The 55,699-nt window shown below is 72.3% G+C and carries 52 protein-coding genes, 2 tRNA genes, 1 pseudogene and 1 riboswitch; of the genes and pseudogenes, 29 read left to right on the top strand and 26 right to left on the bottom strand.

What is annotated here, in order from left to right; all coding sequences use genetic code 11:
• Positions 1-193 precede the first annotated feature (193 nt).
• Together AB0M29_RS34485 and AB0M29_RS34480 are read right to left on the bottom strand one after the other, a co-directional pair.
• Positions 194-1,513, bottom strand: a pseudogene (locus AB0M29_RS34485) (MFS transporter); the annotation flags it as partial.
• A gap of 125 nt (positions 1,514-1,638) precedes the next feature.
• Complete coding sequence (locus AB0M29_RS34480; protein ID WP_365390144.1) at positions 1,639-2,016, bottom strand: MarR family transcriptional regulator; 378 nt, start codon at positions 2,014-2,016, stop codon at positions 1,639-1,641.
• A gap of 245 nt (positions 2,017-2,261) precedes the next feature.
• Between AB0M29_RS34480 and AB0M29_RS34475 the strand changes: the two genes are divergently transcribed.
• The gene (locus tag AB0M29_RS34475; protein ID WP_365390115.1) at positions 2,262-2,540 is read left to right on the top strand and encodes a hypothetical protein; all 279 of its coding nucleotides are present in this window, start codon (positions 2,262-2,264) and stop codon (positions 2,538-2,540) included.
• Here AB0M29_RS34475 and AB0M29_RS34470 read toward each other — a convergent pair.
• Positions 2,510-3,916: an NCS2 family permease gene (locus AB0M29_RS34470; protein WP_365390109.1), complete on the bottom strand. Its 1,407-nt coding sequence runs from the start codon at positions 3,914-3,916 to the stop codon at positions 2,510-2,512. The two genes, AB0M29_RS34475 and AB0M29_RS34470, sit on opposite strands and share 31 nt — an antisense overlap.
• 178 nt (positions 3,917-4,094) lie before the next feature.
• On the opposite strand from AB0M29_RS34470, the gene AB0M29_RS34465 reads away from it, so the two are divergent.
• Both AB0M29_RS34465 and AB0M29_RS34460 read left to right on the top strand, forming a co-directional pair.
• On the top strand, positions 4,095-4,385 hold the full coding sequence (locus AB0M29_RS34465; protein WP_365390106.1) for a DUF2530 domain-containing protein: 291 nt from the start codon (positions 4,095-4,097) through the stop codon (positions 4,383-4,385).
• A gap of 66 nt (positions 4,386-4,451) precedes the next feature.
• A complete protein-coding gene (locus AB0M29_RS34460) occupies positions 4,452-6,848 on the top strand; it encodes an HAD-IC family P-type ATPase (protein WP_365390104.1) in 2,397 nt (798 codons plus the stop codon).
• A gap of 55 nt (positions 6,849-6,903) precedes the next feature.
• Here AB0M29_RS34460 and AB0M29_RS34455 read toward each other — a convergent pair whose 3' ends face one another.
• From AB0M29_RS34455 to AB0M29_RS34440, 4 genes are all read right to left on the bottom strand, one after another.
• The gene (locus tag AB0M29_RS34455; RefSeq protein WP_365390102.1) at positions 6,904-10,101 is read right to left on the bottom strand and encodes a molecular chaperone Hsp90; all 3,198 of its coding nucleotides are present in this window, start codon (positions 10,099-10,101) and stop codon (positions 6,904-6,906) included.
• Positions 10,102-10,242: 141 nt separating this feature from the next.
• A complete protein-coding gene (locus tag AB0M29_RS34450) occupies positions 10,243-11,493 on the bottom strand; it encodes an FG-GAP-like repeat-containing protein (protein ID WP_365390100.1) in 1,251 nt (416 codons plus the stop codon).
• Positions 11,494-11,549: 56 nt separating this feature from the next.
• Positions 11,550-12,743: an FG-GAP-like repeat-containing protein gene (locus AB0M29_RS34445; protein ID WP_365390098.1), complete on the bottom strand. Its 1,194-nt coding sequence runs from the start codon at positions 12,741-12,743 to the stop codon at positions 11,550-11,552.
• A gap of 127 nt (positions 12,744-12,870) precedes the next feature.
• On the bottom strand, positions 12,871-13,728 hold the full coding sequence (locus AB0M29_RS34440; RefSeq protein WP_365390095.1) for a DUF3027 domain-containing protein: 858 nt from the start codon (positions 13,726-13,728) through the stop codon (positions 12,871-12,873).
• A gap of 324 nt (positions 13,729-14,052) precedes the next feature.
• On the opposite strand from AB0M29_RS34440, the gene AB0M29_RS34435 reads away from it, so the two are divergent.
• From AB0M29_RS34435 to AB0M29_RS34420, 4 genes are all read left to right on the top strand, one after another.
• A complete protein-coding gene (locus AB0M29_RS34435) occupies positions 14,053-15,363 on the top strand; it encodes an MFS transporter (protein ID WP_365390142.1) in 1,311 nt (436 codons plus the stop codon).
• A 153-nt stretch (positions 15,364-15,516) separates the two neighbouring features.
• Complete coding sequence (locus tag AB0M29_RS34430; RefSeq protein WP_365390093.1) at positions 15,517-16,011, top strand: hypothetical protein; 495 nt, start codon at positions 15,517-15,519, stop codon at positions 16,009-16,011.
• A gap of 28 nt (positions 16,012-16,039) precedes the next feature.
• Positions 16,040-16,792 carry a futalosine hydrolase gene (locus AB0M29_RS34425; protein ID WP_365390090.1) on the top strand — a complete coding sequence of 251 codons (753 nt, stop codon included), beginning with the start codon at positions 16,040-16,042 and terminating at the stop codon, positions 16,790-16,792.
• Positions 16,782-17,645: a 1,4-dihydroxy-6-naphthoate synthase gene (locus AB0M29_RS34420; RefSeq protein ID WP_365390088.1), complete on the top strand. Its 864-nt coding sequence runs from the start codon at positions 16,782-16,784 to the stop codon at positions 17,643-17,645. The genes AB0M29_RS34425 and AB0M29_RS34420 overlap by 11 nt, the downstream gene beginning before the upstream one ends.
• Positions 17,646-17,769: 124 nt before the next feature.
• Here the strand turns inward: AB0M29_RS34420 and AB0M29_RS34415 are convergent, their stop codons facing one another.
• The gene (locus tag AB0M29_RS34415) at positions 17,770-18,153 is read right to left on the bottom strand and encodes a cold-shock protein (protein WP_033173507.1); all 384 of its coding nucleotides are present in this window, start codon (positions 18,151-18,153) and stop codon (positions 17,770-17,772) included.
• Positions 18,154-18,325: 172 nt separating this feature from the next.
• Between AB0M29_RS34415 and AB0M29_RS34410 the strand changes: the two genes are divergently transcribed.
• On the top strand, positions 18,326-18,553 hold the full coding sequence (locus AB0M29_RS34410) for a hypothetical protein (RefSeq protein ID WP_365390140.1): 228 nt from the start codon (positions 18,326-18,328) through the stop codon (positions 18,551-18,553).
• Positions 18,554-18,598: 45 nt separating this feature from the next.
• Here the strand turns inward: AB0M29_RS34410 and AB0M29_RS34405 are convergent, their stop codons facing one another.
• Positions 18,599-19,258, bottom strand: coding sequence for a haloacid dehalogenase-like hydrolase (locus AB0M29_RS34405; protein WP_365390084.1), 660 nt, complete (start codon positions 19,256-19,258; stop codon positions 18,599-18,601).
• A 41-nt stretch (positions 19,259-19,299) separates the two neighbouring features.
• Positions 19,300-20,301, bottom strand: coding sequence for a hypothetical protein (locus AB0M29_RS34400; RefSeq protein ID WP_365390081.1), 1,002 nt, complete (start codon positions 20,299-20,301; stop codon positions 19,300-19,302).
• 168 nt (positions 20,302-20,469) lie between these two features.
• Between AB0M29_RS34400 and AB0M29_RS34395 the strand changes: the two genes are divergently transcribed.
• Positions 20,470-22,989: a helicase-associated domain-containing protein gene (locus AB0M29_RS34395; RefSeq protein WP_365390079.1), complete on the top strand. Its 2,520-nt coding sequence runs from the start codon at positions 20,470-20,472 to the stop codon at positions 22,987-22,989.
• A gap of 20 nt (positions 22,990-23,009) precedes the next feature.
• Here the strand turns inward: AB0M29_RS34395 and AB0M29_RS34390 are convergent, their stop codons facing one another.
• The 3 genes from AB0M29_RS34390 to AB0M29_RS34380 all read right to left on the bottom strand — a co-directional run bounded on the left by AB0M29_RS34390 (position 23,010) and on the right by AB0M29_RS34380 (position 25,385).
• Positions 23,010-23,588 carry a Uma2 family endonuclease gene (locus AB0M29_RS34390; protein ID WP_365390076.1) on the bottom strand — a complete coding sequence of 193 codons (579 nt, stop codon included), beginning with the start codon at positions 23,586-23,588 and terminating at the stop codon, positions 23,010-23,012.
• 71 nt (positions 23,589-23,659) lie between these two features.
• Positions 23,660-24,463 (bottom strand): VanZ family protein, encoded by an 804-nt coding sequence (locus tag AB0M29_RS34385; protein WP_365390074.1) that lies wholly within the window; start codon positions 24,461-24,463, stop codon positions 23,660-23,662.
• Positions 24,464-24,608: 145 nt separating this feature from the next.
• Complete coding sequence (locus tag AB0M29_RS34380; protein ID WP_365390072.1) at positions 24,609-25,385, bottom strand: LPXTG cell wall anchor domain-containing protein; 777 nt, start codon at positions 25,383-25,385, stop codon at positions 24,609-24,611.
• Positions 25,386-25,569: 184 nt separating this feature from the next.
• On the opposite strand from AB0M29_RS34380, the gene AB0M29_RS34375 reads away from it, so the two are divergent.
• Positions 25,570-27,222 carry a DNA repair helicase XPB gene (locus AB0M29_RS34375; RefSeq protein ID WP_365390069.1) on the top strand — a complete coding sequence of 551 codons (1,653 nt, stop codon included), beginning with the start codon at positions 25,570-25,572 and terminating at the stop codon, positions 27,220-27,222.
• A 34-nt stretch (positions 27,223-27,256) separates the two neighbouring features.
• On the opposite strand, the gene AB0M29_RS34370 is transcribed toward AB0M29_RS34375, so the two are convergent.
• The gene (locus tag AB0M29_RS34370) at positions 27,257-27,781 is read right to left on the bottom strand and encodes a hypothetical protein (protein ID WP_365390067.1); all 525 of its coding nucleotides are present in this window, start codon (positions 27,779-27,781) and stop codon (positions 27,257-27,259) included.
• 81 nt (positions 27,782-27,862) lie between these two features.
• Positions 27,863-28,033: a hypothetical protein gene (locus AB0M29_RS34365; protein ID WP_365390066.1), complete on the bottom strand. Its 171-nt coding sequence runs from the start codon at positions 28,031-28,033 to the stop codon at positions 27,863-27,865.
• Positions 28,034-28,315: 282 nt separating this feature from the next.
• On the opposite strand from AB0M29_RS34365, the gene AB0M29_RS34360 reads away from it, so the two are divergent.
• A complete protein-coding gene (locus AB0M29_RS34360; protein ID WP_365390064.1) occupies positions 28,316-30,403 on the top strand; it encodes a UvrD-helicase domain-containing protein in 2,088 nt (695 codons plus the stop codon).
• A 26-nt stretch (positions 30,404-30,429) separates the two neighbouring features.
• On the opposite strand, the gene AB0M29_RS34355 is transcribed toward AB0M29_RS34360, so the two are convergent.
• Positions 30,430-31,140: a copper homeostasis protein CutC gene (locus AB0M29_RS34355; protein WP_365390061.1), complete on the bottom strand. Its 711-nt coding sequence runs from the start codon at positions 31,138-31,140 to the stop codon at positions 30,430-30,432.
• A gap of 60 nt (positions 31,141-31,200) precedes the next feature.
• On the opposite strand from AB0M29_RS34355, the gene AB0M29_RS34350 reads away from it, so the two are divergent.
• The 5 genes from AB0M29_RS34350 (at position 31,201) to murQ (ending at position 34,634) form a co-directional block, all read left to right on the top strand.
• Positions 31,201-31,869, top strand: a complete 669-nt coding sequence (locus AB0M29_RS34350) for a hypothetical protein (protein ID WP_365390059.1) — start codon at positions 31,201-31,203, stop codon at positions 31,867-31,869.
• A 79-nt stretch (positions 31,870-31,948) separates the two neighbouring features.
• Positions 31,949-32,311, top strand: a complete 363-nt coding sequence (locus AB0M29_RS34345) for a hypothetical protein (RefSeq protein ID WP_365390058.1) — start codon at positions 31,949-31,951, stop codon at positions 32,309-32,311.
• A gap of 7 nt (positions 32,312-32,318) precedes the next feature.
• A complete protein-coding gene (locus AB0M29_RS34340) occupies positions 32,319-32,594 on the top strand; it encodes a DUF4031 domain-containing protein (protein ID WP_365390056.1) in 276 nt (91 codons plus the stop codon).
• A 145-nt stretch (positions 32,595-32,739) separates the two neighbouring features.
• Entirely contained in the window at positions 32,740-33,654 is a 915-nt protein-coding gene (locus tag AB0M29_RS34335) for a MurR/RpiR family transcriptional regulator (RefSeq protein WP_365390138.1), read from the top strand.
• A 35-nt stretch (positions 33,655-33,689) separates the two neighbouring features.
• Complete coding sequence (gene murQ / locus AB0M29_RS34330; protein ID WP_365390054.1) at positions 33,690-34,634, top strand: N-acetylmuramic acid 6-phosphate etherase; 945 nt, start codon at positions 33,690-33,692, stop codon at positions 34,632-34,634.
• Between the two features lie 193 nt (positions 34,635-34,827).
• Here murQ and groL read toward each other — a convergent pair whose 3' ends face one another.
• The 4 genes from groL to thrC form a co-directional block, all read right to left on the bottom strand.
• Complete coding sequence (gene groL, locus AB0M29_RS34325; RefSeq protein ID WP_365390052.1) at positions 34,828-36,453, bottom strand: chaperonin GroEL; 1,626 nt, start codon at positions 36,451-36,453, stop codon at positions 34,828-34,830.
• Positions 36,454-36,820: 367 nt separating this feature from the next.
• On the bottom strand, positions 36,821-37,024 hold the full coding sequence (locus AB0M29_RS34320; protein ID WP_009339379.1) for a cold-shock protein: 204 nt from the start codon (positions 37,022-37,024) through the stop codon (positions 36,821-36,823).
• A gap of 532 nt (positions 37,025-37,556) precedes the next feature.
• Positions 37,557-37,832 carry a ubiquitin-like small modifier protein 1 gene (locus AB0M29_RS34315; protein ID WP_365390049.1) on the bottom strand — a complete coding sequence of 92 codons (276 nt, stop codon included), beginning with the start codon at positions 37,830-37,832 and terminating at the stop codon, positions 37,557-37,559.
• Entirely contained in the window at positions 37,829-39,109 is a 1,281-nt protein-coding gene (gene thrC / locus AB0M29_RS34310; protein WP_365390046.1) for a threonine synthase, read from the bottom strand. Before thrC ends, AB0M29_RS34315 begins: the two co-directional genes overlap by 4 nt.
• A 17-nt stretch (positions 39,110-39,126) precedes the next feature.
• Positions 39,127-39,256, bottom strand: a riboswitch (SAM riboswitch).
• Positions 39,257-39,418: 162 nt separating this feature from the next.
• On the opposite strand from thrC, the gene AB0M29_RS34305 reads away from it, so the two are divergent.
• Complete coding sequence (locus AB0M29_RS34305; protein ID WP_365390044.1) at positions 39,419-40,384, top strand: glucosyl-3-phosphoglycerate synthase; 966 nt, start codon at positions 39,419-39,421, stop codon at positions 40,382-40,384.
• Positions 40,385-40,683: 299 nt separating this feature from the next.
• Positions 40,684-42,105, top strand: a complete 1,422-nt coding sequence (locus tag AB0M29_RS34300) for a trehalose-6-phosphate synthase (RefSeq protein ID WP_365390042.1) — start codon at positions 40,684-40,686, stop codon at positions 42,103-42,105.
• Positions 42,106-42,116: 11 nt separating this feature from the next.
• Here AB0M29_RS34300 and AB0M29_RS34295 read toward each other — a convergent pair whose 3' ends face one another.
• Positions 42,117-42,989 carry an aldo/keto reductase family oxidoreductase gene (locus tag AB0M29_RS34295; RefSeq protein WP_365390040.1) on the bottom strand — a complete coding sequence of 291 codons (873 nt, stop codon included), beginning with the start codon at positions 42,987-42,989 and terminating at the stop codon, positions 42,117-42,119.
• Between the two features lie 148 nt (positions 42,990-43,137).
• Here AB0M29_RS34295 and AB0M29_RS34290 point away from each other — a divergent pair, with 148 nt between their 5' ends.
• Positions 43,138-43,572: a helix-turn-helix domain-containing protein gene (locus tag AB0M29_RS34290; RefSeq protein ID WP_365390038.1), complete on the top strand. Its 435-nt coding sequence runs from the start codon at positions 43,138-43,140 to the stop codon at positions 43,570-43,572.
• Positions 43,573-43,582: 10 nt separating this feature from the next.
• Here AB0M29_RS34290 and AB0M29_RS34285 read toward each other — a convergent pair whose 3' ends face one another.
• Positions 43,583-43,759 (bottom strand): hypothetical protein, encoded by a 177-nt coding sequence (locus tag AB0M29_RS34285; protein ID WP_365390036.1) that lies wholly within the window; start codon positions 43,757-43,759, stop codon positions 43,583-43,585.
• 265 nt (positions 43,760-44,024) lie between these two features.
• On the opposite strand from AB0M29_RS34285, the gene AB0M29_RS34280 reads away from it, so the two are divergent.
• Positions 44,025-45,542 (top strand): IPT/TIG domain-containing protein, encoded by a 1,518-nt coding sequence (locus AB0M29_RS34280; RefSeq protein WP_365390034.1) that lies wholly within the window; start codon positions 44,025-44,027, stop codon positions 45,540-45,542.
• Here AB0M29_RS34280 and AB0M29_RS34275 read toward each other — a convergent pair.
• Complete coding sequence (locus AB0M29_RS34275; protein ID WP_365390031.1) at positions 45,530-46,018, bottom strand: MarR family transcriptional regulator; 489 nt, start codon at positions 46,016-46,018, stop codon at positions 45,530-45,532. The genes AB0M29_RS34280 and AB0M29_RS34275 overlap by 13 nt on opposite strands.
• 102 nt (positions 46,019-46,120) lie before the next feature.
• Here AB0M29_RS34275 and AB0M29_RS34270 point away from each other — a divergent pair, with 102 nt between their 5' ends.
• The 4 genes from AB0M29_RS34270 (at position 46,121) to AB0M29_RS34255 (ending at position 49,194) form a co-directional block, all read left to right on the top strand.
• Positions 46,121-46,411 carry a hypothetical protein gene (locus AB0M29_RS34270; protein ID WP_365390030.1) on the top strand — a complete coding sequence of 97 codons (291 nt, stop codon included), beginning with the start codon at positions 46,121-46,123 and terminating at the stop codon, positions 46,409-46,411.
• Between the two features lie 43 nt (positions 46,412-46,454).
• Complete coding sequence (locus tag AB0M29_RS34265; RefSeq protein WP_365390028.1) at positions 46,455-47,651, top strand: epoxide hydrolase family protein; 1,197 nt, start codon at positions 46,455-46,457, stop codon at positions 47,649-47,651.
• A 242-nt stretch (positions 47,652-47,893) separates the two neighbouring features.
• Positions 47,894-48,382, top strand: a complete 489-nt coding sequence (locus tag AB0M29_RS34260; RefSeq protein WP_365390025.1) for a ribose-5-phosphate isomerase — start codon at positions 47,894-47,896, stop codon at positions 48,380-48,382.
• Positions 48,383-48,390: 8 nt separating this feature from the next.
• Positions 48,391-49,194, top strand: coding sequence for a DNA-formamidopyrimidine glycosylase family protein (locus AB0M29_RS34255; RefSeq protein ID WP_365390023.1), 804 nt, complete (start codon positions 48,391-48,393; stop codon positions 49,192-49,194).
• A 19-nt stretch (positions 49,195-49,213) separates the two neighbouring features.
• On the opposite strand, the gene AB0M29_RS34250 is transcribed toward AB0M29_RS34255, so the two are convergent.
• Positions 49,214-50,443: a GNAT family N-acetyltransferase gene (locus tag AB0M29_RS34250; RefSeq protein ID WP_365390021.1), complete on the bottom strand. Its 1,230-nt coding sequence runs from the start codon at positions 50,441-50,443 to the stop codon at positions 49,214-49,216.
• 117 nt (positions 50,444-50,560) lie between these two features.
• Between AB0M29_RS34250 and AB0M29_RS34245 the strand changes: the two genes are divergently transcribed.
• On the top strand, positions 50,561-51,706 hold the full coding sequence (locus AB0M29_RS34245; RefSeq protein ID WP_365390018.1) for a PP2C family protein-serine/threonine phosphatase: 1,146 nt from the start codon (positions 50,561-50,563) through the stop codon (positions 51,704-51,706).
• Positions 51,707-51,847: 141 nt separating this feature from the next.
• Positions 51,848-52,042 carry a hypothetical protein gene (locus AB0M29_RS34240; protein WP_093715861.1) on the top strand — a complete coding sequence of 65 codons (195 nt, stop codon included), beginning with the start codon at positions 51,848-51,850 and terminating at the stop codon, positions 52,040-52,042.
• Here AB0M29_RS34240 and AB0M29_RS34235 read toward each other — a convergent pair.
• Positions 52,007-53,050: an asparaginase gene (locus tag AB0M29_RS34235; RefSeq protein WP_365390015.1), complete on the bottom strand. Its 1,044-nt coding sequence runs from the start codon at positions 53,048-53,050 to the stop codon at positions 52,007-52,009. The genes AB0M29_RS34240 and AB0M29_RS34235 overlap by 36 nt on opposite strands.
• Before the next feature lie 178 nt (positions 53,051-53,228).
• Here AB0M29_RS34235 and AB0M29_RS34230 point away from each other — a divergent pair, with 178 nt between their 5' ends.
• Positions 53,229-53,681 (top strand): Lrp/AsnC family transcriptional regulator, encoded by a 453-nt coding sequence (locus tag AB0M29_RS34230; protein ID WP_365390014.1) that lies wholly within the window; start codon positions 53,229-53,231, stop codon positions 53,679-53,681.
• Positions 53,682-53,790: 109 nt separating this feature from the next.
• On the opposite strand, the gene AB0M29_RS34225 is transcribed toward AB0M29_RS34230, so the two are convergent.
• Positions 53,791-53,864, bottom strand: a tRNA-Gly gene (locus AB0M29_RS34225).
• A gap of 121 nt (positions 53,865-53,985) precedes the next feature.
• Between AB0M29_RS34225 and AB0M29_RS34220 the strand changes: the two genes are divergently transcribed.
• Positions 53,986-54,062 (top strand) — tRNA-Pro (locus tag AB0M29_RS34220).
• Positions 54,063-54,233: 171 nt separating this feature from the next.
• On the top strand, positions 54,234-55,616 hold the full coding sequence (gene tig / locus AB0M29_RS34215; RefSeq protein WP_365390011.1) for a trigger factor: 1,383 nt from the start codon (positions 54,234-54,236) through the stop codon (positions 55,614-55,616).
• Positions 55,617-55,699 lie beyond the last annotated feature (83 nt).

The raw sequence follows: 55,699 nt of genomic DNA, 5'->3' as shown, positions 1-55,699 counted from the left end.
GCGCCGCGTCCCCGTCACCCGGTACGCCGTCCCCGGCCACGCCGTCGCCGGAGACCCGGTCATCGACCACACGGTCCCCGGGCACCCCGTCACCGGACGCCCGGTCATCGACCACACGGTCCCCGGCCACGCCGTCCTCCTGCCCGTCGTCGTCACCCGGGGCCGGGGCGGCGGAAGTGTCGCGGGGGGACGTCTGGCGCGGGACGAAGGAGATCAGCGGCCGGTCCTTGCGGCGACTCATGGTGACCTGGAGCCGCAGACCGCCCGTCCTGGCCAGCACCAGGCCGACGGTGGCGGCGGCGGCCGCGGAGATGAGACCGCCGGACATGAGCCCGACGCGGGCCCCGTAGGTGTCGGTGACCCAGCCCATGACCGGGCCGCCGATCGGGGTGCCGCCGACGAACACCATCATGTAGAGGCTCATCACCCGGCCGCGCATGACGGGGTCGGTGGCGAGCTGCACGGTGGCGTTGGCGGTGGTGTTGAAGGTCAGCCCGAAGATGCCGATCGGCACCAGCAGGACGGCGAAGATCCAGAAGTCCGGGGACATGGCGGCAGTGGCCTCCAGCAGCCCGAAGCCCAGGGCGCCGGCGACCAGCACACGCAGCCGGGTGCGGCTGCGGCGGGCGGCGAGCAGGGCGCCGAGCAGGGAGCCGGCCGCCATCAGGGAGTTGAGCAGGCCGTAGGTGCCGGCGCCGCTGTGGAACTCCTTGTTGACGAAGGCGGAGACCCAGATCGGGAAGTTGAAGCCGAAGGTGCCGATGAAGCCGACCAGCACGATCGGCCAGATCAGTTCCGGCTTGCCCGCGACGTAGTGCAGGCCCTCGCGGAGCTGGCCCTTGCCGCGGCGGGGCGCGCGCTCGATCTTGTGCAGCTCGGCGGTGCGCATCAGCAGCAGGCCGGTGAGCGGCGCGAGGAAGGACAGGCCGTTGATCAGGAAGGCCCAGCCGCTGCCCACGGCGGTGATCAGCACACCGGCGACGGCGGGGCCGACGAGGCGGGCGGCCTGGAAGTTGGCGGCGTTGAGGGAGACGGCGTTGCGCATGACGGAGGGGCCGACCATCTCGACGACGAAGGTCTGCCGGGTGGGGTTGTCGACGACGGTGACCATGCCGAGCAGGAAGGCGATCGCGTAGACGTGCCAGACCTGGACGACGCCGCTGAGGGTGAGGGCGGCCAGCAGCAGCCCGAGCAGGCCGAGCATGGCCTGGGTGAAGAGCAGGATCTGCCGCTTGGGGTAGCGGTCGGCTATGACGCCGCCGTAGAGGCCGAACAGCAGCATCGGCAGGAACTGCAGGGCGGTGGTGATGCCCACCGCGAAGGAGGAGCCGGTGATGCTGAGCACCAGCCAGTCCTGGGCGATCCGCGACATCCAGGTGCCGGTGTTGGACACGACGGCGCCGGTCGCGAAGAGCCGGTAGTTGCGGATCCGGAGGGCACCGAAAGTGCCGGTCCTCCGTTCCGCGGGACGGTCAGGTTCGGTTGCGGCTTCTGGTCCGGCTGCCGAACTCAATCGGTTCTCGCCTCCCCTTCATCGATGGCGTCGGGCGTCGGTCGGCGTCCACGCGGTGCGGTGGTCGTGCACGGCCGCGCGACAGTGGTGCGCGGCGGTGCGGTGGTCGTTCACGCCAGTGCGGTTCACAGGTGAGCGAGCTTCTCGAGGACGGGGGCGGCCTGGCGCAGGATGGCCCGCTCGTCGTCGCTGAGGCCCTCGGTGAGCTGGGCCAGCCAGGCGTTCCGCTTGGTGCGGCTCTCGGCGAGCATCGCCTCGGCCTGCTCGGTGCGGCTCACCACGACCTGGCGCCGGTCCTCGGGGTGCGGTTCCCTGCGGACCAGCCCCTTGGCCTCCAGCATCGCCACGATGCGGGTCATCGACGGCGGCTGCACATGCTCCTTGCGGGCCAGCTCCCCCGGGGTCGCCGAGCCGCAGCGGGCCAGCGTGCCCAGCACCGACATCTCGGTCGGGCTGAGCGTCTCGTCGACGCGCTGGTGGCGCAGCCGCCGTGACAGTCGCATCACGGCGCCTCGCAGCGAGTTCACTGCGGCGCGGTCGTCCTCGGACAGTTCGGTCACGCTGTCCAAGCTATCTCATTACTTAGTCTAAGTAAACCTGAGAGGTGCCCCACAACTCCCCCCGCGCCCCGGCCGCCCCAGACCCCTCGTGCGCGTATTACACCTGCTTGGCCGAGACCTCACCCGTTTGGGTGAGATGTCCACCGAAAGTGACGCGCGGGGCCGCCCGCGGCGGGGACCGTGGGGCCATGGCATCGAGAGTGCTCAGCCTCCGCATAGACGGAGATCTGTGGGACCGGATTCGCGAGCATGCCGCCAAGCGCGGGATGAGCGCCCAGGACTATGTGGTCAGTACGCTCGTCCGCGACGATTTCGACGAACGCTTCCAGACCGCGGTCGACGAGACCGCGCGCTTCTACGGGCAGGACGGCTGCACCCAGGCCCCGCAGAGCGCCCAGAGCACGCAGAGCCGGGCCCCGCACTGCCCCCAGAGCCCTCAGAGCAGGCCGAGCGCGGGCATCAGGTAGTAGAAGCCGAAGATCGCGGACACCGCGTACAGCGCCACCGGCACCTCGCGGCCCCGGCCCGCGGCGAGCCGCAGCACGCAGAAGGCCAGGAAGCCGATGCCGATGCCGTTGGTGATCGAGTAGGTGAACGGCATCAGCACCATGGTCAGGAAGGCCGGGGCGGCGATCGTGAAGTCGCTCCAGTCGATGTCCCGCACCGAGCCCGCCAGGATGAGGAAGCCGACCGCCACCAGCGCCGGGGTGGCCGCCTGGGCGGGCACCATCGTGGCCAGCGGCGTGAAGAACAGCGCGAGCACGAACATCAGGCCGGTGACGATGCTCGCCAGACCGGTTCTGGCACCCTCGCCGACGCCGGCGGTGGACTCCACGAAGCAGGTGTTGGCCGACGAGGAGGTGGCGCCGCCGAGCGCGGTGGCGACACCGTCCATCATCAGCACCTTGTTGATACCGGGCAGGTCGCCCTTGTCGTCCAGCAGGTGCGCCTCGTCCGCGACGCCGAGGATGGTGCCCATCGCGTCGAAGAAGCAGGACAGCAGCACGGTGAAGACGAAGAGCACCCCGGTGAGGTAGCCCACCTGGTGGAAGCCGCCGAAGAGGCTGACCTTGCCGATCAGGCCGAAGTCCGGGCTGGCCACCGGGTTGTGCGGCAGCTTGGGCACGGTGAGGCCCCACTGGGCGGCCGGGATGTCGACGGTGGCGTCCAGGATCAGCGCGAGCACGGTCATCGCGACGATGGAGATCAGGATCGCGCCGGAGACCTTGCGGATGATCAGCGCCAGGGTGAGCAGGGTGCCGATGATGAAGACGAGTACGGGCCAGCCCCTGAGGTGGCCGTCGGCGCCGAGTTCCAGCGGCACCGTGGTGTGGGCGAGGTCCGGCACCCGGCTGACGAAGCCCGAGTCCACCAGCCCGATGAGCATGATGAACAGGCCGATACCGATGGCGATGCCCTTGCGCAGGCCCAGCGGCACCGCGCTCATCACCCGCTCCCGCAGCCCGGTGGCGACCAGGATCATGATCGCGAACCCGGCGAGCACCACCATGCCCATCGCGTCCGGCCAGCTCATCCGGGGCGCGAGCTGGAGGGCGACCACCGTGTTCACGCCGAGGCCCGCGGCCAGCGCGATCGGCACATTGCCGATGACGCCCATCAGCAAAGTGGTGAGGGCGGCGGTGAGGACGGTGGCGGTGACGAGCTGCGCACTGTCGAGGTGGTGGCCGAACTTGTCCACGCCGGAGCCGAGGATGATCGGGTTGAGCACGATGATGTAGGCCATCGCGAAGAAGGTGGCGAGGCCGCCGCGGATCTCGCGGGAGACCGACGACCCGCGTGCGGAGATCCGGAAGTAGCGGTCAAGGCCGGTGGCGGGCGGCATGCGGGTCCTCAAGGTGCTCAGCTTTAGGTGATCGTACGAATGTTTCCAGCCAGTAGATGGCCGCTTCAGTATGAATAACCAGCAGGTCCCACGCCATCTCCGCGCGTAGACCCCGGCGAGCCCCGGCAGTTCCCGGCCGCCGCTCCCCCGCCGGGACCGGCGGCATAGCATGTCCCCCATGAGCGAGTGGACGACCAGGCGCGAGGCTCCCGAGCCACTGGAGGCGAACGACGTCGCGACCGTGACGGTCGGCACGATCGTCTGGTTCGCGCTCTTCCTGGTGCAGCTCCCCTTCTACGGCTGGTACTCCGACCACGGCCACACCTGGTGGATCTGGACCTGCCTGGCCGGAGCGGGGCTCGGCCTGATCGGCCTGAAGTACACCACCGCCCGGCGCGCCGCCATCCGGCGAGCGGAGGCCCAGCGCGCCGCCGACGCCGGCGAGGCCCAGGCGCCGGTCACCGACTGACCCGGGCAGAACGGGCAGAGCAGGCAGAACGGGTGAAGACGCCCGGTGCCACGTACCGTCGGAGCCATGACGGAACGCACGGACACCGACGTCGTCACGGGCAGTCCCGGACTGACCGGCGCTGAGGTCGCCGAGCGCGTCGCGCGCGGCGAGGTCAACGACGTACCCGTGCGCTCGTCCCGGTCCACCCGCGAGATCGTCCGGGCCAACGTCTTCACCCGGTTCAACGCGATCATCGGCGTGCTCTTCCTGGTCATCCTGGTGGTCGGACCGATCCAGGACGGTCTCTTCGGCTTCGTCATCGTCGCCAACACCGCGATCGGCATCGTCCAGGAGCTGCGGGCCAAGCGGACCCTCGACAGCCTGGCGGTCATCGGCGAGGCCAAGCCGACCGTGCGCCGCGAGGGCGAGGCGGCCGAGATCTCGACCTCGGAGATCGTCCTCGGCGACCTGATCGAGCTGGGCCCGGGCGACAAGGTGGTCGTGGACGGCGAGATCGTCGAGGCGGACGGGCTGGAGATCGACGAGTCGCTGCTCACCGGCGAGGCCGACCCCGTGCTCAAGCGGCCGGGCGACCCGGCGATGTCCGGCAGCTTCGTGGTGGCGGGCGGCGGCGCGTTCACCGCCACCAAGGTCGGGCGCGAGGCGTACGCGGCGCAGCTCGCCGAGGAGGCGTCCCGCTTCACCCTGGTCAACTCCGAGCTGCGCAACGGCATCAGCCAGATCCTGAAGTACGTCACCTGGATGATGGTGCCGACCGCGGTGGGCCTGATCATCAGCCAGTTCACGGTGGAGAGCCACGACGCGCGCGAGGCGGTACGGCGCACCGTGGGCGGGATCGTGCCGATGGTGCCCGAGGGGCTGGTGCTGCTGACCTCGGTGGCGTTCGCGATCGGGGTGATCCGGCTCGGCCGCAAGCAGTGCCTGGTCCAGGAGCTGCCCGCGATCGAGGGGCTGGCCCGGGTGGACGTGGTCTGCCTCGACAAGACCGGCACCCTCACCGAGGGCGGCATGGACGTGGCCGACCTGCGCATGCTCGACGGCGCCGACCCGCAGTACGTCGCCCGCGCGCTCACCGCGCTCGGCGGCTCCGACCCGCGCCCCAACGCCAGCCTCCAGGCGATCATCGACGCCTATCCCCCGTCGGCGGCGGGCGGGGACGCCGGGAGCGACGGCTGGCGGTGCACCGAGGCGCTGCCGTTCAGCTCCGCCCGCAAGTACAGCGGCGCGGCCTTCAACGAGCCGGATGGCACCAGCAGTACGTGGCTGCTCGGCGCTCCTGACGTGCTGCTGCCCACCGGGCACGCCTCACTCGCCGAGATCGACCAGCTCAACGACGAGGGCCTGCGGGTGCTGCTGCTGGCCCGTACCGAGGCGCCGCTGGGCGACGCGCGGGCGGCCGCCGCGGTCAGCCCGTACGCGCTCGTCGTCCTGGAGCAGCGGCTGCGGCCCGACGCCGGCGACACCCTGCGCTACTTCGCCGAGCAGGAGGTGCACGCCAAGGTCATCTCCGGGGACAACGCGGTCTCGGTCGGCGCGGTCGCGGGAAAGCTGGGGCTGCCCGGGGCGCAGGCGCCGGTGGACGCCCGCCACCTGCCCGCGGACCGGGACGAGATGGCCGGGGTGCTGGAGGCCGGCGCCGTCTTCGGTCGGGTCACCCCGCAGCAGAAGCGCGACATGGTCGGCGCGCTCCAGTCCCGCGGGCACAACGTGGCGATGACCGGCGACGGCGTCAACGACGTCCTGGCGCTCAAGGACGCCGACATCGGGGTCTCGATGGGCTCGGGGTCCGAGGCGACCCGGGCCGTCGCCCAGATCGTGCTGCTCGACAACAGCTTCGCCACCCTGCCCTCGGTGGTCGCCGAGGGCCGCCGGGTGATCGGCAACATCACCCGGGTCGCCACGCTGTTCCTCACCAAGACCGTCTACTCGGTGCTGCTGGCGGTGCTGGTGGTGTGCTGGCAGGTGCCGTATCCGTTCCTGCCGCGGCATCTGACCCTGCTGTCCACGCTCACCATCGGCGTCCCGGCCTTCTTCCTGGCGCTGGCGCCCAACAAGGAGCGCGCCAGACCGCACTTCGTCCGGCGCGTGATGCGCTACGCCACCCCCGCCGGGCTGATCTGCGGGACCGCCGCGATGCTGTCGTATCTGCTGGCCCGGCACCACTACACCGGCAGTGGGTCGCTGGACGCGGAGACCAGCGCGGCGACGCTGACGCTGTTCCTGACGGAGCTGTGGGTGCTGGCGATCGTCGCCAGGCCCTACACCTGGTGGCGGATCGCGCTGGTGCTGGCGATGGGGCTCGGCTTCCTGATCGTGCTGGTCACCCCGTGGCTGCAGAGCTTCTTCGCCCTGAAGCTGTCGGGGATGGAGGGCCCCTGGACGGCGGTGGTCATCGCGGTGGTGGGCGCGGTGCTGCTGGAGTTCGTCTGGGCGTGGGTGCGGCGGCGCGACACCGACTGACGCGCCGCACGCCACCCACCGACACGCCCAACGCCCGCGCGCCCCCACGCGGCCGTCAGTCGAACCAGCGGTCCCTGGCCAGCTCCTCCGTCCGGGACGGGTCCTCCAGCAGCGCGGCGAGCTCGAAGCGCCGCTCCCAGTGGCCCGCGGCCCAGGCGAGCCCGGCCGCGACGCCTTCGACGGTCGAGGCGTGCAGCACACCGTCCTGGTAGCGCCAGTCGACCTCGATGTCGCCGGTGACCAGCAGTTCCTCGTGCTCGATGTAGGAGACAGGTGCGGCCGGGAGGAGTTCGCGGACCGCGGCGGTCACCTCGTGCGGCTCGCCCTCGGAGACCACCTCGGCGGTGACGGCGTCGCTGAGGCGGCGGACCTGGAACAGCTCGGCGAGTTCGGCGGCCAGCCGCGGCGGTACGGGCAGCAGCGCGCGCCCGTCGGCCAGCGGCAGCAGGTCGGGGGCGTCCGCGACCAGCGCGTCGGCGGCGTCCACCACTTCGGGACGGCCGTCGACGACGACCCGCAACTCGTCGGGGAGGGTGACCTGTTCGGGGTCGAGTACGGCCAGCGCCGCGTACAGCCGGTGCAGTTGGGCGGGGGTGACCGGCCGGTCGGGGTCGGCGAGCCGGGCCAGCAGTTCGGCGGCGCCGCCGGGTTCGTCGAGCAGCGCGCGTACCGAGGTGCGCACCCCCAGCGCCCGCAGCACCTGCTCGTCCACGGCGGTGTCGGTCTCGGCCTCGTCGTAGAGCCCGGCGAGCAGCGGGTCGCCGCCCGCGGCGCGCAGGCCGACCGGGCGGCGGCCGTCCAGCACCGGGTGGTCGCGCAGCCACCAGGCGGTGTACGGGCGTACGGACTCGGTGGTGCCGTCGGGCAGCAGCACCCGCAGCGGGGCGGCGATCGCGTCGCGCAGCGGCGGGCGGGAGAGCAGGGCGAGGGCCTGCGGCCAGGCGTCGTCGTCGACCATGTCGAGGTCGCGCACCCCGATGACCTCGGTGGCCACCGGGGGGACATCGGACTCGGGGAGCTGGTCGAGGACGTCCTCGCACCACACGTCGACCGCGTCGAGCAGGCCGATGTCGTCGGGCTCGGCCCAGTCGCTGTCGCGCGGTTCGAGGTCGTCGGGGTCGAGGACCACGTCGGCGGCGCGGACCAGCGCGAAGGTGGCGAGCACACCGACGGCGGTGAGCGGCTGTTCGCCCCAGCGGTCGGCCAGTTCGGCGTCCACGGCGGCCAGTTCGCCCTCGCGCAGGACGGCTTCCAGCGGGCTGCCGGGGAGCACCAGCTCGCCGGCGGGGGCGAGTTCGCCGTCCTCGTCGGGCAGCGCGAGCGCGGCGAGCCACGGCTCGTCGCCGGGGGCGAGACCGGCCGCGCGGGCCAGGCCCAGCACGGTCTCGGCGAGTTCGTCGGCGTCCAGGGTGCTCTCGTCGTCCCAGGCGCCGCCCTCGTCGTCGAGGGAGGCGGCGACGGCTGCCCTGACCTGCGGGGAGGTGAGGATGGCGCGGGGTGTGGCGGGGGCGGCGCCCAGCTTCTCCAGCAGCGGGTGCGCGGCGTCGGGGTGGGCGACGCGCAGGCCGAGCCGGGTCAGCGCGGCGGCGTCCACGGCGGCGTCGGTCTCTCCCGCGACCGGCAGCAGCACCTGGCGCGGGCCGACCACCGTACGGCCGTCGGCAAGCGGTACGGGCAGGCCGCTGAGCACGTCGGCGTCGGTGCCCGCGAGGGCGTCGTAGAGCCGCCACCACCAGTCGGCGGGGCGTTCGGTGCCCGACAGGCGGTCGACGGCGTCGGCGAGGGTGAGCCGGGCGACGCCGAGCTGACGCAGCGCGGGGCGGCGTTCCAGGGCGGCGGGGACGAGGGTGGGCAGCACTTCGGCGAGTACCCGGACCGCCTCCGCGGTCGCGCCCTCCACCACCTCGGCCTCGACCGGGCGCAGCGCCCGCACCTGGTCGGCCAGCAGCGCGCCACCGTCCCAGTCGGTCCCGGTGCCGCCGCCGTCCGCGGCGGTGTCGCCGCCGGGGGCGGGCTGCGCGGCGCGCGGCAGGAACGGGGTGCGGGGCAGCGCGGCGAGCACCCGGCGGCGCAGTTCGGCGTCCAGTTCGCCCTTGCCGAGCGGGCCGGGGACGAGGTCCACCACCCCGGCGCAGACCGGCCGCCAGGCGGCGAGCAGCCGGACGTACGACTCGGCGGCGCGCTCCAGCAGGAAGTCGGTGAGCGGCCCGGGCGCGGCGTGCCGCCGGGTCGGGTCGAGCGGGAAGGAGGCGAGCAGCAGCGCGGGCAGGCCCAGCGGCTCGTCGGTCGGGGTCGGGGCGTGCACGACGGCGGCGGTGCGCGGGGCGGCCGGGGCGCCGTCCTTGTCGACCGGTACGGCCCAGGTGACCGACCAGACCGGGCGCAGCCGCTCCTCCACCGGGCGGTCGGCGAGCAGCTCGGCGGCAAGGTCGCCGGCCGCGGAGTCCACCCGCCAGCGGGCCGGGTCGCTACGGGCGCTGTCGGTGATCTCGACGTCGCCGTCGGGGAGTTGGCGGCGCGTCAGGGTCCGTACGCCGGACGGCGTGTCGATCACGACCTCGGACAGCCCCGGCAGGGCGAGCAGCAACGCGTCGTCCACAGCCGCGAGCAGACGGGCCGTCAGATCCTCGGCGGCGCCGTCGCGCAGCGGCAGCACGACGGCGGTGTCGTACGTCTCGGGCGCGCGCCCCTCGGCGGGGAACGGCAGTCGCAGCAGCGGCACATGGCCGTCCCGGCGCCGCAACTCGTCCGCCAGGCCGGGGACTTCGGCGGCCAGCGCGCGGGCCTCGTTGAGCGACCAGCGCACGCCGCCCGACCGGCTGACCACCGCGGGCTCGTCGCTGACCGCGAGTACGGCGGCGAAGCCGACGCCGAAGCGGCCGACCGAGGCCGGGCCGTCGTCGCGCTTGGCGGAGGCGCGCAGCGTCGACAGGGACTCCACCGCGGCGGCGTCCAGCGGGGCGCCGGTGTTCGCGGCGGCCAGCAGCGACGGGTCGCCGTCGGTGCCCTCGTGCAGCGTCAGCCGCAGGCGGCCCGGCACTCCGGCGCGGACGGCGGCGTCCGCCGCGTTCTGCGCCAGTTCCACCACGAGCCGGTCGCGGTAGCCGCCGAGCGCGAGATCCTCCTCGGCGTTGGCGTCCTCGCGGAAGCGGGCTGCGGACACCGACCAGGCGGTCAGTACCCCGTGGCGCAGCGCCGTGGTGCCGAAGGCGTCGGTGCTGCCCTCCGTCGGTCGGATCCCTGCGCGGTTCACGGTCGGCCCCTCCACTCCTCGGCCCCGGTCAGGGCCCTGCACCGTGACCGTACCGCCATTGGGACACCCCTCGCGCGCTGGGCGAGGCCCGGTCGCGCGAGGGGTTCCCGAGGTCGGTGGCAGGAATGTGACGCAGAGAGGTCAGAAGGCCCAGACGTATCCGGCGCCGTCCCATGGCATGTCGGCCATCGGGTTGGAGAACTTCCCGTTGCCGAGGCCCTGGTAGTAGTACGACTGGCCGGGAAAACCGCGGTCGAAGTCGCTGACGCCGTCGCCCGTGATGTCGCCGGTGGCGAAGAGCTGCTGGTCGGAGGGCCAGCTCGCGCTGAACTTGGTGCGGGCGCCGAACCAGCCCCTGCCGTTGCCCGGGTAGAGCCACAGGCCGCGGGCGGAGTCCCGGGCGATGAGGTCCGACTTCCCGTCGCCGTTGACGTCACCGACGCCCAGCAGCGCGTTCATCCCGCTCCAGCCGCCGCCGATCTTGACGCGGGGCGCGAACCAGCCGTGGCCGTTGCCCGGGTACAGCCACAGCACACCGGCGGAGTCGACGGCGACCAGATCCCGCCTGCCGTCCCCGTTGAGGTCACCGACGGCCGCCAGCTGCCGCATGGAGTTCCAGCCGCCGCCGACCTTCACCCGCGGCGCGAACCAGCCCTTGCCGTTGCCGGGGTACAGCCACAGCACACCGTTCTTGTCCCGGGCGAAGACGTCCTCCTTGCCGTCGCCGTTGTAGTCGCCGTGCCGCACCAGCTTGGTCATGGAGTCCCAGCCGGCCCCGATCAGATGGCCCTTGTCGTCCCCCGGCAGGAACCACAGCTTGCCGCCGTACGCCCGCTCCAGCAGGTCGGGACGGCCGTCGCCGTTCAGGTCGCCGAACTGGGCTGCCGCGGGCAGACCGGACGGGCGCGAGTCGGGCCGGTACCAGTCCATGTACGGGGTGCCGTAGCTCAGCTCGAAGTCGGAGTGGGCGATGCGGATGGAGCTGAAGACGTTGTCGAGCTCGGAGAAGGAGAAGTTCAGGTCGATGGCGCCGTTGTACGGGGACACGTACAGCGAACCGACGTGCTGTGTCGTGTAGTTGGGGCCGTCGAGCAGGGAGATGTACAGGCCCGTGTTGTTGACCAGTGACGAGATCCGGTTGTCCCACCAGCCGAGCGTGGGCTGACTGGTGGAGAAGGTGGCCATCTGGCCGCCGAAGTCGGGGGACTGGAAGACGCAGAACTTCCCGGCGGGGCAGCGCGAGGAGGGGTCGTACGTCGAGGCGGTGGCGGTCGGCGCGCCCGCGAGCAGGGTCGCGGTCAGCGCGGCGGCGCCGCCCAGCGCCGCGGCGGCCTTCCAGCGGGCGCGGGCGCGGAAGGGGGCCAGTCGCCGCAGCAGCGAGGAAATCGGCATCGGTGCACTCCGGAGGTGGAGAGGAGGAGAGGAGAAGGTGAGGGGCCGGACGCGGCTCAGAACCCGAACTGCCGGTCGCGGGCCATGCCTTGCTGCGACGGCGCCCTGAGCGGGCCGGTGGAGGTGCCGGGGTAGACGTAGACCTCGTTGTCCTTGGAGTGGGCCACGATGTCGGGCAGGCCGTCCCCGGTGGCGTCGCCGATGCCGTAGATCTCCTGCATGGAGTTCCAGCCGCCGGTGCCGATCTTGACGCGGGTGGCGAACCAGCCACGGCCGTTGCCGAGGTAGAGCCACAGCCTGCCCGCGCTGTCGCGCGCCACGAGGTCGTTCTTGCCGTTGTGGTTGAGATCGCCGGAGCCGACCAGCGCGGTCATCGAGTTCCACCCGCCGCCGATCCGCAGGCGGGCGCCGAACCAGCCCTTGCCGTTGCCCGGGTAGAGCCACAGCACACCGCTGGTGTCCGCGGCGACCAGATCGCCCTTGCCGTCGCCGTTGAGGTCACCGGTGGCGACCAGCATCCGCATGCTGTTCCAGCCGCCGCCGACCTCCACCCGGGGCGCGAACCAGCCCTTGCCGTTGCCGGGGTAGAGCCAGAGCACGCCGTCGCGGTCGCGGGCGAAGACGTCCTCCTTGCCGTCGCCGTTGTAGTCGCCGTGCCGGACCAGCTTGGTCATGACGTTCCAGCCGCCGCCGATCCGCACACCGCCGCCGTTGCCGGGCAGGAAGCACAGCAGGCCGTCCTGGCTGCGGGAGATCTCGTCCGCGATGCCGTCGCCGTTCAGGTCGCCGAAGTGACCGTTGGCGGGAAGGTTCGCGGGGCGCTTGCGGATGTCGTTGCCCCAGAACGGGAAGTCGCGGTTGCTGCCGCAGTCGTACCCGTCCGTGGTGAACTCCACCGAGCTGATGGCGTTGTCCAGTTGGGGCATCGGGCTCTCGTCGTACGAGATCTCCCCCGAGTACTCGATGTCCTCGGGAGACTCGCCGCCCTGGTAGTCCGGTGCGGCGTACAGGCACATCGCCAGGTCGGTGAAGTTGGCGAGCGAGGTGATGCGGTTGTCCCAGCTGCCCAGCGTGGCGCGGTCGCCGGTGATGACGGTCATGGCGCCGGTGCCGCGGGGGCCGTCGAAGACGCATGCCCTGCCCCAGGCGCACCGGTCGTAGCCGGTCGCGGCATGGGCCGTCCCGGCAGCGGTCAGCAGCCCGGCGGTGACGGCCGCGGCCGTGAAGAAAGCGCGTACGGAGAAACGCACGTAACCCCCCCAATTGAGTACGGTGCGCGAAGTGATGGCGAACAGCTCGTGAAGAGCAGGCGCATACTAGCCCCGGTCAACCGTCACACCCGCCAGCGGGGGGCGGATCAGGAGTGGTCAGGTCGCCTCAGGAGTGGCCGAGCTCCTCCGCCGGCTCCTCCTCCTCGACCGAGCCGTGCCGGTCGGGGTGCAGCGCCATCGGCTCCGCCTCGTTCATCTCGTCGAGGACCATCGGCGGCGGGGTCGGCGTCTTCGGCATGATCGCGGCCTCGGAGTGGCCGCCGCAGCCGTAGGAGAGCGAGACCAGGCGGCCGTCGGCGGGCGCGAACTCGTTGGCGCAGACGCCGAACGCCTGGCTCAGCGAGCCCGCGATGGGCACCAGGAAGCCGCAGCTCACACAGTTGGCCGGGGCGGCCTGTGCCATCGGGGTCTTCGCGCCGAACTGCTCCTCCCAGCGGTCGGCGGCGGTGTGCAGCCCGAAGCGGGAGAGCACCCGGGGCCGCCCCATGCCGATCTCGGCGGCGACGGCGCTGATCGTGGCGGGCGCGGGCACCACCATGTCCTCCGGGTCCACCTCCGCGTCGCCGCCGGGGAAGGGCTCCTCGTCCTCGCCCGTCCAGCCCGGCTCCAGGCGCAGGTCGTCGGCCTCCGTGGGCAGCAGGTCGCCGGGGCCCATGTCGCCGGGGCGCAGCCGGTCGCTCCACGGCACCCATTCGGGCGCGAGCACCGCGTCGCTGCCGGGCACCAGCACCGTCTCGTCGATGGTGATGTTCTTGGCGCGCGAGGCCCGGGTCAGGGTGGTCGCCCACCGCCAGCCGCGGTAGGCGGGTTCCTTGCAGGCGAAGAAGTGCGTCACGACCCGGTCGCCCTCGGCGATGACGCCCAGGTGCTCCCCGACCGACTGTGGCCCGGCCGCCTCCTCGGTCACGGCTAGCGCGACAGCGACCGCCTCGGCGCACAGGCGGTCAGGGGTACGGCTTCGCATCGCAGCACTCACAGAAATCGTTTCTCTCTCTACGCCGTCTCACGTGTGCGCCGCGACGCGACTGACCCGAGGGGGAAAACCTTGGCGGAGCGGACCTGCGGACCGCTTCGACGCCTCCGTTGACTGCCTTCGTGGCCTGCCCGAGCGTCTTCGGGCGCACCTGTTGTCACCCATTCTGCGCGATCGCACGCTACCTGTGCGCATCGCGAGCGCAAAGGAGGGGGTGCGTGCTCTTCCGATTGGGGCAGGATTGCCTTCGTGGCACGAACCGTGACCTCGGGCCCTGGGCCCGTGCGCAAGGCCGGACGCGCCCTCGCGAGTGGCGTGGGGCGGTCCGGCGGAGCTGTGCGCCGCCGCGTCCGGCGGACGACACACGCGGGGGGTGCGGGCGAGTCGGGGCTGGCGAAACTCATCGAGTTGCACGCGGTGAACTCGGCCGGCGACATGCTGATCACGCTGGCGCTCGCCAGCACCGTGTTCTTCTCGGTCCCCACCGGCCAGGCCCGCGGCCGGGTGGCGCTCTACCTGCTGGTGACGATGGCGCCCTTCGCGCTGCTGGCGCCGGTGATCGGCCCGCTGCTCGACCGGCTCGGGCACGGCCGCCGGGTGGCCATGGCCTGCGCGATGCTGGCCCGCGCGGTGCTGGCCTGGACGATGGCCGGGGTGATCACCACCGCGGGTCTCGGCCTGTATCCGGCGGCGCTCGGCGTGCTGGTGGCGTCGAAGGCGTACGGCGTGCTGCGCAGCGCGGTGGTGCCACGCCTGCTCCCGGGCAGAACCACGCTCGTCAAGGCCAACTCGCGGGTCACTCTCGCGGGTCTGCTCGCGACGGCCATCGCGGCGCCGGTCGGTGCCGGGCTGCATGTGATCGGGCCGCAGTGGCCGCTCTACGGGGCCTTCGTGGTCTTCGTCGTCGGCGCGCTGCTGTCGATGTCCCTGCCGCAGAAGGTGGACTCGGCACGCGGTGAGAGCCGGGTGCGGCTGTCGGCCGACGAGGAGGCGCCGCCCGAGCCCGCGGGCATCCCGGGCAAGCGGCCGAGCCTGCTGGGCGTCGGCTCGTCGGTGCTGCACGCCCTGCAGGGCAACTCGGGGCTGCGCGCGCTGTCCGGCTTCCTGACGATGTTCCTGGCGTTCCTGCTGCGCGAGCACCCGCTGAACGGGCTGACCCCGGCGATGTCGCTGGGCGTGGTCGCGATCGCGGCGGGCGTCGGAAACGCGCTCGGTACGGCGCTCGGGGCGATGCTCAGGGCCCGCGGCCCCGAGATCATCATCGCGGGCGCGCTGGTCTGCTCGCTGACGGTGACCACGCTCGCGGCCACCTGGTACGGGTTGTTCACCGTCGCCGGGGCCGCGGCCATAGCGGGCGTCGGACAGGCGCTGGCGAAGCTGTCGCTGGACGCGCTGATCCAGCGCGATGTGCCGGAGTCGGTGCGGACCTCGGCCTTCGCCCGCTCGGAGACCGCCCTGCAGCTGTCCTGGGTGGTCGGCGGCGGCCTGGGGATAGTGATGCCGCTGAACGGCCCGCTCGGGCTGCTGGTGGGCGCCAGTCTGGTGCTGGTCGCGTTCCTGGCGTCGGTACGCGGACTGCTGGGCGCGGCCCGGCGCGGCAGCACGGCCCGCGCGCGGGTGGCGTAATCCTGCTCACTCGCGCCCGGGTGGCGTAGGGCCCGGCAGTCCCGCCCGCGGCTCGCGCCCGGCCTGAGCCGCAGGTGGGCGCGGGGCCGCCCGGGCGGGGACACGTCGCACCCCCGCGCAGCCCGGGGGCGGCCGCCCGGTAGCCTCACCCCCATGAGCATTCGCCGCGCTGCCACCACCCTCGGTGCCCTCTCCCTCGGGCTCGTCGCCCTCACCGCCTGCGACAAGCCGACCCCGCTGGCGACAGTGACCGTGGGCACCCGGTCCGTGACCGCGGAGGCCGTGAACAAGTGCTACGACAACGGCAAGAAGCTGCCGGACGTGGCGTTCCAGGCGTGCCTGGCGGCCGCCCCGAAGGAGCACCACATCACGGTGGGCCTGGGCGACAAGGTGCGCATCGGCGTGGACCCGAAGCTCGCCAAGAAGGGCTGGCTGATCGCCAACGGCAGCCAGCTCGTCACGCCCGAGCTGCTCAAGGACACGACCTACTGGACGCTGGACAGCGGCGCGCTCTTCAACCAGCAGGACCCGCAGACGGGTGGCACCAACACGGTGAAGGACGTCACGCTGAACATCGTCGAGTCCGGCGACCTCACCGGCCGCGACACCTACGGCATCTGGAAGATCAAGCTGATCCGCGGCAACTGACGGACGGCAGTTGATGGAAGGTCCGGCGATGGAAGGTCCGGCCCCCGTGCCCGCCCACCCGCACCCGCACTCGCAGGCGCCCGCCCACCGGCCCGCGCCGCGCCCGCCCGCGCGGCTGCTGGTGGTGACCGCGGTTCCCGCGGAGTGCGACGCGGTGACCGCGGCGGGCCTGCGGGAGGCGGGGCTGCCGGACGCCGATGTGATCGTCGCCGGGATCGGCCCGGCCGCCGCCGCGGCGGGTACGGCGACCGCGCTGGCGCTGGCCGAGGCGGCCGGGAAACCGTACGGCCTGGTGGTCTCCGCGGGGATCGCGGGCGGCTTCTGGCCGGTCGCGCCGGTCGGCCATGTGACGGTCGCCGAGACGATCGTGGCGGCGGACCTGGGCGTGGCCACGGACGACGGCTTCGTACCGGTCGCCGAGCTGGGCTTCGGCACCTCCGAGCACCGGCCGCCCGCGCGGCTGAGCCGGGGCGTGGCCCGCGCGCTGGGAGCGGCGTACGGCCCGGTGCTGACGGTCTCCACCATCACCGGCACCGCCGAGGGGGCCGCCGAGCTGACCCGGCGTCATCCGAACGCGGTCGCCGAGGCGATGGAGGGTTTCGGGGTGGCCGAGGCGGCGGCGGCGCGCGGCCTGCCGGCGCTGGAGATCCGTACGGTGTCGAACACGGTCGGCCCCCGGGACCGGGCGGCCTGGCGGATCGAGGACGCGCTGTCGGCGCTCACGACGGCTTTCGGGAAGCTCCCGGCCGCTCTGGAGGTTGAGGCAGGACATGACGACTGACGACGCCGCGGACGCGGTGCGGATCGCGTACTCACCCTGCCCCAACGACACGTTCGTCTTCCACGCCTGGGCGCACGGCCTGGTGCCCGACGCGCCCCCGCTGGACGTGACGTTCGCGGACATCGACCTCACCAACGGGATGGCCGAGCGCGGCGAGTTCGACGTCCTGAAGGTCTCCTACGCGGTGCTGCCGTGGGTGCTCGACGAGTACGCGCTGCTGCCCTGCGGCGGCGCGCTGGGCCGCGGCTGCGGCCCGCTGGTGCTGACGCGCGAGCCCGGCGAGGGGGCGGACCTGCGCGGGAAGACGGTCGCGGTGCCGAGCGAGCGCTCCACCGCGTATCTGCTCTTCCGGCTGTGGGCGGCGAGCGAGGTGCCGGGCGGGGTCGGCGAGGTCGTGGTGCTGCCGTTCCACGAGATCATGCCCGCGGTACGGGACGGCCGGGTCGACGCCGGGCTGGTGATCCACGAGGCGCGCTTCACCTACCGCGACTACGGCCTGCACAAGCTCGCGGACATGGGCGAGCACTGGGAGCAGACCACCGGGCTGCCGATCCCGCTGGGCGCGATCATCGCCAAGCGCTCGCTGGGCAAGGAGCGGCTGGAGGCGCTCGCCGCCGCGGCCCGCGCCTCGGTGCGGCAGGCGTGGGACGACCCGGAGGCGTCGCGCGGCTATGTGCTGGCGCACTCCCAGGAGATGGACCCGGCGGTCGCGGACCAGCACATCGGGCTGTACGTCAACGAGTTCACCGCCGACCTCGGCCCCGATGGCTACGCCGCCGTCCGCGGACTCCTCACCCGGGCCGCCGCCGAGGGACTGGTCCCGCCACTCGGCGCGAACGCGCTCGCATTCTGACCGGAATTCACCGTCGGCCTTCACCGACCGGTTCTCCGCACGGATCTCCGCGCCGCTTTACCGGAGCTGACTCCTCCGGTAAAGCGGGGTCAAAAAGCGCTGCCGGTCCTACGGCCGTCAAACGTCACACATCGAGCTGGTCGGCGACCACCCGCAGCACGGAGGCGATCTTGTGGCCGTGCGCCTTGTCCGGATACCGCCCTCGCTGGAGGGAGCGGGCCACGTCTTCGAGGAGCGTGGTGAGGTCCTGCACGATGGGCAGCAGCTCGTCGGGCTTGCGGCGCTGGGCCGCGGCGACCGAGGGGGCGGGGTCGAGAAGGGTCACGGAAAGCGCCTGGTCACCGCGTTGGCCCGCGACGACGCCGAACTCCACGCGCTGGCCGGGCTTGAGGGCGGCGACTCCGTCAGGGAGCACGGACGAGTGCACGAAGACGTCGCCGCCGTCATCGCGGGAGAGAAAGCCGAAGCCCTTCTCACTGTTGAACCACTTCACCTTGCCGGTAGGCACGTCCGACGACCTCGTCCTCATTGCTCGAAACGACTCCGAATAAGACTTCAGCGGGTCCACCGAGACCCGCTGGCACCAGGCTAATGGCCTGGTGCTGTGTGACAAGACGCCAAGGTCCCGTTCCTGTGCGTCCCCTGAACGGATCTACCCTTGTCCGGTGAGCAAACAAACCATGGCCGCCGGTGACCTCCTGGTGCGGATCGGCGCGATCGTCTTCCTCGTGGGCGCCGTCGGCACTCTGGCGACGGTGGCGCCGCTGCTGCTGGGCACCCACACCCTGCCGACGCCCGCGTACTTCGTGTCGATGCTGATGGGAGTGGGGCTGGCCATCGCGCTGTGCGGGCTGCTGCGGTCGGCGCTGGCGCAGCGGCAGAGCACGCGCGAGCACGTCCGCTCCTGACGGCGGCCGGGTCCGGCCGGCCTCCGGGGCCGGCCGGTCCGCGGCTCAGGCCGCCGCGGCGCTGTGGGCGGCGAACCAGGCGGGGAACTCGGTGAGGTCCCGCAGTACGACGTCGGCGCCCGCCGCGCGCAGTTCCGCTGCGTCGCACGGCCCGGTGGCGACCGCCACGGAGAGCGCACCCGCCGTACGGGCGCCCCGCACGTCGCCGACGTGGTCGCCGACGTAGACCGAGACGCCGTACTCGATCAGCGCCTCCGCCTTCGCCTCGGCCCACAGCCAGCCGCGTACCTCGGCCTCGATGCCGACGTGGCTCAGGTGCAGTTCCGCGTTGGGCGCGAACTTGGCGGTGACCACCACGGCCCGTCCCCCGGCCGCGCGGACCGCCGCCACCGCCTCGGCCGCGCCCGGCATCGCGGGCGTCGGGGCGATCGCGTGCTCGGGGTACAGGGCGCGGTACAGGTCCCCCATCTCCGCCACCCGCTCCGCCGGGAACCAGTTCGCCAGCTCCTCGTCCAGCGGCGGCCCCAGCCGCGTCACCGCCAGCGCCGAGTCAATGAACACCCCCGTCTCCGCGGCCAGCCGGTCATAGACCGCCTTGATCCCCGGCCGCGAGTCGATCAGCGTCATATCCAGGTCGAACCCCACGGTCAGCGGCACTGCGGCGGACTGGTCGGCATCAACGCGATAGGTGGTCACACCACCCATTCTCACCCGGCGGCGCAAGGGGCCGGCCCCGGGGGCGCCGCCTACGCCGGGCGGCGGCTGCGCCAGAGGAGGTAGAGGGCGGAGGCGACGGCGGCGACGCGGACGGTGGTGGGGTAGGCGTCCTGGATGGCGTGGCCCATCTGGCCCTGGGCGATGGGGGTGCTCCATTTGCCCGCGTCGCGGCCCCAGAGCCAGACCATCATGCCGCCGGCGGCCATGCCGGGGATGCCCAGGACGGCGAACTTGGCCTGGGTGCGGGTGAGCCCGCGGGAGAGGTAGGCGGCGAGCCAGCCGAGGCCCAGCGGTATCCAGGAGCCGATCGCGGCGCCCGCGACCAGCAGGGCGGCGGCGAGCAGCAGCAGCGGGCTGCCCCAGGTCATCGTGCGGGCCCCGCGGCGGCGGGGCAGCAGGCGGCGGCGCTGCCGCGGCTCCTCGGCGGCGGCGTCCTCCTCCGCGTCCTCGGCCGCCTGGTCGTACACCTCCTCCTGCCGCGCCCGCCGTGCCTTCGGTACGGCGGGCCCTTCGTCGTCGTCGGCCTCGGCGAGCTCCTCGTCGTCGAAGGGGATGAAGACGCCGCCGGTCATCCCGGGCAGCCCGGCCAGCTCGTCGCCCGCGCGGGGGCGGCCGTCGCGCGGGCCGACCCGCCACCAGTCGGGGTCGGCCTCCGCGCTCTTGTCCCGGCCGGACCCGGCCTTCGCCCCGCCCGCGCCCTTGGCCCCGCCCTTCGGCACCTTCGCGTACGGGCCGTACGGCCCCTCGGTGGCCGTCGGCGAGGCGCCGCTCGACGGGGCGCCCGCGCCCGCCCCGGCACCGCTTCCCTGGCCGGACCCCGCCGCCGCCTCCACCACCTCGTCCGGGCTGCCGATCCGGCCGAGAATGCGACGTACGGCGGCCGGATTGTCGTTCCCGCCCCGCTCGCGGTCGATGTCGGTACGGAGCTGGGCCACCAGGCGCATCCGCTGCGCGGCGGGCAGGGCCGTCTGCGCCAGGTCCCCGACCCGGCTCAGGTAGTCGAACACCAACTGGTCGCTCTCGACGCCCACCGCCAAGCCCCCTTCTCGCGCCCGCCGTTGGCCCGCACCGGCCCGCGTCCTGTCCCTCAGCCGACCGTACCCGGCGACGCCGACACCTGTCGCCATCCCGCACCCGGGCGCGGATTTTCGATCCCCGCCCACTCGGGGTACTTCCCCAGGACCGCTAATGTGGGACGGATGACGACCGGAGGCACCGGCGGCGGCACCGCCCCGCGCACCCTCGCGGAGGACCTGCGCGGCCGAGACGACGACGCGCTGGCCCTCCTCCTGCGTGCCCGGCCCGACCTGCTCTCCCCCGTACCCAACGACCTCACCCAGCTCGCCACCCGTGCCTCCACCCGCACCTCGGTGGTCCGCGCCTTCGAACACCTCGACCGCTTCTCCCAGCAGGTCGCGGAAGCCCTCGCGGTGTCGCCCGACGGCTGCTCGCACTCGGCGCTGACCGCCCTGATGACGGGCACGGACGCCACGGGCGCCGCCGGCACCGAACCGCTGGAGGCCGCGCTCGCCGCCGCCGTCGCGGGCGCGCTGCCCGGTGCGGTGGCGGAGCTGCGGGCCCAGGCGCTGGTGTGGGGCGGCGAGGACCGGCTACGGCTGGTCCGTACGGCCAGGGACCTGCTGGCGCCCGCCGCGAGCGTGCCGTCGGCGACCGGCCTCGGCCCGTCCGTCGCCGAGGCCACCGTGGGCATGTCGCCCGCGCGGCTGCAGGAGATCGTCGCGGACGCGGGGCTGGCCGCGACCCATGACCCGATGAGCGCGATCGAGGCGCTGGCCGGGCTCTTCGCCGACGGCGCGGGGCTGGCGGCGCTGCTGGCCGCCGCGCCGGACGGCACCCGGGCGGTGCTCGACCGGCTGGTGTGGGGGCCGCCGTACGGCGAGGTGCGGGACGCGACCGTGCCGGTGCGGGCGGCGGACGCCGCCACTCCGGTGCAGTGGCTGATGGCCCGCGGCCTGCTGCTGCCCGCGGGCCCGCACAATGTGCTGCTGCCCCGGGAGGCCGCGCTGAGCCTGCGCGGCGGCCGGGCGCACCGCCACCCGGAGCCGCTCGCGCCGTACGTCGACGCGGTGCCCCGTACCGCGAAGACCGTCGACGCCACGGCCGCGGGCCAGGCGTTCGGCGCCGTGCGCACGGTCGGCGAACTGCTCAAGGAGTGGGAGACCGGCGGCCCCGTCGTCCTGCGCGCGGGCGGCATCAGCCGCCGCGACCTGAAGCGCACCGCGACCGCCCTCGACCTGAGCGACGAGCAGACCGCCTTCTGGCTGGAACTCGCCTACGCCGCCGGTCTGATCGCCAGTGACGGCGAGGTGGACGAGGCGTACGCGCCCACGCCCGCCGCCGACGAGTGGCTGCTGCTGCCCGCCGCCCGGCAGTGGACCGCGCTGGCCACCGCCTGGCTCACCGCGACCCGCACCGCCGCGCTGGTCGGCACCCGGGACGCCAAGGGCCGCGTGCTGTCCGCGCTCGGCCCCGACCTCGACCGCTCCCTCGCCCCGCAGGTGCGGCTGCGGGCACTGCGCCTCCTCGCCGACCTGCCGCCCGGTTCCGCCGCGGGCCGGGAGCAGCTGCTGGCCCGGCTGCGCTGGGAGCGCCCGCTGCGGCAGGGCGGCGACGCGCTCCGCGCCGACCTGCTCGGCTGGACCCTGGCGGACGCCGAGACGCTGGGCCTGACCGGCCGCGGCGCGCTCGCCGCGCACGCCCGCCCGCTGCTGGACCCGGGAGTGACCGACCCGCTGGCGGTCGGGGCCGCCGCGACCCTGCTGACGCCGCTGCTGCCCGAGCCGCTCGACCACGTCCTGCTGCAGGCCGACCTGACGGCGGTGGCGCCCGGCCCGCTGAGGGCGCCGCTCGCCGAGACCCTGGGCGTGCTCGCCGACATCGAGTCCAAGGGCGGCGCGACGGTCTACCGCTTCACCCCGGAGTCGGTGCGCCGCGCCCTGGACGCGGGCCGTTCCGCCGCCGAGCTGCAGGCGTTCCTCACCGCCCACTCCCGCACCCCGGTACCGCAGCCGCTCAGCTATCTGATCGACGACGTGGCGCGGCGGCACGGCACACTGCGGGTCGGCGCGGCCGCCGCGTATCTGCGCTGCGACGACGACTCGCTGCTCACCGAACTGCTCGCCGACCGCCGGGCGAACGGCCTGGGGCTGCGCCGCCTCGCGCCGACCGTGGTCGCCGCCCAGGCCGACCCGTCGACGCTGCTGGAGCGGCTGCGGGCGATGGGGCTGGCCCCCGCGGCCGAGTCCGCGGACGGCGATGTGGTGATCACCCGGGCCGACGCGCGCCGCACCCCGCCGCGGGCCGCGCCCGTGCCCGTCACCGAGGGCCCGCCCGTGCCGCACGGCCCGCTGCTGGGCGCCGCGGTCAAGGCGATCCGCGCGGGCGACCGCGCCGCCACCGCCGTACGCCGCTCCCCCGAGTCGAACGGCGGGGACACCGCAGCCGACGGCGCCGCCCGCGGCCTGCCGCGTTCGCCCGCCGCCGACACGCTGGCCACCATGCAGGCCGCCGTGCTGACCGGCGAGTCCCTGTGGATCGGATACGTGAACGCCGACGGCGCCGCCAGCCAGCGCGTCATCGCCCCGGTCCGGGTCGAGGGCGGCTACGTCACCGCGTACGACCACACCACCGACGAGGTGCGCACCTTCGCCCTGCACCGCATCACAGGCGTCTCCGAACTGGCCGACGACCCGGCCTGACCTCCGCGACTCCGCGCAGCTCAGCCCCGCGCCCTGACCAGCTCGCCCGGGTCGATCTCCACGGAGAACGGCTTCTCGACGAGCGTGCGGCGCCCGGCCTCGGCCACCACCCGGTCGACGTACCGCCCAGCCTCCAGCTCGGCCACGACCAGCATGGGCGCGGGAACCAGCTCGAACCGCCACAGGTGCTCGATCCCGGCCTCCGCGTAATACGGAGGCTTGAGCAGCCGGTCGACCCGCCGTCCGTTCGAGGAAGGCGAGACGATCTCGACGACCATGAGCACGGCCTCGGCATCGCAGGTGACGGGGTCCTCGGCGGCCGCGGCGGCGTCGACCACGGCGATGTCCGGGATGAACAGCCCGTCGGGCAGGACGACGTTCACCGCCTCCAGAACCTCAAAGGGCGCCCCGGCTGCTTGGATCGCCGCGTCGATGAGCATGGCCAGGCGAAGCGACGCCCGCTGGTGCTTGAATCCCGGTGCCGGCGACATGAGCAGTGCATCCCCCATCAGTTCCCGCCGCTGTCCGCGGTCCTCACCCAACGCCAGCACCTGCTCTATGGTCCACGGCCCGTAGTGGTCTTCGTGCGCAACGCTCATGTCGCCACCTCCTCCTCGGAAGTCGTCACTCACAGTGTGGCATCCCCCACCGACATCGGTCCCGGCTTCCCTTACGGCGACTTCTGGAACCGGTGCCACCAGTGCTCGCGCCGCGGGTGGAGGGCGCGGCCGAGACGGAGGCCCAGCAGCACGTAGCCGATCAGGGCGCCCAGGGTGTTGAGGATGACGTCGTCGATGTCGAAGGCCCGGCCCTCGACGAGGAGGCCCTGCGCGGTCTCGACCATCACCATCACCAGCGCGGTGACCCCCGCGACCCGCAGCAGCCCGCGGAACTTGGGGAAGAGCATCGGCAGCAGGATGCCGAACGGCACGCCGAGCAGGATGTTGCCGCCGATCTGCTTCACCGTGTCGCGCAGCGCGGGCTGGTCGAGATAGGTGCGGATCGAGTCGCCCGGCCGCAGGTTGGTGTGGATCAGGTCGTCGGACGCCGGTGACGGCACCAGGGTCGCCTTCGCCAGCGCCACCGCGAACCCGACCATGCAGACGAACGCGACCGCCAGTACGGCGGCCCGCGCCAGCGTCGACCCCCAGGTACGCCGCTGGAGCACGGGCTCGGACTCGCGCGCGGGGGCGGGTACGGGCTCGGGCGCGGGTGCGGCTCGGGGTCTGGGCTTCGGCTTGGTGGTCCTGGCCTTGATCGTGGTCCCGGTCCTGGACCGGGGTTTGGCGTCGGCCTTCGGCTTCGGTCGCGGTTTCGGCTTGGGCTTCGCCTTGGTGTCGGCGGCCTTGGCCTTCGGTTTCGGTTTCGGCTTGGGTTTCGCCTGCGCCTTGGTCGTCGGCTTCGGCTTCACCGTGGGCTCGGGCGTCGGCCTGCCCGTCAGTGCGGCTCGTAGCCGCGCCGCTCGCACCGCCATGAGTCGGTCCCCCTCGCTGGGCACTGTTCATGGCGCCGCCTACCCGGGACCGGCCGCCGTACGCCGAGGTACGACGCGGGCGGCCGGAACCGGACACCGGGGAGCGGAGGTTCTCAGCCGCTCCCCGGTTCGGGACTGGCTGTGCCTAGCTGTGCCGCCCGCGGCGCCGGGACAGGGCGACGAGCAGCCCGCCCGCTCCGAGGACGCCGGCCGCGGAGGCCGCGATCCACCCGACCTGCGCACCCGTGTGCGGCAGGTGCGGCCGCGGCGAGTGCGTCGGGTGCGTGGGCGGGGTGTGCGTCGGATGGGTCGGCGGCGTATGCGTCGGGTGCGTCGGCGGCGTATGCGTCGGGTGCGTGGGCGGGGTGTGCGTCGGATGCGTCGGCGGCGTGTGGGTCGGATGCGTCGGCGGCGTGTGCGTGGGGTGCGTCGGCGGGGTGTGCGTCGGATGGGTGGGCGGGGTGTGGGTCGGATGCGTCGGCGGCGTGTGCGTGGGGTGCGTCGGCGGCGTATGCGTCGGGTGCGTCGGCGGGGTGTGCGTGGGGTGCGTCGGCGGCGTATGGGTCGGGTGCGTCGGCGGCGTATGCGTGGGATGCGTCGGCGGGGTGTGCGGCGGCTTGGTGTGGTGCGTCGGCGGGGTGTGCGGCGGCTTGGTGTGGTGGGTCGGGGGGCAGCTCGTCGTGCTCATGCTGGGCGACGGCCAGCCGGTGTCCGGCTGCGAGGGGGCGGGCCACCCCGTGTCCGAGTAGTGGGTGTCGCCGTTTCCGCCCTCGTCGGCGGCACCGGCCGCGGAACCGGGGAGCAGGAAACCGGCCACGGCGATGACCGCCGCGGCCGCGACGGCGGTGGACGCGGCGACAGCTCGCCGTGTCCCCCGCCGGGGCGGTGGGTCAGTGGGGGGTTGCGTCTGCTGGTGATCCATACGGCACAGAAAACATCAAATACGACGAATTGCCGCGAGCGCCACGATCAGGTGTCGCGAAGGTTCGCACGGATGGCGAACACGGAGGGCGCAAGGCGGAGCCGGTCGAGTGACGTCCGACACCGGGTCGTGCCCGCCATCCGACGTACAATTCTCTGTTCGGTCCCATCAGCGGAGGTAATGCGTGTCCTGTCTGATCGTTCAGAGCGACAAAACGCTCCTCCTGGAAGTCGACCACGAGCAGGCCGACGCCTGCCGCCGGGCCATCGCCCCCTTCGCGGAGCTGGAGCGGGCCCCCGAGCACATCCACACCTACCGGTTGACGCCGCTCGGCCTGTGGAACGCGCGAGCCGCGGGCCATGACGCCGAGCAGGTGGTCGATGCCCTGGTGGAGTACAGCCGCTACCCCGTCCCGCACGCGCTGCTGGTCGACGTGGCCGAGACGATGGACCGCTACGGGCGGCTGCGGCTGAGCAAGGACCCGGCGCACGGCCTGGTGCTCACCACCACCGACCGGCCGGTGCTGGAGGAGATCCTCCGCTCCAAGAAGATCATCCCGCTGGTGGGCGCGCGGATCGACCCGGACACGGTGGCCGTGCACCCCTCGGAGCGCGGCCAGATCAAGCAGGTGCTGCTGAAGCTCGGCTGGCCCGCGGAGGACTTCGCCGGGTACGTGGACGGCGAGGCGCACCCGATCGAGCTGCGCGAGGACGACTGGGCGCTGCGCCCGTACCAGCGGCAGGCCGTCGAGAACTTCTGGCACGGCGGTTCCGGCGTGGTCGTGCTGCCCTGCGGCGCGGGCAAGACGCTGGTCGGCGCGGGCGCCATGGCCGAGGCGAAGGCGACCACGCTGATCCTCGTCACCAACACCGTCTCGGCCCGGCAGTGGAAGCACGAGCTGGTGAAGCGGACCTCGCTGACCGAGGAGGAGATCGGCGAGTACAGCGGCACCCGCAAGGAGATCCGCCCGGTCACCATCGCCACCTACCAGGTGCTGACGACCAAGCGGAAGGGCGTCTATGCACACCTGGAGCTGTTCGACTCCCGCGACTGGGGCCTGATCCTCTACGACGAGGTGCATCTGCTGCCCGCGCCGGTCTTCAAGTTCACCGCCGACCTGCAGGCCAGGCGGCGGCTCGGGCTGACCGCGACGCTGGTGCGCGAGGACGGCCGCGAGTCGGACGTCTTCTCGCTGATCGGGCCCAAGCGGTTCGACGCGCCCTGGAAGGAGATCGAGGCGCAGGGCTACATCGCGCCGGCCGACTGCGTCGAGGTCCGGGTCAATCTGACCGACTCCGAGCGGCTGTCGTACGCGACCGCCGAGCCGGAGGAGAAGTACCGGTACTGCGCCACCACCGCCACCAAGCGGCGGGTGACCGAGGCACTGGTCGCCAAGCACGCCGGGCAGCAGACGCTGGTGATCGGGCAGTACATCGACCAGCTCGACGAACTGGGCGAGCATCTGAACGCCCCGGTGATCAAGGGCGAGACGTCGAACGCGCAGCGCGAGAAGCTGTTCGACGCCTTCAGGAACGGCGAGATCTCGGTGCTGGTGGTGTCGAAGGTCGCCAACTTCTCCATCGACCTGCCCGAGGCGACCGTCGCCATCCAGGTCTCGGGCACCTTCGGCTCGCGCCAGGAGGAGGCACAGCGCCTCGGCCGGGTCCTGCGCCCGAAGGCGGACGGCCACGAGGCCCGCTTCTACTCGGTGGTCGCCCGCGACACCATCGACCAGGACTTCGCCGCCCACCGGCAGCGCTTCCTGGCCGAGCAGGGCTACGCCTACCGGATCGTCGACGCCGACGACCTGCTGACGGGCGCCGGCGAGGACATCTAGCGGGCGGCCCGCCCGGTGGCACGCCCCGGCGCCGTCAGTTCGGCGCCGGGAGGTGGAAGTAGAGCATCAGGGTGGTGGCGGCCAGAAGCGGGGAAGCGGCCGCCACCACCAGCCGGGCCGCCCGGTAGCTGCGGCGCCAGGGCAGCGCCCAGGAGACGCCGAGTGCGACCACGGCCGCGAACAGCACGCAGGGCGCGGTGAGCAGTGCGCGGTTCAGCGCCTGGCAGCCGTCCGGGGTGCAGGAGTCCGTGGCCATCGGCGAGAACATCATGATCAGGCCGCAGAAGGCGATCAGCGGCGCCGCGAGGACGGTCGCGATCAGCGGTCCGACGAAGGCGTGGGCGTCGTGGCCGGGCCCGCGCCCGAAGGAACCGGGGCCGGGCGGGATGACGCGGCCGCGGACGGGAGCGTCGTACGGGCCGGGGCCGTAGGAAGGCCCGGGGCCCGGGGACAGCCGCTGCGGGCCGCCGTGCTGCCACTCGTGTGGGCGAGCGGGGCCGTAGGGGTCCCGCGACTGGTACGCCGCGTGCTGCGTGCCGTAGGAGCTCCGCCTGGTCATGGCACCTATTCAACGGCTCTGGCCGTGGTGCCCAAAAGCGGCGGGATACTCACATCGGGTGGTGCGGGATACTCAGCGCGCTCAGTACCGCTTGCCCTCGCTGCCCAGCAGCACCACGTCCACAGCGGTCCTGGCGAAGACGCGGACCGCACGCAGAGTGCTGCCGAGCAGGTGGCGGGAGTGGTCGGGGCGGGCACCGAGAGCGGTGCCGCCGTGGACGGTGGGACCTGGGGGAACGGTGGTGGTGGTCATGTATCCACCGTACGAAATCCCCCGTTCGGCCGACGTCCGGCTGAGGGCGTAACTCTCACGCAGCGTGTCCGCCTCTGGGCTGACGTCCGACCCTGACAAGGGCATCAGGGTCGCCCCCTAGACGGGTCGGAAATCCATTCGCGGCCCCCGCCGAGGCGGCGTATGATCGCCCGTCTTGCCGCCTCCCTTCGGGAGTGCCGCCGACCGGACGGAAACCGGCCGGCTCGTCGTCCTCGCGACGACCACCCTGCGTACGTCCACGTATCAGCCGGAGGCAAAGCCGTGCCCTCGCACGCCCCGAAGCACGACCCGCACCAAGCGGCGCAAGACCCGCGGGACCCCCTCCAACGGGAGCGCGACCACCTGTCCTCGTCCCGGACCGCGCTGCGCGCGATGCGCCACGACGTGGAGTCCCTCGACATCTCCGACGTCACCGGGAACTGGGTCAACGCCCGGATCCTCGCCGCCGAGATCGACGGCCGGATCAAGGCACTGGCCGACCTCGCCGACACCCCGCTCTTCTTCGGCCGCCTCGACTACCTGCACGCGCCGGGCAGCGAGCTGGCCGAGGGCGCGGCGGGCGAGCAGTTCTACATCGGCCGCCGCCATGTGCACGACGCCGACGGCGACCCGATGGTGATCGACTGGCGGGCGCCGGTCTCGCAGCCGTTCTACCGCGCCTCGCGCACCGAGCCGCTGGACGTACGGCTGCGCCGCCGGTTCGGGTACACCGGCGGTGACCTGACCGCCTACGAGGACGAGCACCTGTCGGACCCGGCCGAGGCCGAGACGTCCAGCAGGCTGCTGCAGTCCGAGATCGAGCGGCCGCGCGTGGGCCCGATGCGCGACATCGTGGCGACCATCCAGCCCGAGCAGGACGAGATCGTCCGCGCGGGCGTCACCGGCACCGTCTGCGTGCAGGGAGGTCCCGGCACCGGCAAGACCGCCGTCGGCCTGCACCGGGTGGCGTATCTGCTGTACGCGCACCGCGAGCGGCTGGCCCGTACCGGCACCCTGGTCATCGGGCCGAACCGGTCCTTCCTGCAGTACATCGAGCAAGTGCTGCCCGCGCTGGGCGAGTTGCAGGTCAAGCAGGCGACCGTGGACGACCTGGTGGCGCATGTCGAGGTGCGGGGGACCGACTCGGCCGAGACCGCGCGGATCAAGGGCGACGCGCGGATGGCGGAGGTGCTGCGCCGGGCGGTGCGGTCGGGCATCGCGATGCCCACCGAGCCGGTGATGGTGGTGCGCGGCTCCCGGCGCTGGCGGGTACCCGCGTACGAACTGGAGGAGATCGTCCGCGAGTTGGCGGACCGCGACATCCGGTACGGGGCCGCGCACGACGCGCTGGCGCAGCGGATCGCGCACGCCGTCCTGGTCCAGATGGAGCGGGCGGGCGAGGCGCCGGACGACCGGGTGCAGGACGCGGTGGCGCGCACGCCCGCGGTGAAGGCGGCCGTCAAGGCGTGCTGGCCCGCGGTCGATCCGGCCAAGACGGTGCTGCGGCTGCTGTCGGACCCGGACTTCCTGGCCGCGGCGGCGGACGGGGTGCTGGACGCCGACGAGCAGAAGGCGCTGCTGTGGCAGAAGCCCGCGCGCGGGCTGGCCTCGGCGAAGTGGTCGGCCGCGGACGCGGTGCTGGTGGACGAGGCGCTCGATCTGGTGCAGCGGACGTCCTCACTGGGCCATGTGGTGCTGGACGAGGCGCAGGACCTGTCGCCGATGCAGTACCGGGCCGTCGGGCGGCGCTGCTCGACCGGTTCGGCGACCGTGCTCGGCGACCTCGCCCAGGGCACCACCCCGTGGGCCACCGGTTCGTGGCCCGAGGCCCTGGAGCACCTGGGCAAGCCGGAGGCCAGGGTCGAGGAGCTGACCCGCGGCTTCCGCGTACCGCACGAGGTCATCGCGTACGCCTCCCGGCTGCTGCCCTCGATCGCCCCGGGTCTGGCGCCCGCCACCTCGGTCCGTGAGTCGCCGGGCGCGCTGACGGTCGAGGCCGTGACGCCCGGGGAGCTGGACGCGGCCGTGCTGGCGGCCTGCGACGCCGCGCTCGGCAACGAAGGCTCGATCGGCCTGATCGCCGCCGACACGCGGATCCCCGCGCTTACCGAGGCGCTGGCGGCGGCCGGCGTCCGCCACCTCTCCCCCGGTGAGGAGACCTCGGCCGACGCCCGCCTCACCCTGGTCCCCGCCTCGCTGGCCAAGGGCCTGGAGTACGACTACGTGGTGCTGGACGACCCGGCCGCGATCGTCTCGGCCGAGCCCGACACCCGCACCGGCCTGCGCCGCCTCTACGTGGCGCTGACCCGCGCGGTCTCCGGCCTCGCGGTACTGCACTCGGCGCCGCTGCCGGAGGCGCTCGTGGAGTGAGGGGCACACGCCGGGCCGTGGACCCCTCAGGCCACGGCCACCGGGGCGTCGAGGGCGGCGCGCCAGGTCCGGACGGCGCTGACGTCGACCGGACCGGCCCAGCCCGCGGGGCGCACGGCGCCGCCCACGTGGAAGCCGTGGAGGCCCGCGGCCCGTAGCACCGGCAGGTGTTCGAGCAGCAGGCCGCCGCCGACGAGCAGCGTCGGCTCGTATCCCGGCTCGCCGCTGCGCGCGGCCTCCTCGCCGAGTACGGCAAGGCCCGAGGAGACGCCTGCGGGCGATCCGGCGGTCAGGTAGGTGTCGAGTCCGGGCAGCCCCGCCAGTTGGAGCCGGGTGGCGTCCCGGTCGGCGGTGCGGTCGAGCGCCCGGTGGAAGGTCCAGCCGCAGCCGTCGATCACGTCGACGAGGGCATGGATCGCGTCGAGGTCCGCCCGGCCCCGCCCGTCGAGGAAGCCGAGGACGAACTCCTCGGCCCCTTCCGCCCGCAGCCCCTGCGCGGCCTCGCACAGGGCGTCCAGTTCGCGCGCGCTCCCGGCGCTGAACCCGTCGGACAGCCGCAGCATCACCCGCAGCGGGATGTCGACGGCCGCGCGGATCGCGCCGAAGGTGGCGCGGGACGGGGTGAGGCCGTCCGCGGCCATGTCGGTGACCAGTTCAAGGCGGTCCGCACCGCCCTCCTGGGCCGCTGCGGCGTCTTCCGCGCCGAGGGCGATCACCTCGAATATTGGTCTAGACATATGAGCAAGAGTGCCACATGCGTCACTCGCGCGCGAGACGTGTAGCGCACAATTACCCGCATGCCCACGACGACGACCGCCGCACACCACCGTTACGACGCCTTGCTGGCCGAGTGGTGCGACCTGCTCGACCGCTGCCGGACGGCGGCCGACGCCCCCGACCCCGTGCCGTACGGGAGCGATCTGCTCGACCGCTGGGCCGAGCCGCAGCGGCGGTACCACACACTGGACCACCTCGTGGCGGTCCTGGCCCGCGCCACCGAGCTGACCTCGTACGCCGACGACCCCGAGGCGGTCGCGCTGGCCGCCTGGTTCCATGACGCGGTCTACCGCCCGGACCGCTCGGAGAACGAGGAACGCAGCGCCCATCTGGCGGAACGCGCCCTGCCCGAGGCCGGGGTGGACGCCGAGCGCACCGCCGAGGTGGCCCGGCTGGTCCGGCTCACCGTCACCCACGACCCGGCCGAGGGCGACCACAACGGCGAGGTGCTGTGCGACGCCGACCTCGCGGTGCTCGCCGGGAGCCCCGCCGACTACGCCGCGTACGCCGCCGCGGTCCGCGAGGAGTACGGCTTCGTGCCCGACGAGGACTTCCGCGCCGGACGCGCCGCCGTCCTGCGCCAACTCCTCGACCTCCCCCGCCTCTTCCGCACCCCCTACGGCCAGGAGCACTGGGAGTCCGTGGCCCGCCGCAACCTGAGCACGGAGCTGGAACTCCTGGAGGCGTAGGTCGCTGCCGCTCCCGGTCACCCGCTTCTGCCGCCGGTCGGCCGCCGCCGGCACCCCGGCGACTTGCGACAATGGGGGAATGGCGATGGATGGTGGACCCGACATGTGCGAAGCGGCGCTGCACAGCGCGCGCGCCCTGGTCCTGGCGGACCTGACCGCCCGTGACGTGGCGCAGGCGGAGATCGTGTCGCTGGTCGAGGACGCGGTCAGCGCGCGGCGCTGGTGGCTCGAACAGTGGCCGGACGGCGCCGAGTACGTGGCCGGGCTGGTCGCGCAGGACGTCCAGGACGCCCTGCTGGAGACATACGGCCGCTGGCCGCTCTGCCCGGAGTGCGAGGAGCCGCACGCCCTCGCGGTGGAACCGGAGCTCGGCCCCGACCCGCACTGGGTCTGCGAGGCGCGCGGCGCGGTGGTCGCCCCCGTCGGCGCGCTGGGCGCGTGACGCCGCCGTGCCCGTCTACATCGACCCGCCGAACTGGCCCGGCCACGGCCGCTTCTGGTCCCACCTGGTCAGCGATGTCTCGTACGAGGAGCTGCACGCCTTCGCCGCCCGCCTCGGCGCCCCGGCCCGCGCCTTCGAGCGCGACCACTACGACATCCCCTCGACCAGCTACCGCAAGGCGGTCGCCCTCGGTGCGATCGAGATCGGCAGCAAGGAACTCGTCGACCGTCTGACCCGCGCGGGCCTGCGCCGCCGTAAGCACCCGCCTGCGGCGAGCAGCTAGGTCATTCCCGGGCGCCCAGGGTGCCGCAGCCGGCGGTGAGCCGCTGTCGGCGGCCTTGACGAGGACCGTGCATGAAAATACCTTTCACAGGGTGACCTATAGCGTGAAGGAAACTTTCCCCCTGAGCGCCCGCGCCCTCCGCGGCGTGCCCGGCGCGCCCGTCATCCCCGTCACGCCCCCGGACCCGGGGGCCCTCGCGGCCAAGGTCCGCACGCTCGGCCCCTCGATGACCCGCTCGATGCAGCGGGTCGCGGAGGCCGTCGCGGGCGATCCCGCCGGCTGCTCCCACCTCACCGTCACCGCACTCGCCGTGCACACCGGGACCAGCGAGGCGACGGTGGTCCGCACCGCCCGGCTGCTCGGCTACCCCGGCTACCGCGACCTGCGGCTCGCGCTGGCCGCGCTCGCCGCCCAGCAGGCCGCGGGAGCGCCACCGGCCGTCACCGCCGACATCGCCGTCGACGACCCGCTCGCGGACGTGGTCACCAAGCTCGCCCTGGAGGAGCAGCAGACCCTCGCGGACACCGCGGCGCAGCTCGACATGGTCCAACTGGAGGCCGCGGTCCTGGCGTTGGCCGCCGCCCGCAGGACCGACGTCTACGGGATAGCCGCCTCGGGCCTGGTCGCCCAGGACCTGGCCCAGAAGCTGCTGCGGATCGGGCTGATCGCGCACGCCCACGCCGACCCCCACCTGGCCGTCACCAACGCCGTGCAGCTGCGCCCCGGCGACGTGGCGCTGGCCATCACCCACTCCGGCTCCACGCACGACGTCATCGAGCCGCTGCGGGCCGCCTTCGACCGCGGCGCGACCACCATCGCCATCACCGGCCGCCCGGACGGCGCGGTCACCCAGTACGCCGACCTCGTGCTGACCACCTCGACGTCCCGGGAGAGCGAGCTGCGGCCCGCCGCCATGTCCAGCCGTACGAGTCAACTGCTCGTCGTCGACTGCCTGTTCATCGGCGTGGCGCAACGCACCTACGAGAACGCGGCCCCGGCGCTGTCCGCCTCGTACGAAGCACTCGCCCATCGGCATCGGCCGCGTACCGGCCGCGTCTGACCCGTACCGCCCATCCCCCCGCTCACAGTAGAAGGATGAACGAGCCGCATATGTCGCACTACACCGAGCTGCGCCGCGAGCTGGAGACCCTCACCACCGAGGCGATCCGGCCCGAGCTCGCCGAGATCGACCGGATGCCGACCCTGGAGATCGCGCGGACGATGAACGGTGAGGACGTCACCGTGCCGACCGCCGTCGCCGGGCAGCTGCCCGTGATCGCCGCCGCCATCGACGGGATCGCCGCCCGGATGGCGCGCGGCGGGCGGCTGATCTACGCGGGCGCCGGTACGGCCGGGCGGCTCGGCGTACTCGACGCGAGCGAGTGCCCGCCGACCTTCAACACCACTCCGGGCAAGGAGGTCATCGGGCTCATCGCGGGCGGGCCCACGGCGATGATCACCTCGATCGAGGGTGCCGAGGACAGCAAGGAGCTGGCCGCGGCGGATCTCGACGAGCTGGGCCTGACGGACGCCGACAGCGTTGTCGGCATCTCCGCCTCCGGCCGGACCCCCTACGCCGTCGGCGCCGTCGAGCACGCGCGGGCCGCCGGGGCGCTCACCGTCGGGCTCTCCTGCAACGCCAACTCCCCGCTGGCGGCGTCCGCCGACCACGGGATCGAGGTCGTCGTCGGGCCGGAGCTCGTCGCCGGGTCCACCCGGCTCAAGGCGGGCACCGCCCAGAAGCTCGTCCTCAACATGCTCTCGACCATCACCATGATCCGGCTCGGCAAGACCTACGGGAACCTCATGGTCGACGTCCGCGCCTCCAACGAGAAGCTGCGGGCCCGCTCCCGCCGTATCGTCGCCCTCGCCACCGGCGCGGGCGACGCCGCCATCGAGGCCGCCCTCCGCGCCACCGACGGCGAGGTCAAGCCCGCCATCCTCACCCTCCTCGCCCACATCGACGCCCCCACCGCCACCCGCCTCCTCACCGCCTCCAACGGCCACCTCCGCACCGCCCTCAACACCGCCCGCGGCTAGCCGTCCAGAAGCAAAACCCAGCCCGTCCGGCGCTTGAGGACAAGGCCCGAGGCAGCGCCCCTCCAGAAGCATCTTTCAGCCCGTCCGGCGCTTGAGGACAAAGGGCGGGCGGGTGGGGAAAACACAGCGGTGCCCCCCTCCGGAGGGAGGAGAGCACCGCTGTGGTGCAGCCAGTGGGCTTCTGATCGCCAGATCAGAAGTCCATGTCACCGCCCGGCATGCCACCGGGGGCGCCGCCGGCAGCGGCCTTCTCCGGCTTGTCGGCGATGACGGCCTCGGTGGTGAGGAAGAGCGCGGCGATGGACGCCGCGTTCTGCAGCGCGGAACGCGTGACCTTCGCCGGGTCGATGATGCCCTCGGCGATCATGTCCACGTACTCACCCGTCGCGGCGTTCAGACCGTGCCCGATCGGCAGGTTGCGCACCTTCTCGACGATGACGCCACCCTCGAGACCACCGTTGACGGCGATCTGCTTGAGCGGGGCCTCCAGCGCGAGCTTGACCGCGTTGGCACCGGTCGCCTCGTCACCCTCGAGCTCGAGCTTCTCGAACACCGCGGTGGCCTGCAGCAGGGCCACGCCACCACCGGCGACGATGCCCTCCTCGACGGCGGCCTTCGCGTTGCGCACCGCGTCCTCGATGCGGTGCTTGCGCTCCTTCAGCTCGACCTCGGTCGCGGCACCGGCCTTGATGACGGCCACGCCGCCCGCGAGCTTCGCCAGGCGCTCCTGGAGCTTCTCGCGGTCGTAGTCCGAGTCGCTGTTGTCGATCTCGGCGCGGATCTGGTTGACCCGGCCGGCGACCTGGTCGGTGTCACCGGCACCGTCGACGATGGTGGTCTCGTCCTTGGTGATGACGACCTTGCGGGCGCGGCCGAGCAGGTCCAGGCCCGCGTTCTCCAGCTTGAGGCCGACCTCCTCGGAGATGACCGTGCCACCGGTGAGGATGGCGATGTCGCCGAGCATGGCCTTGCGGCGGTCACCGAAGCCCGGGGCCTTGACGGCGACGGACTTGAAGGTGCCGCGGATCTTGTTGACGACCAGGGTCGACAGCGCCTCGCCCTCGACGTCCTCGGCGATGATCAGCAGCGCCTTGCCGGACTGCATGACCTTCTCCAGCAGCGGGAGCAGGTCCTTCACCGAGGAGACCTTGGAGTTGACGATCAGGATGTACGGGTCGTCGAGCGACGCCTCCATCCGCTCCAGGTCGGTGGCGAAGTAGGCGGAGATGAAGCCCTTGTCGAAGCGCATGCCCTCGGTGAGCTCGAGCTCGAGCCCGAAGGTCTGCGACTCCTCGACGGTGATGACGCCTTCCTTGCCGACCTTGTCCATGGCCTCGGCGATCAGCTCGCCGATCTGGGTGTCGGCGGCGGAGATGGAGGCGGTCGAAGCGATCTGCTCCTTGGTCTCCACGTCCTTGGCCTGCTCCAGCAGGGCGGCGGAGACGGCCTCGACGGCCTTCTCGATGCCGCGCTTGAGGGCCATCGGGTTGGCGCCGGCCGCTACGTTGCGCAGGCCTTCCTTGACCAGGGCCTGGGCGAGGACGGTCGCGGTCGTCGTGCCGTCACCGGCGACGTCGTCGGTCTTCTTCGCGACTTCCTTGACCAGCTCGGCGCCGATCTTCTCGTACGGGTCCTCCAGCTCGATCTCCTTGGCGATGGACACACCATCGTTGGTGATCGTGGGGGCGCCCCACTTCTTCTCAAGGACGACGTTCCGGCCCTTGGGACCAAGGGTGACCTTGACGGCGTCGGCGAGCTGGTTCATCCCGCGCTCAAGGCCGCGCCGAGCCTCCTCGTCGAACGCGATGATCTTTGCCATGTGAAGTGGTCCTCCCTGGGGGTCCCCCCGCACCGCGGTAGCGGGGGAGGGGTGGATTGCTCCGGACCGCGTGGCGCCCGCGACGGACGGCCAGCCTGGTCGCCGGTTCCTTTCCGACGGCCGAGCGGGCCTCACCGACCCAGTCCTTCTGTCACTCTCACTCGTAGAGTGCTAACGCCAATGATTAGCACTCGACCCCATCGAGTGCAAGCGCCTGTGGATAACTCCAGGCCCCTGCCCGGCACTCGCCGTGCCCGCCGCGTGACGCACCGGGACGTCCGGGACGCACGAAGGGCCCGCACCTCGGCTGAGGTACGGACCCTTCGGCGTGAGTGCGTCGCGTCGGTGGCCGAACGCGCCGGAGCTGTCAGCCGGCCAGCCGGACCATGTCCGCCTGCGGCCCCTTCTGACCCTGCGAGATCTCGAACTCGACTCGCTGGCCTTCTTCGAGGGTGCGGTAACCGTCCATCTGGATCGCGCTGTAGTGGACGAAAACATCCGCACCACCGTCGACCGCGATGAAGCCGTAGCCCTTCTCCGCGTTGAACCACTTGACGGTGCCCTGAGCCATTCCTAACTCCCCTATTACTGGCCCTATCGCGGCCCCGCACTCCGCGGGTCCGGGTCAGACCTCACCCGCCGTTGGACCCCTTACCGGTGGCAAGGAGACCCCTGGGGGGTGTGCGCCGGAACGCGTCGACCGCGGCTGAATGTATCTGCACGGATGCCCAGTGCAACAGGTCAATTGGACGAGAATTCCTGGCGTGATCGATCCGAAATACCACAGGAAAGGTGCTTATGACGGGGCATCTCGGACCGGACATACAGCACCTTCAGGACATTCGTCACGTGAATTTGGCGATAAATCGCCGCACCAACCACAGGGGTGGCAACTTGCCCCCGGCAACTGTACAAGTTTTCAACTACCGCCCCGCGTAGGCCCGTTGCGACCCCCGACGGAGCCCGGACAGACCGGTGCCCCATCCACCGCAAAGGGTGAACGGGGCACATTTCGGTTCTGGTGACTGCCGGTAACCGTGACGCCTTCAGTACGCCTTCCGTACGTCTTCAGCGCACCGTGAAGACTCCTTCAACGGCCGTACTCAGCCGCCCGCGACCGCCGGAATGATCGACACGCTCGCGCCGTCCGGAACGGCCGTGTCAAGTCCTTCGGAAAAACGGACATCGTCGTCGTTGACATAAACGTTCACGAAACGACGGAGTTTTCCGGTGTCGTCGAGAACCCGCCCGGAAATGCCCGCGTGATTCTTCTCCAGCGACTCGATGACCTCGGCAAGCGTCGCCCCGTCGGCCGGAACCTCCGCCTGGCCGCCGGTGTAGGTACGGAGAATGGTGGGGATACGAACAGAAGCACTCATGCGAGGCCAGCCTCTCGGAACGCGGCAAGGGTGGGGCGGATGGTCGCGGTCGGCCCGGTGGTGGGCGCCACCGCGTCCAGGGTCTTCAGTCCGTCGCCGGTGTTCAGCACGACGGTCTCGGCGGCCGGGTCGAGCTGCCCGGTCTCGATGAGCTTCTTCAGCACGCCCACCGTCACCCCGCCCGCGGTCTCGGCGAAGATGCCCTCGGTGCGGGCGAGCAGCTTGATGGCGTCCACGATCTGCTCGTCGTTCACGTCCTCGACGGCTCCGCCGGTGCGCCGCGCGATGTCCAGCACGTACGGCCCGTCGGCGGGGTTGCCGATCGCCAGCGACTTGGCGATCGTGTCCGGCTTCACCGGGCGTACGACGTCGTGACCGGCCTTGTACGCCACCGACACCGGCGAGCAGCCCTCGGCCTGGGCCCCGTAGATCTTGTACGGCTTGTCCTCGACCAGGCCGAGCTTGATCAGCTCCTGCAGGCCCTTGTCGATCTTGGTGAGCTGGGAGCCGGAGGCGATCGGGACGACCAGGTTGTCCGGCAGCCGCCAGCCGAGCTGCTCGCAGATCTCGTACGCCAGCGTCTTGGACCCCTCGCCGTAGTACGGGCGCAGGTTCACGTTCACAAAGCCCCAGCCCTCGCCGATCGGGTCGCCGATCAGCTCGGAGCAGAAGCGGTTCACGTCGTCGTACGAGCCCTCGATGCCGACCAGCTCGCCGCCGTAGACCGCGGCCATGACGACCTTGCCCGCCTCCAGGTCGTGCGGGATGAACACGCAGGAGCGGAAGCCCGCGCGGGCGGCGGCGGCGCCGACCGCGCCGGCCAGGTTGCCGGTGGAGGAGCAGGACAAGGTGGTGAGGCCGAAGGTGCGGGCGGCCTCCAGTGCGATGGCCACCACGCGGTCCTTGAAGGAGTGCGTCGGGTTGCCGGAGTCGTCCTTGATGTGCAGGCCACCGGTGATGCCCAGCTCACGGGCCAGGTTGTCGGCCTTGACGAGCTTGGTCCATCCGGGGTTCAGATTGGGCTTGTCGGCGACGTCGGCGGGCACCGGCAGCAGCGGCGCGTACCGCCAGATGTTGGTGGGCCCGGCCTCGATCCGCTTGCGCAGCGACTCCGGGTCACCGAGCGGCAGGTCGTAGGCGACTTCGAGCGGGCCGAAACACTCCTGGCACGCGAAGATCGGGCTCAGCGGGAAGCGGGTGCCGCACTCGCGGCACGAGAGCGCCGCGGCGGGTCCGAAGGGGGTGGTGGTGTCGGCGGCGACGGTCTGCACAGCCATGATGGCGAGGCCCTTTCTCCTCATCTTCCTTGTGACGGACATCGCCACAAGACGGAATTGGCACCTTCCCCACCGTGTGACCTCGCGGTCGGCGGGAGGGTTGCCGGGGCTTCAACGGGCCGTTCCCTCTGCCCCTCTGGATGAGCGGTATGGCACCGGATGACGCATCCGGGCGTTTGTGCGCGTGGCGACCCCGGCATGCCGGGCTCTTACGCGTTGTTCAAGACTGTAACCGACGAGCGTGACAGTTGAGATAGTCGTCCGAACCGCGAGATGGATACAACACCAGGCCGAGAGGGAGACCCGCACGTGCTGGACGAGGTGGAACGGTGGCTGGCCGAGCGGTCCTGGACCGCGGCCGACCGGCCGCTGGACGCGCTGCTCGCGGCCAAGCGGGCGGCGGGGGCGCAGGGCACCGTCAGCGTCGTGCTGCCCGCGCTGGACGAGGAGGAGACGGTCGGCGAGATCGTCACCGCCATCCGCCGCGACCTCATGACCGCCGAGGTGCCGCTCGTCGACGAGCTGATCGTGGTCGACTCCGGCTCCCTCGACCGTACGGCGGGGGTGGCGGCGGACGCCGGGGCCCGGGTGGTGCGGCGGGACGAGATCCTGCCGCGGCTGCCGGCCGTGCCGGGCAAGGGTGAGGTGCTCTGGCGGTCACTGCTGGTGACCAGCGGCGAGATCATCTGTTTCATCGACGCGGATCTGCGCGAGTTCGACTCGCGCTTCGTGTCGGGGATCGTCGGGCCGCTGCTCACCGATCCCGGCCTGCAGCTCGTCAAGGCGATGTACGACCGGCCGCTGGAGACGGACGGGGCGGTCGTGCCGCACGGGGGCGGGCGGGTCACCGAGCTGGTCGCCCGGCCGCTGCTGAATCTGCACTGGCCGCGGCTGGCGGGCTTCGTGCAGCCGCTCGGCGGCGAGTATGCGGCGCGCCGCACGCTTCTGGAACGGCTGTCCTTCCCCGTGGGCTACGGGGTCGAGCTGGCGATGCTCATCGACTCCCTCGGGCTGGTCGGGCTCGACGCGCTCGCCCAGGTGGACGTGGGCGTCCGCCACCACCGGCACCAGGACGGGCAGGCCCTTGGCCGTATGGCTGCCGCCATCTACCGCACCGCCCAGCAGCGGCTCTCCCGCGCCCACCTCGTCCGTCCCCGCCTCACCCAGTTCCACCTCACCGACCGCGGCTTCGCCCCCCACACCCACCCGGTCGACACCGACGAACGTCCCCCCATGCTCGACATCCACGAATACGTGGCCCGCCACGCCGCGTAGTGCCCCGAAGGGGCGCGGGGAACTGCGCGGCCCGCCCCCACCGGCCGGTGGTCCGAAAACAACGCGTCTGCCCCATTGGGGCCGGTGGTGACCTGCAGCCCGGTCATGGGCTGGTCGCGCAGTTCCCCGCGCCCCTGACGGGGCACGTCCGGTGCCTGGGCCTCCGCCAGCGCAGCGCGCTTCCCCGCGCCCCTATCGGGGCACTCCGGCGCAGCCGGGCGCGTCACGGGCGCACCGTGCGCCACACGCGGCGCGGCCGGGGACGTTTGAGGGGGAGCCCGGGGGGCTAGGCTCGCCGCATGGTGAAGAGCGCCGGTGCGCGGATTTTGGTCGCGTCGAACCGAGGCCCGGTGACGTACAGCGTGGACGAGACGGGAGCCCTGCGCAGCAGACGCGGCGGGGGCGGCCTGGTGTCGGGGCTGAGCGCGATCGGGGACGACGCGGGCGCGGTGTGGGTGTGCGCGGCCCTGAGCGACGGTGACCGGGAGGCGGTGCGGCAGGGCGTGGCCGAGCCCGGCTCGCGGATGATCGCGATCGCGCCGGACGTGTTCGAGGCGGCGTACAACGGCATCGCGAACTCGGTGCTGTGGTTCGTGCACCACCTGCTCTACCAGACCCCGCTGGAACCCGTCTTCGACGAGGACTTCCGCGCCCAGTGGGCGTCCTTCGAGGCGTACAACACGGCCTTCGCGGACGCGCTGGCCGAGGAGGCCGCCGAGGGCGCGCACGTGCTGGTGCAGGACTACCACCTGTCCCTGGTCCCGGCGCTGCTCCGCGAGCGCCGCCCCGACCTGCGGATCGGCCACTTCACGCACACCCCGTGGGCGCCGCCGGACTACTACCGGATGCTGCCCGACGACGTCGCCGCGCAGGTGCTGGAGGGCATCCTCGGCGCGGACCGCGCCGCGTTCCTCACCCGCCGCTGGGCCGACGCCTTCGCCGCGTGCTGTGTCGCGGTGCTCGGCGCCGAGCTGTCGGAGGACGGGCACGCGGTCACCTACCGCGGCCGTACGACACGGCTGGGCGTGCACGGCCTGGGCGCCGACCCGGACTTCCTGCGCGAGCGCGCGCACCGCTCCGACGTGGCGGACCGGATCGCCACGCTGCGGGCCGAGACCGGCGCCGAGCGGAAGCTGATCGTCCGGGTCGACCGCACCGAGCTGTCCAAGAACATCGTGCGCGGCCTGCTCGCGTACCGGCAGCTCCTGGACGAGCACCCGGAATGGCGCGGGCGCGTGGTGCATGTCGCCTTCGCGTACCCCTCGCGCCAGGATCTGGCGGTCTACCGCGAGTACACCGCGGAGGTCGGCCGGGTGGCCGAGGCGATCAACGCGGACTACGGCACCGCCGACTGGCAGCCGGTGCTGCTGAAGGTCGACGACGACTTCGCCCGCTCGCTGGCCGCGTACCGCCTGGCGGACGTGGCGCTGGTGAACCCGATCCGGGACGGTATGAACCTGGTCGCCAAGGAGGTGCCGGTCGTCTCCGACCGCGGCGTGGCCCTGGTCCTGTCCCGCGAGGCGGGCGCCTTCGCCGAGCTGGGCGACGACGCCTTCGTCGTCAACCCCTACGACATCCGCGCGACCGCCGCCGCCCTCCACTCCGCCCTCACCCTCCCCGCCTCCGATCGCGCCGACCGCACCAAGCGCCTCGCGGCCGCCGCCACCGCCCTCCCCCCGGCCCGCTGGTTCCTCGACCAGCTCCACGCCCTGGACGACTAGCCGGTACGGGCTCAGCGGCCGATCTTGTCCAGCGCGGCCATGTCCTCGTCCGTAAGGGCGAGCCCGGCGCCCGCGATGTTCTCGCGCAGGTGCGCGGTGGACGAGGTGCCGGGGATGAGCAGGATGTTGGGCGAGCGCCGCGTGAGCCAGGCCAGCGCGACCGCCATCGGCGCCGCCTCCAGCCGGTTCGCGACCTGCGAAAGGGCCTCGGACTGGAGCGGCGTGAAGCCTCCCAGCGGGAAGTACGGCACGTACGCGATGCCGTCGGCGGCGAGGTGGTCCACCATGTCGTCGTCCTCGCGGTGCGCGAGGTTGTAATGGTTCTGCACGCACACGATCGGGGCGATGCCGCGTGCCTCGGCGACCTGCTCCACGGTGACGTTGCTGACGCCGAGGTGGCGGATCAGGCCCTCGCGCTGGAGGTCGGCGAGCGTCCCGAACGCTTCGGCGAGCGAGCCGGGCTGCGTGCCCAGGGCGTCGCCCATGCGCATGTTGACCAGGTCGAGGGCCTCGATGCCGAGGGATTCGAGGTTCGCGTGGACCTGCTCGCGCAGCTCCTCGGGGCGCCGGGCGGTGGGCCAGCCGCCCTGTGCGTCGCGGGTCGCGCCCACCTTGGTGGCGATGAGCAGCGGTTCCGGGTAAGGGTGCAGCGCCTCGCGGATCAGCTCGTTCGTGACGCGCGGTCCGTAGGCGTCGCTGGTGTCGATGTGGGTGATCCCGAGGGCGACCGCCTCGCGCAGCACCGCCACGGCGCCGTCGTGATCGGCGGGCGGCCCCATGACCCACGGCCCGGCGAGCTGCATCGCGCCGTAGCCGAACCGGGTGACGGTCGTGTCGCCGAACGTCCAGGTTCCGCCGGGCAGGGGTGCGGAGGGGGTGGTCATCGTGGTGCCTTTCGCTTCTCGCCAGGGGCGGTGGGGCGGTGGGGGCGGTGTCTCCGGCCCCCTCGCACCAGTGTGGGAGAGCTGCTTCCCATGGGGAAGTAGGTACCCTGAAGTGCGTAACTCCCCCGGAGGGTGAAAGGTGAGAGCGGTGGCGACGACGAAGGCGGCCCAGCAGGCGCAGGCCAAGGCGGAGTACAACGCGTTCCTGGCGGTGTGCCCCAGCCGTCAGCTCCTGGACCGGATCTCGGACAAGTGGGTCGTCCTGATCCTGTGCGCACTGGGCGGTGATACGCCCGAGCAGTCCGGGGCGTCGCCCACCCCGCGGGCGATGCGCTACTCCGAGCTCGCCCGGCTGCTGGTCGGGGTCAGCCAGAAGATGCTGACCCAGACCCTGCGCTCCCTCGAACGCGACGGCCTCCTCACCCGCAGCGTGACCCCCACGGTCCCCGTCACCGTCACCTACGAGCTGACCGACCTCGGCCTCTCCCTCCACCACATGACCCGCGGCCTCAGGCACTGGGCCCAGACCCACATGGACGAGGTCCTCACCCACCGCGAGCACTACGACGCAGGGAATTCCTAGCGGGAGGGCATCAGTTGAAGGGCCCCGTCGGCGGGACCGGCGGCCGCGTGTAGTTGGAGGGCAGCCGCGAGTCCTGGTCCGGCGCCACCCGGCGATGCGCCTCGGGGTCCGTGTAGTTCGCCAGCCTGCGCCGCTCCGACACCATGTCGAGCAGTCGGCCGCCCTTCTTGGAAAGCCACGCTTTCATGCTCATGATTCCGTACCCCCGTCCGCCTACGTGACTGCCTCGTATCCGCAGTGTGCGCGCCGGCGGGCGGGCCCAACCCACATCTGAGCAGAACTTGAGGCCCAGTCACGGCGGCCGTCGAGGCCCCTAGGCCAATGGCCTGGTCTCGGGCTGCCGGAGGCCCGACACGGCCTCCCGGGGGCCGGTCGGTGATTACGTTGGGTTACGACCCATTTGTCTGTTCGGAAATCGAGCACACGTCCGAGCACGCATACGAGGAGTGACCATGACGGATCAATCACCCGCCCCCATGACGCCGGGGGCGGCCATGACGCTGGCCGCGATCGCGGCGACGGCGGCGGACCCGCGGCCGTCGGGGGAGACCCTGACGGCGCAGGAGCAGCGCATCACGTACGGCGTGAAGCAGCAGTTGGCGGACACCCGGCTGACGACGCTGGGGGTGTGGCAGCTCAGGTGGCTCGCGTTGAGCCCGGACAACGCGAACATGGCGTATCTGGTGCAGAACACCTCGGGGGCGAACCAGTTCGCGGTGGTGGTCCGCGGGACGAACGCCAACGCCGTCGACATGATGGAGGACCTCGACGTCGGCACCGTGGTCCCGTTCAACATCGGGAGCACGACGGCGCCGCCGACCTCCGTGTCGAAGGGCGCCATGGCGGCGTTCACCCAGCTCATGCGGATGAGCAACACGCTGGGTCCGACGATCGGCACCCTGGAGCAGGCGGTCGCCTCCGCCCTCGCCGGGAGCGGCGCGCCTCCCGGGGCGACGGTGTTCGTGATCGGCCACAGCCTCGGCGGCTGTCTGGCGACGATGCTCGCCGTGTATCTGCAGTCGCGCCCCTGGGGCACGACCGCACCGAAGTTCGGGGTGCTCACCTTCGCCGCGCCCACCGCGGGTCTCGCGGACTTCGCCAAGCAGTTCAACGAGGTGGACTGGGCGGTGAACGACGGGTACGTCAACGCGTACGACATGGTGCCGCTGGCGTGGGAGAGCCTCAGCACCGCCGCGAGCTGGTACCCCCCGCCGGGACCGAAGGCGAACTTCGAGGTCGCCGAGGGCCTCATCCCGACCCTGGAGGGCCTCACCGGGCCGAACGCCTACGTCCAGCCGAGCAACGTCATCCAGCTCAACCCCGGGAACTACAAGCCCTACGACCCCGCGGCGATCAACCCCTCGGTCGGTGACTTCCTGGCCCAGGTCGCCGCCCAGCACGCCAACTCCACCTACCTGGACCTGCTGAAGGCGCCCCAACTGACCGCCGCCCCCGTGGTGACCTCGCTCAGCGCCACTGTCGGCCAGGAGGGCAACGAGATCATCGTCAACGGCTTCGGCTTCACCAAGGACTGCGTGGTCGACTTCGGGACGTCCCCGTGCACGCGCTGCCACGCCCTGAGCGACACCCAGATGTCCGCGTTCGCACCCGCCGGGCTCGGCGTCGTGTCGGTCCGGGTCACCAACAACCTGGGCACCTCTCCGGCCGTCCCGACCGCGCAGTTCGCCTACGGCGGGCCCGCACCCGTGACGGTCACCAGCATCAACCCGACCTCGGGGGCCCTCAAGACGAAGGTCACGATCAAGGGCGTGGGCTTCGCCGCCAATCCCACGGTGTATTTCGGCAAGAACACCGCGACGAACGTCTCGTACGACCCGAAGACCCAGCAGATCACCGCGGACGCGCCGGCCTCCGGTTCGCCCAAGAGCGTGGTCAGGGACGTCAGGGTCCTGGTCAACGGCTACCTGTCCCCCGCCGGTCCGGCCGACGAGTTCACCTACCCCAACTGACCGCCGGTCTCCGACCGCAGTTGCCCCACGAAGTCCTCCAACACGGCGGCGAAGACGTCCTGTTCGGCCGGGGACCACCGGGAGAGCAGGTCGGTGAGGTGCTCGGTGAGCCGGTCGCGGCAGGTGCCGATGGTGGTGCGGCCCTGGTCGGTGAGGGAGAGGAGGGTGGCCCGCGCGTCCGCGGGGTCGGGCGTGCGGGCGATCAGTCCCGCGGCTTCCAGGCGGCTGGCGTAGCGGGTGGTCGCGGTGCGGTCGATGCCGATCTCGTCGGCCAGGCGGCTGCTGCTGACCGGCTCCAGCCGGGCGATCCCGCTGATCACCGGGTACGTCGTCTCGGTGACGCCGGGCAGCCCGCGGATCAGGTTCTCGTAGAGCACCGCGCGGGTGCCGCGGCGCAACAGCAGGCCGAGGGACGCCTCGACGCGGGCCGCGGCGGGACGGGACGACGACGGCCGGGGGCCGGATTCCTTGGGCATGGGCCGATCCTACGCGAATGCGTGCCAGCGGCACGCATTCGTGCTACGGTCATGCCATCGAAAGCGTGCAAGCGGCACGCTTCTCGCATCGAAGGAGTCACCATGTCCGAGACCCGGCAGCCCCGCGCCACCGTCACCCCCACCACCGCCGCGGATGTCCTCGCGGACGGCGTCGAAGGCGGTGAGTTCCAGGGCATGTTCGTCCGCAAGGGCTCGATCGCCGCCTTCATCGCCAACGCCAAGGCGTTGGCCGGGCTGGAGCCCGGCACGCCCGACTACCAGGTCATCGCCGACGCCATCCGCGACCTCAAGCCCGCCCTCGAGGCGCTCACCCTCTTCGACGTCGTCACCGTCCGCGACCCGGCGGTGGCCGCGATCCTGGACGCGGCATAAACCCGGAGGCCCCCGCCGCCGCCACGACGTAGCATCCGCCCACGTGACAGACACCAGCGCGGCAGCCGCCGGCACCCTCCGCCCGTTCCGCCTCGACATCCCGCAGCGCGACCTCGACGACCTGCACGACCGTCTCGACCGCACACGCTGGCCCGACGAACTGCCGGGCGTGGGTTGGGCGTACGGCATCCCCGGCGGCTATCTGCGCGAGCTGGCGCACTACTGGCGGCACAGCTACGACTGGCGGGCGGCGGAGGCGGCGCTCAACGCCTGGCCGCAGTTCACCACCGAGATCGACGGCGCGAACGTCCACTTCGCGCACATCCTGTCCCCCGAGCCCGGCGCCACGCCGCTGCTGATGACGCACGGCTGGCCGGGCTCGCTCGTGGAGTTCACCAATGTCGTCGGCCCGCTGACCGACCCGCGCGCCCACGGCGGCGACCCGGCCGACGCCTTCCACCTGGTGCTGCCGAGCATCCCCGGCTTCGGGCTGTCCGGCCCCACCCGCGAGACCGGCTGGGAGTTCCACCGGATGGCGGCGGCCTTCGCGGTGCTGATGGAGCGGCTGGGCTACCCGCGTTACGGCGTCCAGGGCGGTGACTGGGGTGCGGCGATCTCCCGCGAGATCGGCCGCTCCCACCCCGACCGGGTGATCGGCGTCCACCTCAACCTGCTGCCGGGCGGCGCCGCCTCGCGCGAACCGGACGCCGAGGAGCTGGCCGCTCTCAGCCCGGCCGAGCGCGAGCGCACCCTCGCCTCCTGGGAGCGCACCCGGAGCTGGACCGCGGAGCGGCAGGGCTACGCCGATCTCCAGGCCACCCGCCCGCAGACCCTCGCCTACGCGCTGACCGACTCCCCCGTCGGCCAACTCGCTTGGATCGCGGAGAAGTTCAAGGAGTGGACCGACTCCCGGGACCGCCCGGAGGACGCCGTCGACCGCGACCAGCTCCTCACCAACGTCTCGCTCTACTGGTTCACCGCCACCGCGGGCTCCTCCGCCCGCGCCTACTACGAGCGCGCCCACGCCGAGTACTGGGGCAGTCCGCCCGAGCCGTCCACCACTCCCACCGCCCTCGCCGACTTCGCCCACGACAACTTCATTCCACTGCGGCACATCGCCGACCGCACCAACAACATCGTCCAGTGGACGACCTACGAACGCGGCGGCCACTTCGCCGCCATGGAGCAGCCCGAACTTCTCACCGCCGACATCCGCACCTTCTTCCACGCCCGCACCTGAGGCGCGCTGCGCTCGCGGAGGACCAGGCACCGGAGTGCCCCGAAGGGGCGCGGGGAACTGCGCGGCCCGCCCCCACCGGCCGGTGGTCCGAAGACAACGCGTCTGCCCCATTGGGGCCGGTGGTGACCTGCAGGAGCGCGACGGCTGGTCGCGCAGTTCCCCGCGCCCCTTCGGGGCACAGGGCTCGCCGCACTACGAGGGCGACCCGGCCCCCGGGTACGCGCCATGAAAGACTCAGCGCCATGCGCGTCTACCTCGGCTCCGACCACGCCGGTTTCGAACTCAAGAACCACCTCGTCGAGTGGCTCACCGTCAACGGCCACCAGCCCGTCGACTGCGGGCCGCACATCTACGACGCGGTCGACGACTACCCGCCCTTCTGCCTGCGGGCAGCCGAGCGGACGGCGGCCGACCCCGGCAGCCTCGGCATCGTGATCGGCGGCTCCGGCAACGGCGAGCAGATCGCCGCCAACAAGGTCCAGGGCGTACGCGCCGCGCTCGCGTGGAGCGAGCAGACCGCCTCGCTCGCCCGCGAGCACAACGACGCCAACGTGCTGAGCGTCGGCGGCCGGATGCACACCCAGGACGAGGCGACGAAGTTCGTCGAGATCTTCCTCGCCACCCCGTACTCGCACGAGGAGCGCCACCAGCGCCGTATCGACATGCTCACGGCGTACGAGACGACCCGCGAGCTGCCCCCGGTCCCGGCGCACCACCCGCAGCAGGACTGACGCGGCCGATGCCCGAAGGGCACACGATCCACCGGCTCGCCCAGGACTGCCTGGAGCGCTTCGCCGGGTGGCAGGTGCGGGCGGCCAGCCCGCAGGGGAAGTTCGCCGACAGCGCGGCGCTGCTCGACGGCGTCGTGCTGGACGGCGTGGACGCCCACGGCAAGCACCTGTTCCTCGGGTTCGAGGACACCGGCTGGGTCCACATCCACCTGGGCCTGATCGGCAAGGTCACCTTCGACGGGCCGGTCAGCGACACCGTCCGGCTGCGGCTGACCGGCGGCATCCGCGGCGAGCGGACCATGGACCTGCGCGGCCCGGCTGTCTGCGCGCTGATCACCGGTCCCGAGAAGCAGGCGATACACGACCGGCTCGGCCCCGACCCGCTGCGCGACGGCGACGACGGCGACCGGGCCTGGGCGCGGATCTCCCGGTCACGGGTGAGCGTGGCCGCGCTGCTGCTCGACCAGAAGGTGATCGCGGGCGCCGGCAACGTCTACCGCGCCGAGGTGCTGTTCCGGCACGGCATCGACCCGTACCGGGCGGGCCGCGACCTGAGCCGCGCCGAGTGGGACGCGCTCTGGTCCGACCTGGTGGCGCTGATGCGCGAGGGCGTCCGCACCAACCGGATCGACACCGTACGGCCCGAGCACACCCCGGAGGCGATGGGCCGCCCGCCGCGCGTGGACGACCACGGCGGCGAGGTGTACGTCTACCGGCGCACCGGGCTGCCCTGCCTGGTCTGCGGCACCGAGGTGCGCACCCAGGTGCTGGCGGCGCGGAACCTCTTCTGGTGTCCGCGCTGCCAGCGCTGAGCCGCCCCGGGCCGCTACTTCAGAAGCCGTGCGGCAGCCACGGCTCGACGTCGCCGCGGAAGGCCGTGGAGGCCTCCGTCAGCGCGCCCGGCCGCAGTTCGGCCACCAGCCCGGCGCCCGCCATCGACCGCAGCGTGGGCCCGCCCAGGTAGGCCGCGCCCAACTCCCGTACCGACAGGGCCAGATCGGCCGGGTCCGTGGTGCGCTCGCAGGAGGCGCCCTTGGCGTCGCCGGTCAGCCGCCAAGTGCCCGCGTTCCACGGGCAGAAGGCGTCCTCGACGTCGAACACCACGTCCACCGGCGCCGCGTACGTCCGCGCGGCCAGCGCCGCGCCCACGTCCACCAGGCGTACGTGGAGGCTGTCGCGGAAGCCCAGCTCGCAGCGGCGTACGTCTGAGACCAGGTGCAGCAGCGGGTCGTCGACCGGGCGGTTCCAGAAGGCCACCTTGGAGGTGAGGTCGATGGCGGCCAGATAGCGCCACAGCGCCGCCTGGACGACCGGGTCGAGCGCCTCCAGATCGCGCACCTTGACCGTGCTGTCCGACCCGGCCATGCTCCACGACGGCTTCACCGAGTACCGCGCGTAACCGCGCACCTCGCCGTCCACCTCGGCGACCACGCACAGCAGCTCGCCCGCGCCGTCCCGGCCGCTCGGCGGGTCGAGCAGCGGGCGCAGCTCCCAGCCGGGCTGCCGGGCGAGCATGCCGGGCCGGGTCGGCACCGTCCGGGCGTAGATCCGCTCGCAGACGTCGAGCGCGTCCTCCTGGGGCACCAGCCGCATCCGCACCGCGTCGGCGCCCGCGGGCCCGCCGATCGTGACCCGGGTGGTGTCGATCGTGCCGTAGAGCTGCCGGGAGCCGATGCCGTAGCCGAACCGGCCGTAGATCACCGGCTCCGAGGCGGTGAGCACCGCGAAGGGCTCCCCGGCGGCCCGGAAGTCGTCGAGCTGCCGCCGCATCATCGCGGTGAGCACCCCGCGGCGGCGGTGGGTGGGCTGGACGCTGACCATGGTCACGCCCGGAGCGTCCACGGCCGTCCCGCCGGGCACGGTGACACGGAACGAGAACGCGCCCGCGGTACCGACGATCCCGCCGTCGTCCATCACCACCAACGACCGCTCGATCTCCGTCAGTTGGCGCCACACCGCACGCTCCTCTGGAGCGTCCGGGGGACCGCCGAAGGCCCGTTCCAACCGGCCGTAGAACTCGTCCCACTGCCCCGGCTCAAGCACCCGCACATCCGTCGTCATACCTCCTGCCTACCAGCCGCCACGGCTGTGGGCGAGCGTATTTCTCACGGTCCCCGGGCAGGTCGGTGGCCATCCGGTCTGCACGGCGGGGCGATCGATGGATAGGGTCGCCGGGACATGGCAAAAGGGGCGGCGGTCGACGGGTTCCGGCTTCGGTGGCGCAGATGGCTGCGCCGGGCGCGGCTCGGCGTGCGCAGGTCCGCGGTCGACTACTTCCGCGGCGGCGCCTCCGACTGGCTCGCGCTGACCGTCCTGGTGCTGACCGTCCCGGCGCTGGCGTACACCACGGTGTGCACGCCCGTGTGGTGCCCGCCCAGCGCGCTCGTCCTGCCGATCCTCACCGGCGGCCTGCTGCTGCGCCCCTCCAGCCTCCTGCTGCTGTACGCGGCCTCCGCCGCCGCGCTGGTCGCCGAGTCCGCGGCGCTCGGCCCGTACCGCGAGGGCCCGGCCAGGGTCACCCCCGGCACCGTTTTGGTGGTCACCGCGGTGGCGCTCGCCGGGCTGGTCATCGCCCAGTTCAGGGCGCGGGTCGGCGTGCCGTGGCGGCGCGGCCACACCATGCTCTTCGACCTCAGGGAACGCATCCGGGTGCAGAGCAGGCTGCCGCGGCTGCCCGCCGGCTGGCACGCCGAGATGGCGCTGCGGCCCGCAGGGGGACAGTCGTTCTCCGGCGACTTCGTGGTCGCCACCCGCGGTTCCGTCGGCGGCCGGACCCTGGAGGCGGTGCTCACCGACGTCTCCGGCAAGGGCATGGACGCCGCGTCCCGCTCGCTGCTGCTGAGCGGCGCCTTCGGCGGCCTGCTGGGCTCCCTGCCGCCGCACTCCTTCCTCACCGCCGCCAACGGCTATCTGCTGCGGCAGAACTGGGACGAGGGCTTCGCGACCTCCGTGCACCTCGTCCTCGATCTGGAGAGCGGCGACTACGAGTTGCTGTCGGCAGGGCACCTGCCGGGGATGCAACTGCACGCGGGCAGCGGCCGCTGGGAGGAGAAGGCGGCCGAGGGGCCGCTGCTCGGTGTCTACGACGGCGCCGAATTCCACGGCGTCAAGGGCACGTTGCGCTCCGGCGACGTGCTTCTGCTGTTCACCGACGGGCTGGTGGAGAGCGCCGACAAGGACATCTCGGAGGGCATGGACCGCCTGATCGGCGAGGCGGACCGCTTCGTCGCCACCGGATTCCGCGGCTCCGCCTGGCGGTTGATCGAAGCGGTCGCCAAGGACGTCAACGACGACCGGGCGTTGCTCGTGGTGTGCCGCGACTAGCGCGCGGGAATGGGACTATGGGCAACGGGCCTTCGTGGCCCCGAGTGTCGGTCCTCGGTGGCACCATGGGACCGGGCGAGGCGGGGGTGCCTGGAGTGGCTCCCGGACCGGTGTGGCAACCGTAGAAGGAAGTGAACCGTCGTGGCCATCTCCCTGTCCGTAGTGCTGTTGTTGGCGATCATCCTGGTGGTCATGATCAGGGGGAAGTCCATCAAGGTGGGCCCGGCGATCGTCGCGGCGCTCTTCGGCTTCTTCCTGGCCTCGACCAACATGGCGCCGTCGGTCAACCGTTTCCTGACGTCACTTGCCGACACCATCAACCAGATAAAGCTCTGAGGCGGGGATCGCCTGCGGCGCCGCCTCCAGGACGCGGCGCAGGACCGCGGCGGCGTCGTCGCTGCCGCTGCCGCTCGCACGCGTCGCGAGCAGGGTCGCGAGCAGCGCGATCCGCGCCTGGCCGGGGCGCAGGGTGCCCGCCAGCAGTGCTCCGGCCGCCACCAGGTCGACCGCGCCGCCGCCGGTGTAGAGCGGGGCCACGGCGCCCGCCGCCACCCGGGTGCTGACGGCGACCTGGACCCCGGACTCCACCGCCCGGCGTACGGCCTCGGCGACCTGCGGGTTGGCGTTCCCCGCCCCGGTGCCGACCAGCACCACGCCCTGGGCGCCCGCGGCCAGCGAGGCGTCGAAGAGCACGGTGTCGCCGTCGCTGTGGTGCATCACGATGTCCACCCGCGGCGGGACCACGCCCACCTCGGGCATCGGCAGCGGCTCGGGGCGCGGGCGGCGCCGCCCCCAGGTCACCCGGCCGAACTCGACCCGGCCCAGCGGCAGTCCGTCGGGGGTGCCGAAGGCGCGCGCGTCCACGGTGTGCTGCTTCACGGTGCCGCGGGCGGCGAAGACCTGGCCCGCGAAGACGATCACCGCGCCGATGTCGCGGCCGGTGGCCGCGGTCAGCAGGGCGTCGTAGAGATTGCCGGCCGCGTCGCCGTCGGTCGCGTCCAGCGGCTGCTGGGCGCCGGTGAAGACCACCGGGCGGCGGTCGCCGTGGAAGAGGTCGAGGAAGAAGGCGGACTCCTCCAGGGTGTCGGTGCCGTGGGTGACCACCACACCGTCGACCGCGGGGTCGGCCAGTACCTCGTGCACCGCGTGCAGCAGCCGCAGCTGGTGGTCGGTGGTGAGCCGGGAGCTGTTGACGGTGAACAGGTCCACCACCCGCACCTCGACGTCCTCGGGCACCGCGCCCGCGGCGAGCACCTCCTGCCCGGCCGCCTCAGCCGCGTACCCGTCGCCCTGCCATCGGCTGGCTATGGTGCCCCCGGTGCTGATGACCACGACGTGTCGCACGATGCCCTCGCCTCCATCTGAAGTGTCCGCTGCCGATCCGCTTCGTGCCCGCGGGCCGCGTCGTTTTCACGTCTACACGTACCCACTGGTCACATGGTGCAATAATATGCGCATAGAACCGCTATATGATTGCTAATACCGGCGAGTATCCAGCCACTATGTGCTAGATACTGCTGCCATGGACGCCATCGACAGACGAATCTTGCGCGAACTCCAGGCCGACGGTCGGCTGACCAACCAGGAGCTGGCCCAGCGCGTCGGCCTCACCCCCTCTCCCTGCCTGCGCCGCGTCCGGCAACTGGAGGACGACGGGGTGATCCAGACCTACCGCGCGGTCGTCGACCCCGCCGCCGTCGGCCGCGGCTTCGAGGTCTTCGCCTCCGTCGAGGTCCACCGCGACCGCGCCTCCGTCGCCGCCTTCGAGGCCGAGGTCCAGTCCACCCCCGACGTCGTCGAGGCCTACCGCCTCTACGGCGCCCCCGGCTGCCTCCTGCGCATCGCCGTCGCCGACTCCGACGCCTACGAGCGTTTCTGGACCGACAAGCTCATCTCGCTCCCGGGCGTCAGCGACGTCAACTCCCAGATGATCATGAAGCGCATCAAGGACCCCCAGGGCGTCCCGGTCGACTGACCCCGCCCCCCACCCCGCTGCCCACCCCCGCCCGCCCGAAACGACGACGGCCAGAAACGACGACGGCCCGGCACCGGGGATCTCTCCCCGGTGCCGGGCCGTACGTCTGTGGAGCGGGCGACGGGAATCGAACCCGCGTAGCTAGTTTGGAAGACTAGGGCTCTACCATTGAGCTACGCCCGCAGTGCCGGTTATTCGCCAGTGATTGTGGCACACCGGATAGTAGCCGGTCGAACCGGTGAACCGGCGGGGTAATACCGGCTGCCCACGCGTACCAGGGCATGTACTCTACGTGTCGCACCAGCGGGGTGTGGCGCAGCTTGGTAGCGCGTCCGCTTTGGGAGCGGAAGGCCGTCGGTTCGAATCCGGCCACCCCGACCAGCAGTTCCGCGGGCCCCGGGCCCGAGGTCGAAAGACCCGATCCGGCACGTTTGTGGTACCGGTAGGATGGGCCGCTGGCGACCTCGTGCTCGGCATGGCCGGGTGCTGGGTCCAGGCGGATCCAGCGCGGGTCGCCCCCACTCAACGTAAAGCCCCCAAGGAGACCCAACCGTGAAGAGCGCCGTCGAGACTCTGAACCCGACCCGGGTTCGACTCACTGTCGAGGTGCCCTTCGAGGAGCTCAAGCCCAGCCTCGACGCGGCGTACAAGAAGATCAACCAGCAGGTCACGGTGCCGGGCTTCCGCAAGGGCAAGATCCCTGCGCGCGTCATCGACCAGCGGTTCGGCCGTGGCGCGGTCCTCGAAGAGGCCATCAACGACGCGCTGCCGAAGTTCTACACGGAGGCGGTCAACGAGGGCGAGCTGAACGTGCTCGGCCAGCCCGACGTCGACATCACCGAGTTCAACGACGGTGACGAGCTGAAGTTCACCGCCGAGGTGGACATCCGCCCGGCGATCGAGATCCCGGACTACTCCGGCATCGAGGTCACCGTGGACGCCATCGAGGTGTCCGAGGAGGACGTGGACACCTCGCTGGAGCAGCTCCGCGACCGCTTCGCCTCGACCACCAAGGCCGACCGCCCCGCCGCCGAGGGCGACGTCGTGGTCGTGGACCTCGAGGCGTCGGTCGACGGCGAGGTGCTGGAGGACGGCGTCGCCACGGGCGTCAGCTACACCATCGGCTCCGGCCAACTCCTCGACGGCATCGACGAGGCCGTCATCGGCCTGGAGGCCGGCGGCACCGCCACCTTCACCTCCGACCTGAAGGGCGGCTCGGCTGCGGGCAAGGCGGCCGAGGTCAAGGTCGACGTCACCGACGTCCAGGCCCGTGAACTCCCCACCCTGGACGACGACTTCGCCCAGCTCGCCAGCGAGTTCGACACGCTGGAGGAGCTGCGCGCCGACAGCCGCAAGCGGCTGGAGCGCATGAAGGAGTACGACCAGGCCACCCAGGCCCAGGAGAAGGTCCTCGACGCGCTCATCGAGCTGGCCGAGGTGCCGATCCCGGAGAAGCTCCTCAAGGACGAGATCGAGACCCGCAAGCACAATCTGGAGCACCACCAGTTCCCGGCCATGGGCCTGAACTGGGAGACGTACCTGGAGCGCGAGGGCAAGACCGCCGAGGAGCACGACGCGGAGCTCGAGACCCAGGCGGTCAAGGGCATCAAGACCCAGTTCCTGCTGGACGAGCTGGTCAACAAGGAGAAGCTGTCGGTCAACCAGGAGGAGCTCACCGAGCACCTCATGCGCCGCGCGGCCACCTCCGGCATGTCCCCCGACCAGTTCGCCCAGGCCGTCGTCGAGGGCGGCCAGGTGCCGATGCTCGTGGGCGAGGTCGCCCGCGGCAAGGCGCTCGCCGTGGTCGTCGAGTCCGCCAAGGTCACCGACACCAACGGTGAGGTCGTCGACCTCTCGGACGACGAGGACGAGGACGGCGACGACGCCGCCGCCGAGGCCCCCGAGGCCACGGAAGAGGACGCCGACCAGGCCTGACCCGTCGCGCCCCGAAAGGGGCGCGGGGAACTGCGCGACCAGCCCATGACCGGGCTGCAGGTCACCACCGGCCCCCATGGGGC

The sequence above is a fragment of the Streptomyces sp. NPDC051976 genome, assembly GCF_040680795.1.
GTDB lineage: Bacteria > Actinomycetota > Actinomycetes > Streptomycetales > Streptomycetaceae > Actinacidiphila.
Note: the sequence above shows the minus strand (reverse complement) of the source record. Positions and strands in the feature narration are given on the sequence as shown.

Bases quoted from the DNA above. Each gene is read 5' to 3' on its own strand.
- AB0M29_RS34260 (WP_365390025.1), top strand. From the start codon at position 47,894: ATGCGCGTCTACCTCGGCTCCGACCACGCCGGTTTCGAACTCAAGAAC.
- groL (WP_365390052.1), bottom strand. From the start codon at position 36,453: ATGGCAAAGATCATCGCGTTCGACGAGGAGGCTCGGCGCGGCCTTGAG.
- AB0M29_RS34230 (WP_365390014.1), top strand. From the start codon at position 53,229: ATGGACGCCATCGACAGACGAATCTTGCGCGAACTCCAGGCCGACGGT.
- AB0M29_RS34390 (WP_365390076.1), bottom strand. From the start codon at position 23,588: ATGAGCGTTGCGCACGAAGACCACTACGGGCCGTGGACCATAGAGCAG.
- AB0M29_RS34250 (WP_365390021.1), bottom strand. From the start codon at position 50,443: ATGACGACGGATGTGCGGGTGCTTGAGCCGGGGCAGTGGGACGAGTTC.
- AB0M29_RS34450 (WP_365390100.1), bottom strand. From the start codon at position 11,493: ATGCCGATTTCCTCGCTGCTGCGGCGACTGGCCCCCTTCCGCGCCCGC.
- AB0M29_RS34370 (WP_365390067.1), bottom strand. From the start codon at position 27,781: ATGACCAGGCGGAGCTCCTACGGCACGCAGCACGCGGCGTACCAGTCG.
- AB0M29_RS34320 (WP_009339379.1), bottom strand. From the start codon at position 37,024: ATGGCTCAGGGCACCGTCAAGTGGTTCAACGCGGAGAAGGGCTACGGC.
- AB0M29_RS34295 (WP_365390040.1), bottom strand. From the start codon at position 42,989: ATGACCACCCCCTCCGCACCCCTGCCCGGCGGAACCTGGACGTTCGGC.
- AB0M29_RS34425 (WP_365390090.1), top strand. From the start codon at position 16,040: ATGGAAGGTCCGGCCCCCGTGCCCGCCCACCCGCACCCGCACTCGCAG.
- AB0M29_RS34470 (WP_365390109.1), bottom strand. From the start codon at position 3,916: ATGCCGCCCGCCACCGGCCTTGACCGCTACTTCCGGATCTCCGCACGC.
- AB0M29_RS34300 (WP_365390042.1), top strand. From the start codon at position 40,684: ATGGTGAAGAGCGCCGGTGCGCGGATTTTGGTCGCGTCGAACCGAGGC.
- AB0M29_RS34355 (WP_365390061.1), bottom strand. From the start codon at position 31,140: ATGTCTAGACCAATATTCGAGGTGATCGCCCTCGGCGCGGAAGACGCC.
- AB0M29_RS34385 (WP_365390074.1), bottom strand. From the start codon at position 24,463: ATGGCGGTGCGAGCGGCGCGGCTACGAGCCGCACTGACGGGCAGGCCG.
- AB0M29_RS34350 (WP_365390059.1), top strand. From the start codon at position 31,201: ATGCCCACGACGACGACCGCCGCACACCACCGTTACGACGCCTTGCTG.
- AB0M29_RS34365 (WP_365390066.1), bottom strand. From the start codon at position 28,033: ATGACCACCACCACCGTTCCCCCAGGTCCCACCGTCCACGGCGGCACC.
- AB0M29_RS34440 (WP_365390095.1), bottom strand. From the start codon at position 13,728: ATGCGAAGCCGTACCCCTGACCGCCTGTGCGCCGAGGCGGTCGCTGTC.
- AB0M29_RS34380 (WP_365390072.1), bottom strand. From the start codon at position 25,385: ATGGATCACCAGCAGACGCAACCCCCCACTGACCCACCGCCCCGGCGG.
- AB0M29_RS34420 (WP_365390088.1), top strand. From the start codon at position 16,782: ATGACGACTGACGACGCCGCGGACGCGGTGCGGATCGCGTACTCACCC.
- AB0M29_RS34255 (WP_365390023.1), top strand. From the start codon at position 48,391: ATGCCCGAAGGGCACACGATCCACCGGCTCGCCCAGGACTGCCTGGAG.
- AB0M29_RS34475 (WP_365390115.1), top strand. From the start codon at position 2,262: ATGGCATCGAGAGTGCTCAGCCTCCGCATAGACGGAGATCTGTGGGAC.
- AB0M29_RS34285 (WP_365390036.1), bottom strand. From the start codon at position 43,759: ATGAAAGCGTGGCTTTCCAAGAAGGGCGGCCGACTGCTCGACATGGTG.
- AB0M29_RS34460 (WP_365390104.1), top strand. From the start codon at position 4,452: ATGACGGAACGCACGGACACCGACGTCGTCACGGGCAGTCCCGGACTG.
- AB0M29_RS34430 (WP_365390093.1), top strand. From the start codon at position 15,517: ATGAGCATTCGCCGCGCTGCCACCACCCTCGGTGCCCTCTCCCTCGGG.
- AB0M29_RS34270 (WP_365390030.1), top strand. From the start codon at position 46,121: ATGTCCGAGACCCGGCAGCCCCGCGCCACCGTCACCCCCACCACCGCC.
- AB0M29_RS34275 (WP_365390031.1), bottom strand. From the start codon at position 46,018: ATGCCCAAGGAATCCGGCCCCCGGCCGTCGTCGTCCCGTCCCGCCGCG.
- AB0M29_RS34465 (WP_365390106.1), top strand. From the start codon at position 4,095: ATGAGCGAGTGGACGACCAGGCGCGAGGCTCCCGAGCCACTGGAGGCG.
- AB0M29_RS34480 (WP_365390144.1), bottom strand. From the start codon at position 2,016: ATGCGACTGTCACGGCGGCTGCGCCACCAGCGCGTCGACGAGACGCTC.
- AB0M29_RS34405 (WP_365390084.1), bottom strand. From the start codon at position 19,258: ATGGGTGGTGTGACCACCTATCGCGTTGATGCCGACCAGTCCGCCGCA.
- AB0M29_RS34395 (WP_365390079.1), top strand. From the start codon at position 20,470: ATGACGACCGGAGGCACCGGCGGCGGCACCGCCCCGCGCACCCTCGCG.
- AB0M29_RS34410 (WP_365390140.1), top strand. From the start codon at position 18,326: ATGGCCGCCGGTGACCTCCTGGTGCGGATCGGCGCGATCGTCTTCCTC.
- AB0M29_RS34245 (WP_365390018.1), top strand. From the start codon at position 50,561: ATGGCAAAAGGGGCGGCGGTCGACGGGTTCCGGCTTCGGTGGCGCAGA.
- murQ (WP_365390054.1), top strand. From the start codon at position 33,690: ATGAACGAGCCGCATATGTCGCACTACACCGAGCTGCGCCGCGAGCTG.
- thrC (WP_365390046.1), bottom strand. From the start codon at position 39,109: ATGGCTGTGCAGACCGTCGCCGCCGACACCACCACCCCCTTCGGACCC.
- AB0M29_RS34315 (WP_365390049.1), bottom strand. From the start codon at position 37,832: ATGAGTGCTTCTGTTCGTATCCCCACCATTCTCCGTACCTACACCGGC.
- AB0M29_RS34345 (WP_365390058.1), top strand. From the start codon at position 31,949: ATGGCGATGGATGGTGGACCCGACATGTGCGAAGCGGCGCTGCACAGC.
- AB0M29_RS34280 (WP_365390034.1), top strand. From the start codon at position 44,025: ATGACGGATCAATCACCCGCCCCCATGACGCCGGGGGCGGCCATGACG.